This window comes from Leifsonia sp. GW821-FHT13C05 (assembly GCF_058806515.1).
The window spans coordinates 737,219-791,644 of the sequence record NZ_JBXAPT010000001.1 but is presented as its reverse complement, the minus strand read 5'-3'; the positions used below and the strand labels follow the sequence as shown (position 1 = coordinate 791,644).

At 69.6% G+C, this 54,426-nt stretch carries 59 protein-coding genes, 2 tRNA genes and 1 riboswitch (2 of these 62 only partly in view); of the genes, 34 read left to right on the top strand and 27 right to left on the bottom strand.

Annotated features, from left to right (window positions below):
- The 6 genes from gatA to AC1ROC_RS03850 all read left to right on the top strand — a co-directional run.
- On the top strand, window positions 1-1,424 hold the 3' portion of the coding sequence (gene gatA / locus AC1ROC_RS03875) for an Asp-tRNA(Asn)/Glu-tRNA(Gln) amidotransferase subunit GatA (RefSeq protein ID WP_434948428.1). Its footprint begins 124 nt before the window's first position; the window shows 1,424 of its 1,548 coding nt (coding positions 125-1,548); its start codon lies off the left edge, out of view; the stop codon is at window positions 1,422-1,424.
- Window positions 1,424-2,929: an Asp-tRNA(Asn)/Glu-tRNA(Gln) amidotransferase subunit GatB gene (gene gatB / locus AC1ROC_RS03870; RefSeq protein WP_085368536.1), complete on the top strand. Its 1,506-nt coding sequence runs from the start codon at window positions 1,424-1,426 to the stop codon at window positions 2,927-2,929. The genes gatA and gatB overlap by 1 nt, the downstream gene beginning before the upstream one ends.
- Before the next feature lie 151 nt (window positions 2,930-3,080).
- On the top strand, window positions 3,081-3,644 hold the full coding sequence (locus AC1ROC_RS03865) for a YbaK/EbsC family protein (RefSeq protein WP_492998218.1): 564 nt from the start codon (window positions 3,081-3,083) through the stop codon (window positions 3,642-3,644).
- Window positions 3,641-4,546 (top strand): oxygenase MpaB family protein, encoded by a 906-nt coding sequence (locus AC1ROC_RS03860; RefSeq protein WP_492998216.1) that lies wholly within the window; start codon window positions 3,641-3,643, stop codon window positions 4,544-4,546. The genes AC1ROC_RS03865 and AC1ROC_RS03860 overlap by 4 nt, the downstream gene beginning before the upstream one ends.
- A gap of 86 nt (window positions 4,547-4,632) precedes the next feature.
- Window positions 4,633-6,381, top strand: coding sequence for an APC family permease (locus tag AC1ROC_RS03855; protein WP_492998214.1), 1,749 nt, complete (start codon window positions 4,633-4,635; stop codon window positions 6,379-6,381).
- 57 nt (window positions 6,382-6,438) lie between these two features.
- The gene (locus AC1ROC_RS03850) at window positions 6,439-6,870 is read left to right on the top strand and encodes a PaaI family thioesterase (protein WP_085368614.1); all 432 of its coding nucleotides are present in this window, start codon (window positions 6,439-6,441) and stop codon (window positions 6,868-6,870) included.
- Window positions 6,871-6,883: 13 nt separating this feature from the next.
- On the opposite strand, the gene AC1ROC_RS03845 is transcribed toward AC1ROC_RS03850, so the two are convergent.
- Both AC1ROC_RS03845 and AC1ROC_RS03840 read right to left on the bottom strand, forming a co-directional pair.
- Complete coding sequence (locus AC1ROC_RS03845; protein ID WP_492998212.1) at window positions 6,884-8,662, bottom strand: long-chain-fatty-acid--CoA ligase; 1,779 nt, start codon at window positions 8,660-8,662, stop codon at window positions 6,884-6,886.
- A gap of 10 nt (window positions 8,663-8,672) precedes the next feature.
- A complete protein-coding gene (locus tag AC1ROC_RS03840; protein WP_492998210.1) occupies window positions 8,673-9,338 on the bottom strand; it encodes an SDR family oxidoreductase in 666 nt (221 codons plus the stop codon).
- An 85-nt stretch (window positions 9,339-9,423) separates the two neighbouring features.
- Between AC1ROC_RS03840 and AC1ROC_RS03835 the strand changes: the two genes are divergently transcribed.
- The 7 genes from AC1ROC_RS03835 to AC1ROC_RS03805 all read left to right on the top strand — a co-directional run bounded on the left by AC1ROC_RS03835 (window position 9,424) and on the right by AC1ROC_RS03805 (window position 14,645).
- The gene (locus tag AC1ROC_RS03835) at window positions 9,424-9,729 is read left to right on the top strand and encodes a DUF6412 domain-containing protein (protein WP_085368530.1); all 306 of its coding nucleotides are present in this window, start codon (window positions 9,424-9,426) and stop codon (window positions 9,727-9,729) included.
- 112 nt (window positions 9,730-9,841) lie between these two features.
- Complete coding sequence (locus AC1ROC_RS03830; RefSeq protein ID WP_168689301.1) at window positions 9,842-10,624, top strand: YidC/Oxa1 family membrane protein insertase; 783 nt, start codon at window positions 9,842-9,844, stop codon at window positions 10,622-10,624.
- 36 nt (window positions 10,625-10,660) lie between these two features.
- Window positions 10,661-10,954, top strand: a complete 294-nt coding sequence (locus AC1ROC_RS03825; protein ID WP_492998207.1) for a hypothetical protein — start codon at window positions 10,661-10,663, stop codon at window positions 10,952-10,954.
- Window positions 10,955-10,964: 10 nt separating this feature from the next.
- Window positions 10,965-11,501 carry a DUF1697 domain-containing protein gene (locus AC1ROC_RS03820; RefSeq protein ID WP_492998205.1) on the top strand — a complete coding sequence of 179 codons (537 nt, stop codon included), beginning with the start codon at window positions 10,965-10,967 and terminating at the stop codon, window positions 11,499-11,501.
- 73 nt (window positions 11,502-11,574) lie between these two features.
- Window positions 11,575-12,207 (top strand): TetR/AcrR family transcriptional regulator, encoded by a 633-nt coding sequence (locus AC1ROC_RS03815; protein ID WP_492998203.1) that lies wholly within the window; start codon window positions 11,575-11,577, stop codon window positions 12,205-12,207.
- Window positions 12,204-13,889: an MDR family MFS transporter gene (locus AC1ROC_RS03810; protein WP_492998201.1), complete on the top strand. Its 1,686-nt coding sequence runs from the start codon at window positions 12,204-12,206 to the stop codon at window positions 13,887-13,889. Before AC1ROC_RS03815 ends, AC1ROC_RS03810 begins: the two co-directional genes overlap by 4 nt.
- 108 nt (window positions 13,890-13,997) lie before the next feature.
- Window positions 13,998-14,645 carry a hypothetical protein gene (locus AC1ROC_RS03805; protein ID WP_168689305.1) on the top strand — a complete coding sequence of 216 codons (648 nt, stop codon included), beginning with the start codon at window positions 13,998-14,000 and terminating at the stop codon, window positions 14,643-14,645.
- An 11-nt stretch (window positions 14,646-14,656) separates the two neighbouring features.
- Here the strand turns inward: AC1ROC_RS03805 and AC1ROC_RS03800 are convergent, their stop codons facing one another.
- On the bottom strand, window positions 14,657-15,661 hold the full coding sequence (locus AC1ROC_RS03800; protein WP_492998199.1) for an aldo/keto reductase family protein: 1,005 nt from the start codon (window positions 15,659-15,661) through the stop codon (window positions 14,657-14,659).
- A gap of 52 nt (window positions 15,662-15,713) precedes the next feature.
- On the opposite strand from AC1ROC_RS03800, the gene dinB reads away from it, so the two are divergent.
- Entirely contained in the window at window positions 15,714-16,982 is a 1,269-nt protein-coding gene (gene dinB, locus AC1ROC_RS03795; protein ID WP_492998197.1) for a DNA polymerase IV, read from the top strand.
- Window positions 16,983-17,014: 32 nt separating this feature from the next.
- Here the strand turns inward: dinB and AC1ROC_RS03790 are convergent, their stop codons facing one another.
- Entirely contained in the window at window positions 17,015-17,926 is a 912-nt protein-coding gene (locus AC1ROC_RS03790) for an endonuclease/exonuclease/phosphatase family protein (protein WP_168689308.1), read from the bottom strand.
- Window positions 17,927-18,036: 110 nt separating this feature from the next.
- On the opposite strand from AC1ROC_RS03790, the gene AC1ROC_RS03785 reads away from it, so the two are divergent.
- The 6 genes from AC1ROC_RS03785 (at window position 18,037) to AC1ROC_RS03760 (ending at window position 22,341) form a co-directional block, all read left to right on the top strand.
- Window positions 18,037-18,372 (top strand): GerW family sporulation protein, encoded by a 336-nt coding sequence (locus AC1ROC_RS03785; RefSeq protein WP_085368522.1) that lies wholly within the window; start codon window positions 18,037-18,039, stop codon window positions 18,370-18,372.
- A 12-nt stretch (window positions 18,373-18,384) separates the two neighbouring features.
- Window positions 18,385-18,485, top strand: a riboswitch (TPP riboswitch).
- Window positions 18,486-18,518: 33 nt separating this feature from the next.
- A complete protein-coding gene (locus AC1ROC_RS03780; protein ID WP_085368521.1) occupies window positions 18,519-19,145 on the top strand; it encodes an ECF transporter S component in 627 nt (208 codons plus the stop codon).
- 2 nt (window positions 19,146-19,147) lie between these two features.
- Window positions 19,148-20,692, top strand: coding sequence for an ABC transporter ATP-binding protein (locus tag AC1ROC_RS03775; RefSeq protein ID WP_492998914.1), 1,545 nt, complete (start codon window positions 19,148-19,150; stop codon window positions 20,690-20,692).
- Window positions 20,689-21,468 carry an energy-coupling factor transporter transmembrane component T family protein gene (locus AC1ROC_RS03770; protein ID WP_492998194.1) on the top strand — a complete coding sequence of 260 codons (780 nt, stop codon included), beginning with the start codon at window positions 20,689-20,691 and terminating at the stop codon, window positions 21,466-21,468. The genes AC1ROC_RS03775 and AC1ROC_RS03770 overlap by 4 nt, the downstream gene beginning before the upstream one ends.
- Entirely contained in the window at window positions 21,452-22,078 is a 627-nt protein-coding gene (locus AC1ROC_RS03765) for a nucleoside/nucleotide kinase family protein (protein WP_492998192.1), read from the top strand. Before AC1ROC_RS03770 ends, AC1ROC_RS03765 begins: the two co-directional genes overlap by 17 nt.
- Window positions 22,075-22,341, top strand: a complete 267-nt coding sequence (locus AC1ROC_RS03760; protein WP_085368518.1) for a hypothetical protein — start codon at window positions 22,075-22,077, stop codon at window positions 22,339-22,341. The genes AC1ROC_RS03765 and AC1ROC_RS03760 overlap by 4 nt, the downstream gene beginning before the upstream one ends.
- Window positions 22,342-22,375: 34 nt before the next feature.
- Here the strand turns inward: AC1ROC_RS03760 and AC1ROC_RS03755 are convergent, their stop codons facing one another.
- The 4 genes from AC1ROC_RS03755 to AC1ROC_RS03740 all read right to left on the bottom strand — a co-directional run bounded on the left by AC1ROC_RS03755 (window position 22,376) and on the right by AC1ROC_RS03740 (window position 26,204).
- Complete coding sequence (locus AC1ROC_RS03755; protein WP_492998190.1) at window positions 22,376-22,729, bottom strand: metallopeptidase family protein; 354 nt, start codon at window positions 22,727-22,729, stop codon at window positions 22,376-22,378.
- A 2-nt stretch (window positions 22,730-22,731) separates the two neighbouring features.
- The gene (locus AC1ROC_RS03750; protein WP_492998189.1) at window positions 22,732-23,790 is read right to left on the bottom strand and encodes a hypothetical protein; all 1,059 of its coding nucleotides are present in this window, start codon (window positions 23,788-23,790) and stop codon (window positions 22,732-22,734) included.
- 33 nt (window positions 23,791-23,823) lie between these two features.
- Window positions 23,824-24,576, bottom strand: a complete 753-nt coding sequence (locus AC1ROC_RS03745; protein WP_085368516.1) for an aggregation-promoting factor C-terminal-like domain-containing protein — start codon at window positions 24,574-24,576, stop codon at window positions 23,824-23,826.
- 332 nt (window positions 24,577-24,908) lie between these two features.
- Window positions 24,909-26,204, bottom strand: coding sequence for an MFS transporter (locus AC1ROC_RS03740; protein WP_492998187.1), 1,296 nt, complete (start codon window positions 26,202-26,204; stop codon window positions 24,909-24,911).
- Window positions 26,205-26,278: 74 nt separating this feature from the next.
- Between AC1ROC_RS03740 and AC1ROC_RS03735 the strand changes: the two genes are divergently transcribed.
- On the top strand, window positions 26,279-26,830 hold the full coding sequence (locus tag AC1ROC_RS03735) for an ArsR/SmtB family transcription factor (protein ID WP_492998185.1): 552 nt from the start codon (window positions 26,279-26,281) through the stop codon (window positions 26,828-26,830).
- Between the two features lie 56 nt (window positions 26,831-26,886).
- Here AC1ROC_RS03735 and AC1ROC_RS03730 read toward each other — a convergent pair.
- From AC1ROC_RS03730 to AC1ROC_RS03720, 3 genes are all read right to left on the bottom strand, one after another.
- Window positions 26,887-26,959 (bottom strand) — tRNA-His (locus AC1ROC_RS03730).
- Window positions 26,960-27,009: 50 nt separating this feature from the next.
- Window positions 27,010-27,630 carry an oligoribonuclease gene (gene orn, locus AC1ROC_RS03725; protein WP_085368513.1) on the bottom strand — a complete coding sequence of 207 codons (621 nt, stop codon included), beginning with the start codon at window positions 27,628-27,630 and terminating at the stop codon, window positions 27,010-27,012.
- A 9-nt stretch (window positions 27,631-27,639) separates the two neighbouring features.
- Window positions 27,640-28,461: an SGNH/GDSL hydrolase family protein gene (locus tag AC1ROC_RS03720; RefSeq protein ID WP_492998182.1), complete on the bottom strand. Its 822-nt coding sequence runs from the start codon at window positions 28,459-28,461 to the stop codon at window positions 27,640-27,642.
- A gap of 95 nt (window positions 28,462-28,556) precedes the next feature.
- On the opposite strand from AC1ROC_RS03720, the gene AC1ROC_RS03715 reads away from it, so the two are divergent.
- Window positions 28,557-28,865, top strand: a complete 309-nt coding sequence (locus tag AC1ROC_RS03715) for a thioredoxin domain-containing protein (protein ID WP_085368511.1) — start codon at window positions 28,557-28,559, stop codon at window positions 28,863-28,865.
- A 51-nt stretch (window positions 28,866-28,916) separates the two neighbouring features.
- Here the strand turns inward: AC1ROC_RS03715 and AC1ROC_RS03710 are convergent.
- Both AC1ROC_RS03710 and AC1ROC_RS03705 read right to left on the bottom strand, forming a co-directional pair.
- Window positions 28,917-28,989: transfer RNA gene (locus AC1ROC_RS03710), tRNA-Arg, on the bottom strand.
- Window positions 28,990-29,020: 31 nt separating this feature from the next.
- Complete coding sequence (locus AC1ROC_RS03705) at window positions 29,021-30,325, bottom strand: MFS transporter (protein WP_168690844.1); 1,305 nt, start codon at window positions 30,323-30,325, stop codon at window positions 29,021-29,023.
- 159 nt (window positions 30,326-30,484) lie between these two features.
- Here AC1ROC_RS03705 and AC1ROC_RS03700 point away from each other — a divergent pair, with 159 nt between their 5' ends.
- Window positions 30,485-31,339 (top strand): LysR substrate-binding domain-containing protein, encoded by an 855-nt coding sequence (locus tag AC1ROC_RS03700; RefSeq protein ID WP_085368509.1) that lies wholly within the window; start codon window positions 30,485-30,487, stop codon window positions 31,337-31,339.
- Window positions 31,340-31,369: 30 nt separating this feature from the next.
- Here the strand turns inward: AC1ROC_RS03700 and AC1ROC_RS03695 are convergent, their stop codons facing one another.
- A complete protein-coding gene (locus AC1ROC_RS03695) occupies window positions 31,370-32,587 on the bottom strand; it encodes a cation:proton antiporter (protein WP_492998179.1) in 1,218 nt (405 codons plus the stop codon).
- Between the two features lie 75 nt (window positions 32,588-32,662).
- Between AC1ROC_RS03695 and nadE the strand changes: the two genes are divergently transcribed.
- A complete protein-coding gene (nadE, locus tag AC1ROC_RS03690; RefSeq protein WP_085368609.1) occupies window positions 32,663-33,505 on the top strand; it encodes an NAD(+) synthase in 843 nt (280 codons plus the stop codon).
- An 87-nt stretch (window positions 33,506-33,592) separates the two neighbouring features.
- Here nadE and AC1ROC_RS03685 read toward each other — a convergent pair whose 3' ends face one another.
- Both AC1ROC_RS03685 and AC1ROC_RS03680 read right to left on the bottom strand, forming a co-directional pair.
- Window positions 33,593-34,321 carry a hypothetical protein gene (locus AC1ROC_RS03685; RefSeq protein WP_247597380.1) on the bottom strand — a complete coding sequence of 243 codons (729 nt, stop codon included), beginning with the start codon at window positions 34,319-34,321 and terminating at the stop codon, window positions 33,593-33,595.
- Window positions 34,322-34,436: 115 nt separating this feature from the next.
- Window positions 34,437-35,453, bottom strand: coding sequence for an aldo/keto reductase (locus AC1ROC_RS03680; RefSeq protein ID WP_492998176.1), 1,017 nt, complete (start codon window positions 35,451-35,453; stop codon window positions 34,437-34,439).
- Window positions 35,454-35,500: 47 nt separating this feature from the next.
- Between AC1ROC_RS03680 and msrA the strand changes: the two genes are divergently transcribed.
- From msrA to AC1ROC_RS03665, 3 genes are all read left to right on the top strand, one after another.
- On the top strand, window positions 35,501-36,028 hold the full coding sequence (gene msrA / locus AC1ROC_RS03675) for a peptide-methionine (S)-S-oxide reductase MsrA (RefSeq protein ID WP_168689318.1): 528 nt from the start codon (window positions 35,501-35,503) through the stop codon (window positions 36,026-36,028).
- A 168-nt stretch (window positions 36,029-36,196) separates the two neighbouring features.
- On the top strand, window positions 36,197-36,616 hold the full coding sequence (locus AC1ROC_RS03670) for a single-stranded DNA-binding protein (protein WP_492998174.1): 420 nt from the start codon (window positions 36,197-36,199) through the stop codon (window positions 36,614-36,616).
- Window positions 36,617-36,690: 74 nt separating this feature from the next.
- Complete coding sequence (locus AC1ROC_RS03665; RefSeq protein WP_492998172.1) at window positions 36,691-37,254, top strand: DUF6993 domain-containing protein; 564 nt, start codon at window positions 36,691-36,693, stop codon at window positions 37,252-37,254.
- A gap of 133 nt (window positions 37,255-37,387) precedes the next feature.
- On the opposite strand, the gene AC1ROC_RS03660 is transcribed toward AC1ROC_RS03665, so the two are convergent.
- Complete coding sequence (locus tag AC1ROC_RS03660) at window positions 37,388-38,050, bottom strand: hypothetical protein (RefSeq protein ID WP_492998170.1); 663 nt, start codon at window positions 38,048-38,050, stop codon at window positions 37,388-37,390.
- A gap of 119 nt (window positions 38,051-38,169) precedes the next feature.
- Between AC1ROC_RS03660 and ettA the strand changes: the two genes are divergently transcribed.
- Entirely contained in the window at window positions 38,170-39,852 is a 1,683-nt protein-coding gene (ettA, locus tag AC1ROC_RS03655; RefSeq protein ID WP_168689320.1) for an energy-dependent translational throttle protein EttA, read from the top strand.
- Window positions 39,853-39,893: 41 nt separating this feature from the next.
- Window positions 39,894-40,370, top strand: a complete 477-nt coding sequence (locus tag AC1ROC_RS03650) for an acyl-CoA thioesterase (protein ID WP_085368503.1) — start codon at window positions 39,894-39,896, stop codon at window positions 40,368-40,370.
- Window positions 40,371-40,376: 6 nt separating this feature from the next.
- Here the strand turns inward: AC1ROC_RS03650 and AC1ROC_RS03645 are convergent, their stop codons facing one another.
- Window positions 40,377-40,805, bottom strand: coding sequence for a QcrA and Rieske domain-containing protein (locus tag AC1ROC_RS03645; protein ID WP_492998167.1), 429 nt, complete (start codon window positions 40,803-40,805; stop codon window positions 40,377-40,379).
- A 127-nt stretch (window positions 40,806-40,932) separates the two neighbouring features.
- Between AC1ROC_RS03645 and AC1ROC_RS03640 the strand changes: the two genes are divergently transcribed.
- Window positions 40,933-41,442: a sigma-70 family RNA polymerase sigma factor gene (locus AC1ROC_RS03640; protein WP_492998166.1), complete on the top strand. Its 510-nt coding sequence runs from the start codon at window positions 40,933-40,935 to the stop codon at window positions 41,440-41,442.
- Window positions 41,439-42,170 carry an anti-sigma factor family protein gene (locus AC1ROC_RS03635; RefSeq protein WP_492998165.1) on the top strand — a complete coding sequence of 244 codons (732 nt, stop codon included), beginning with the start codon at window positions 41,439-41,441 and terminating at the stop codon, window positions 42,168-42,170. Before AC1ROC_RS03640 ends, AC1ROC_RS03635 begins: the two co-directional genes overlap by 4 nt.
- A gap of 9 nt (window positions 42,171-42,179) precedes the next feature.
- Here the strand turns inward: AC1ROC_RS03635 and AC1ROC_RS03630 are convergent, their stop codons facing one another.
- The gene (locus AC1ROC_RS03630) at window positions 42,180-43,049 is read right to left on the bottom strand and encodes an acyl-CoA thioesterase (protein ID WP_179150728.1); all 870 of its coding nucleotides are present in this window, start codon (window positions 43,047-43,049) and stop codon (window positions 42,180-42,182) included.
- A gap of 41 nt (window positions 43,050-43,090) precedes the next feature.
- Between AC1ROC_RS03630 and AC1ROC_RS03625 the strand changes: the two genes are divergently transcribed.
- Complete coding sequence (locus AC1ROC_RS03625; protein WP_492998163.1) at window positions 43,091-43,774, top strand: DUF8185 domain-containing protein; 684 nt, start codon at window positions 43,091-43,093, stop codon at window positions 43,772-43,774.
- Here AC1ROC_RS03625 and AC1ROC_RS03620 read toward each other — a convergent pair.
- The 8 genes from AC1ROC_RS03620 to pepN all read right to left on the bottom strand — a co-directional run bounded on the left by AC1ROC_RS03620 (window position 43,771) and on the right by pepN (window position 53,697).
- Window positions 43,771-45,429 carry an FAD-binding dehydrogenase gene (locus AC1ROC_RS03620; RefSeq protein ID WP_085368498.1) on the bottom strand — a complete coding sequence of 553 codons (1,659 nt, stop codon included), beginning with the start codon at window positions 45,427-45,429 and terminating at the stop codon, window positions 43,771-43,773. The genes AC1ROC_RS03625 and AC1ROC_RS03620 overlap by 4 nt on opposite strands.
- A gap of 44 nt (window positions 45,430-45,473) precedes the next feature.
- Window positions 45,474-45,911, bottom strand: coding sequence for a globin (locus AC1ROC_RS03615; RefSeq protein WP_492998160.1), 438 nt, complete (start codon window positions 45,909-45,911; stop codon window positions 45,474-45,476).
- A 1-nt stretch (window position 45,912) separates the two neighbouring features.
- Window positions 45,913-47,112 (bottom strand): mechanosensitive ion channel family protein, encoded by a 1,200-nt coding sequence (locus AC1ROC_RS03610; RefSeq protein ID WP_492998158.1) that lies wholly within the window; start codon window positions 47,110-47,112, stop codon window positions 45,913-45,915.
- A 55-nt stretch (window positions 47,113-47,167) separates the two neighbouring features.
- Entirely contained in the window at window positions 47,168-47,845 is a 678-nt protein-coding gene (locus tag AC1ROC_RS03605) for a response regulator (protein WP_085368495.1), read from the bottom strand.
- Window positions 47,842-49,203: a sensor histidine kinase gene (locus tag AC1ROC_RS03600; RefSeq protein ID WP_085368494.1), complete on the bottom strand. Its 1,362-nt coding sequence runs from the start codon at window positions 49,201-49,203 to the stop codon at window positions 47,842-47,844. Before AC1ROC_RS03600 ends, AC1ROC_RS03605 begins: the two co-directional genes overlap by 4 nt.
- A gap of 21 nt (window positions 49,204-49,224) precedes the next feature.
- A complete protein-coding gene (locus tag AC1ROC_RS03595; protein ID WP_492998155.1) occupies window positions 49,225-50,055 on the bottom strand; it encodes an ABC transporter permease subunit in 831 nt (276 codons plus the stop codon).
- Window positions 50,052-50,963 carry an ATP-binding cassette domain-containing protein gene (locus tag AC1ROC_RS03590; RefSeq protein ID WP_085368492.1) on the bottom strand — a complete coding sequence of 304 codons (912 nt, stop codon included), beginning with the start codon at window positions 50,961-50,963 and terminating at the stop codon, window positions 50,052-50,054. Before AC1ROC_RS03590 ends, AC1ROC_RS03595 begins: the two co-directional genes overlap by 4 nt.
- 190 nt (window positions 50,964-51,153) lie before the next feature.
- The gene (pepN, locus tag AC1ROC_RS03585; protein ID WP_492998152.1) at window positions 51,154-53,697 is read right to left on the bottom strand and encodes an aminopeptidase N; all 2,544 of its coding nucleotides are present in this window, start codon (window positions 53,695-53,697) and stop codon (window positions 51,154-51,156) included.
- A 104-nt stretch (window positions 53,698-53,801) separates the two neighbouring features.
- Here pepN and AC1ROC_RS03580 point away from each other — a divergent pair, with 104 nt between their 5' ends.
- Both AC1ROC_RS03580 and AC1ROC_RS03575 read left to right on the top strand, forming a co-directional pair.
- On the top strand, window positions 53,802-54,290 hold the full coding sequence (locus AC1ROC_RS03580; RefSeq protein ID WP_085368490.1) for a ribose-5-phosphate isomerase: 489 nt from the start codon (window positions 53,802-53,804) through the stop codon (window positions 54,288-54,290).
- Window positions 54,290-54,426, top strand: the start of a protein-coding gene (locus tag AC1ROC_RS03575) for an Fpg/Nei family DNA glycosylase (RefSeq protein WP_492998150.1). Its footprint extends 856 nt past the window's final position; 137 of the gene's 993 nt are visible here — the first part of the coding sequence; it begins with the start codon at window positions 54,290-54,292; its stop codon lies off the right edge, out of view. The genes AC1ROC_RS03580 and AC1ROC_RS03575 overlap by 1 nt, the downstream gene beginning before the upstream one ends.

Genomic DNA, 54,426 nt, shown 5'->3' with positions numbered 1-54,426 from the left:
ACGCGTTCCTGCACGTCGCGGGGGAGAAGGCGCTCGCCACCGCCGCCGCGATCGACGCGCGCCGCGCATCCGGTGAGAAGCTGTCGGCACTCGCCGGCGTTCCCATCGCCATCAAAGACGTGCTCGCCACCAACGACATGCCGTCGACCTCCGGATCGAAGATTCTCGAGGGCTGGCTGCCTCCGTACGACGCGACCGTCGTGCGCAAGCTGCGCGAGGCCGACCTCGTGCCGCTCGGCAAGACCAACATGGACGAGTTCGCGATGGGCTCGTCGACGGAGCACTCCGCATACGGGCCCACCCGCAACCCGTGGGACCTGGAGCGCATCCCCGGTGGCTCGGGCGGTGGCTCGGCCGCTGCGGTCGCCGCGTTCGAGGCTCCGCTCGCGCTCGGGTCGGACACCGGAGGGTCGATCCGCCAGCCCGCAGCCGTCACCGGCTCGGTGGGCGTCAAGCCGACGTACGGCGGCGTCAGCCGGTACGGCGCCATCGCGCTCGCCAGCTCGCTCGACCAGGTCGGCCCCGTCTCCCGCACCGTGCTCGACGCCGGTCTGCTGCACGACGTGATCGGCGGGCACGACCCGCTCGACTCCACGTCGCTCAGCGACACCTGGCCGTCGATGGCGGACGCCGCGCGCGCCGGACTCGTCGACGGAGCCCTGCGGGGCATCCGCGTCGGCGTCATCAAGGAGATCTCCGGCGAGGGCTACCAGGCGGGCGTCAAGCAGCGCTTCGACGAGGCGCTCGCGCTGCTCGAATCGGCCGGTGCGGAGATCGTCGAGGTCAGCGCCCCCAGCTTCGAGTACGCGGTCGCCGCGTACTACCTCATCCTCCCCGCGGAGGCGTCCAGCAACCTGGCCCGCTTCGACTCCGTGCGGTTCGGTCTGCGCACCAACCCGGCGGAGGGACCCGTCACGGTCGAGCGCGTCATGTCCGCCACCCGCGACGCCGGGTTCGGCCCGGAGGTCAAGCGCCGCATCATCCTCGGCACGTACGCCCTGAGCGCCGGATACTACGACGCGTACTACGGCAGCGCCCAGAAGGTGCGCACGCTCATCCAGCGCGACTTCTCCTCCGCCTTCGAGAAGGTGGATGTGCTGGTCAGCCCGAGCGCGCCGACCACGGCGTTCAAGTTCGGCGAGAAACTCGCAGACCCGATGGCGATGTACCTCAACGACATCACCACCATCCCGGCCAACCTGGCCGGCGTGCCGGGCATGGGCCTGCCGATCGGCCTCGCGCCGGAGGACGGCCTGCCCGTCGGGCTGCAGCTGATGACGCCGGCGCGTGCCGACGCCAGGCTGTACACGATCGGCGCAGCGCTCGAGCAGCTCCTGGAGCAGAAGTGGGGTCGCACCCTGCTGAGCCAGGCGCCCGACCTGAGCGCCACCGAGATGTTCGCGAGCGAAGAGGGAGCCGTCTGATGGCCAAAGCAGAACTGATGGACTACGACAAGGCTCTCGAACTGTTCGAGCCGGTGCTCGGCTTCGAGGTGCACGTCGAGCTGAACACCAAGACGAAGATGTTCTGCGGCTGCGCGAACGAGTTCGGCTCCGGTGCCAACACGAACACCTGCCCCACCTGCCTGGGCCTCCCCGGCGGTCTGCCGCAGGTGAACAAGAAGGCCATCGAGTCGAGCATCCGGCTGGGCCTCGCCCTCGGCTGCGAGATCGCGGAGTCGAGCAGGTTCGCCAGGAAGAACTACTTCTACCCGGACACGGCCAAGAACTTCCAGACCTCGCAGTACGACGAGCCGATCGCCTTCGAGGGCGCGGTCACCATCGAGCTGGAGTCCGGCCGGACGATCACGGTCGACATCGAGCGCGCGCACATGGAGGAGGACGCCGGGAAGCTGACGCACGTCGGCGGGGCGACCGGACGCATCCAGGGCGCGGACTACTCGCTGGTCGACTACAACCGCGGCGGTGTCCCGCTGGTGGAGATCGTCACCAAGATGATCGAGGGAGCGGAGCACGACGCCCCGGAGATCGGGCGCGTCTACGTGCACACGATCCGCGACATCGTGAAGGCGCTCGGCGTCTCCAACGCCAGGATGGAAGAGGGCAACGTGCGCTGCGACGCGAACGTGTCCTTGCGTCCTCGCGGCTCCGGAAAGCTCGGAACCCGCACGGAGACCAAGAACGTCAACTCGCTGCGCTCGGTCGAGCGTGCGGTGCGCTACGAGATCCAGCGCCAGGCCGCGATCCTCGCGGCCGGCGGCACGATCGTCCAGGAGACCAGGCACTGGCACGAGGACACCGGCACCACGAGTGCGGGTCGCCCGAAGTCCGACGCGGACGACTACCGCTACTTCCCCGAGCCCGACCTGGTGCCCGTCGCCCCGGCGCGCGAGTGGGTCGACGAGCTGCGCGGCACCCTGCCGGAGCAGCCGTCGCTGCGCCGCAAGCGCCTGATCGAGGCGTGGGGCTTCACGCAGCTGGAGTTCCAGGACATCGCGAACGCCGACCTCCTCGACGAGGTCGAGGCGACCATCGCCGCCGGGGCCACCCCGGCCGCCGCGCGTAAGTGGTGGTCCGGCGAGATCGCCCGACTGGCGAACGCGCAGGGCGTTCCGGCCGGCACGCTCGTGAGCCCGGGGCACGTCGCAGAGCTGGCCGGCCTCGTCGAGGCGGGAACGCTCACCGACCGTCTCGCCCGCCAGGTGCTCGAAGGCGTCATCGCCGGCGAGGGCTCGCCGCAGCAGGTCGTGGATGCGCGCGGCCTCGCGGTCGTGTCGGACGACGGAGCGCTCATCGCCGCCATCGACGAGGCGCTGGCCGCGCAGCCGGACGTGCTGGCCAAGATCCGCGACGGCAAGGTCCAGGCCGCCGGCGCCGTGATCGGCGCCGTGATGAAGGCCATGAAGGGCCAGGCGGACGCCGCCCGCGTGCGCGAGCTCGTGCTCGAGCGCGCTGGCTCCGCCGAGTAGCACCTTCTCGACTCCGCCCGAGCGGAGAACCCAGCCGATCCGGCCCGGTTCTCCGCTCGGGCGGAGTGCTGCGCGGCGAGTCGGCCGCGATCTCCGCATGGGCGGAGGCGCGGGGTTGGCGTTCGGGCGGTGCGTGATGCAGATTAGGGAGATGGGCGTCTTCACACTCGGCGGGCTGACCACGGCCCCCGCCTCCACTGCCACGGAACTGCTCGCGCCGACGACCGCGGGGGCGCTGACCGCATCCGGGTGGCTGGACGATGTCGGGGTGGTGGAGATCGACCCCGCCGTCTCGGACACGGCGGCCACGCGCGAGCGGTTCGGCCTGGATGCTGCGACGCTCGCCAACTGCGTGGTGGTCGCCGGCAAGCGCGAGGGCGTCGAGCGGATCGCGGCCTGCGTGGTGCTCGCGACCACGCGCGCCGACGTCAACAACACGGTCAAGCGGCTGCTGGATGTGCGCAAGGCGTCGTTCCTGTCGATGGACCGCGCCGTCGAGCTGACCGGGATGGAGTACGGCGGCATCACGCCGATCGGCCTGCCCGCCGAGTGGCCGGTGTTCGTCGACGCCCGCGTCGCGGAGACCGACGTCGTCATCATCGGCTCCGGCGTCCGCCGGTCGAAGATCCTGCTGCCGGGACGCCTGCTCGGGGAGCTGCCGAATGCCCGCGTCGTCGACGGTCTCGGCCTGGATGCGCTCAGCGCCGGCGCATGACCGGCATCCTCGAACCCGTCCGCTCGCGCCTCATCGAGACGCTGGCCGGACGCTCCGACGAGGTGCCCCGCTGGGTGCTCGCCCTGGAGGACGGGGAGGACGCCGGCTTCTTCAAAGCGGGAAGCGCGCCCTGGGTCGTGCACGGCGGGATGCCGACGCTCGTCGCCGGGGTGCGTGCGCTCCTGCTGCAGGCGCTGCATCCCGGGGCTCTCGCGGGCGTCAGAGACTTCTCGCGCTATCGGGAGGACCCACTCGGGCGTCTGGCCGGAACGATCCAGTGGATCCACACGGTCACGTTCGGCAGCACAGGCCAGGCCGTCGCGAGCACGCAGATGGTGAAAGCGATGCACAAGAGGGTCACCGGCACGTTCGTCGACGGCCACGGCGTCACGCGGCCGTACTCCGCGAACGATCCGGAGCTGGCGGCCTGGGTGCACATCGCCTTCACCGACGCGTTCCTGACGGCGCACGAGCGCTGGGGGAGTCCCATCCCGGGCGGAGCGGACGGTTACGTGGCGCAGTGGGCGACGGCCGGTGAGCTGATGGGCGTCGCGGAGCCGCCGCGCAGTGCGGCGGAGCTGCGCGCGCAGATCGGTGCGTACACCGACGACGGGGAGCTGCGCGGAGGACCGGAGGTGGAGGAGATCGTGCGGTTCATCCGGCGTCCTCCGCTGCGCAGGATGCTCCGGCCGTCGTACCGCGTGGTCTTCCGGGCGGCCGTCGCGAGCCTGGAGCCACGACACCGCGCGATGCTCGGCCTCCGCACGACGCCGCTCGACCGGGTGTTCCCCGTGGACAGGGCAGCGGCGACCGTGCTCGCCGGCGCGGGGGTGCTGCTCGGCCCGCGGACGCAGGCCGAACTCGCCGCCCGCCGACGCCTGGCGCGCCTCGCGGCGGACTGAGGACCTGCTCGGCGTCGTTTGGGGTTAGCCTGTCTCCAGCCGGCCCGCTCAGTGGAGAGCGGACCCGAGTCGGTGGAGGCGCAGAAATGACAGCGACCGTCCCCTCCAAGCCGGAGGATGTGGAATCCAAGGGGCTGAAAGGCGGGGCCCTCGGCCTGGTCTCCAGCGTCGTGGTCGGGGTGGCATCGACCGCGCCCGCGTACAGCCTGGCGGCGAGCCTCGGCTTCATCGTCGTCGGCGGCACAGTCGTCGCCGGGGTGAAGGCGCCCGGCATCGTGCTGCTCGCGTTCATCCCGATGTATCTGATCGCGGTCGCGTATCAGGAGCTCAACAAGGCGGAGCCGGACTGCGGAACGACGTTCACCTGGGCGACCAGAGCGTTCGGGCCGGTCACCGGGTGGATGGGCGGCTGGGGCATCATCGTCGCCGACGTGATCGTGATGTCCAATCTGGCGCAGATCGCCGGGTCGTACTCATTCACCTTCGTCGGCAGCTTCGGCCTGCCCGCCGTCGCCGACCTCGCAACCAACACCGTGGCGACGACGATCGCCGGCCTGCTCTGGATCGCGATCATGACCTGGATCTGTTACCGCGGCATCGAGATCTCGGCCAGGCTGCAGTACGTGCTGCTCTCGTTCGAGGTCGTCATCCTGATCTTCTTCGCCGCGTTCGCGCTCGTGAAGGTCTACACCGGCAACGCGGAGCCGTACTCGCTCATCCCGCAGTGGGACTGGTTCAACCCGTTCACCCTCGACTTCAGCAAGACCATCGCACCGGCCATGCTGACCGCGATCTTCATCTACTGGGGCTGGGACACGGCCGTCTCGGTGAACGAGGAGACGAAGGATCCGGGGAAGACCCCCGGCCGCGCCGCCGTGATCAGCACGCTGCTGCTGCTCGCCACGTACGCGGTGGTCACAGTCGCGACGGTCGCGTTCGCGGGCGTGGGGGAGAAGGGAATCGGGCTGGCGAACCCGGCCAACTCGGGCGACGTGTTCTCGGCCATCGGGCCGACGCTGTTCGGTCCTGGCCCGGTCGGCGCGATCCTGATGGCGCTGCTCGGCTTCTCCATCCTGACCTCGGCGTCCGCCTCCACCCAGACCACGATCCTGCCGACGGCGCGCACCGCCCTGTCGATGGCGGCGTACAAGGCCATCCCCGAGCAGTTCGCGCGCATCCACCCCCGGTTCCTCACGCCGACCTGGGCCACGATCGGGATGGGGCTGGTGTCCGCGGTCTTCTTCCTCATCTTCACCTTCATCAGCCCGGCGCTGCTGCTGGCGCTGATCGGGTCGATCGGCCTGATGATCGCGTTCTACTACGGACTCACCGGGTATGCCTGCGTCTGGTACTACCGCAAGACGCTGTTCCACAGCTTCCGCAGCGTCATCCTGCGCGGGCTGTTCCCGCTGGTCGGCGGGCTGATGCTCACCTACGTCTTCATCTACGGGCTGATCAACTTCGCCGCCGTCGACTGGCTGGTGGACGACAATGGCAAAAACGTGACCATCTTCGGCATCGGCGCCGAGGCCGTGGTCGGTGTCGGCGGTCTGCTGATCGGCCTCGTGCTGATGGCGATCTGGTGGTGGCGCAGGCCGGACTACTTCCGCGGCAGGACCCTCCCACGGCGCTCCGACGACCTCGTGCTGTCGCCGGAGGGCGTCGTCCCCGCGTTCGGGCTGCCGGACTCCGGCATCCCGCCCACGATCATCGCACCGGACTTCTCCAATCTTCCCCCTGGACAGACCCCCATCAATGCCGAGACGCTGGAGCCGGTGAAGGAACCGTCCGAGCTACCGCCGGACGATCCCGCCCTGCCCCGAAAGGACGAGTGAGTGAGCGAACGACAGCGCGTCGTCGAATGGGAGGACCCGGCACCGGGAGTGGCCGTCATGCCCACCATGAGCGGCCTCGACTACCTCCGGTCGATGCTCGACGGGGAGCTTCCGCCCCCGCCGATCACCAACCTGATGAGCATGCGGCTCACCGACGTCGGGCCGGGCACGGCGACGTTCGTCTGCGAACCGGACGAGTCGCACTACAACCCGATCGGCACCGTGCACGGCGGGCTGGTCTGCACGCTGCTCGACTCGGCCCTCGGATGCGCGGTGCAGACGACGCTGCCGCAGGGTCAGGGATACACGTCCATCGAGATCAAGGTGAACTACCTGCGCCCTGTCTACGCGGGCGCCGGTCCGCTGACCTGCGTGGCGCACGTCACGAAGCCGGGCAGCAGGGTCGCGTTCGCCGACGGGGTGGTGACGGACGCCTCCGGCAAGGCGGTCGCGACGGCGACGGGCTCGCTGCTCGTGTTCCCGCTCTAGCGGTCCGGGCCGGTCAGTCCTTCGCTGCGAGCAGCTGATCGCGCACCTTGCGCCTGATCACCTTGCCCACGATGGAGCGCGGCAGATCGTCCACCTGGGTGACGTGCCTCGGCACCTTGTACGGGGTCAGCGTGTCCCTGGCGAACGCCCGGATCGCGGCCTCGTCGAACGAGGCGCCCGGCTTCATCACGACGGCGGCGACCACGTCTTCGCCCCCGCGCTCCTGCGGGACGCCGACCACGGCCACGTCCGCGACGCCCTCGAAGTCGCGCAGCGCGTCCTCGACCTCCGTCGGCGAGACGTTGAATCCGCCGGTGACGATGAGCTCCTTGATGCGGTCGACGATGCGCACGAAGCCGTCCGCATCCATCGTCACGATGTCACCGGTGCGGAACCAGCCGTCGTCGGTGAACACCTTCGCCGTCTCGTCGGCCTTGTGCCAGTATCCGGAGAACACCTGCGGGCCCTTGGCGAGCAGCTCGCCCTCCTCGCCGAACGGGCGGTCCTGCGACGGATCGTCCGGGTCGACGACGCGCAGCCGCGTGCTCGGAAGCGCGAGGCCGACGGTGCCGTCCCTGCGCGTGGTGCCGACCGGGTTGGCCATCAGCACGGGGGAGCACTCGGACAGGCCGTAGCCCTCGACCAGATAGCCGCCGGTCTTGCTCTCCCAGAGCCGCACGATGCTCTCCGGCAGGCTCATCGCCCCGGAGATGGCGATCTCGATGCCGGACAGCGACACCTTCCGCTTCTCCGCGGCCGCGACGAGGCGGTCGTAGATCGGAGGGACCGCCGGCAGGAAGGTCGCCGGGCGCTTCTTGACCACATCCAGCACCAGGTCGGGATCGAACTTCGGGAACAGCACCAGGCGCGACCCCATGCTCATCGCGAAGGTGAGGCAGAGCGTCAGCCCGTACGCGTGGAAGAGGGGGAGCACGGCATACACCACGGAGGTGCCCCGCTCGATGGTGGGCACCCACGCCCGGGCCTGCGCGGCGTTCACCGTGAGGTTCAGGTGGCTGAGCATCACGCCCTTGGGCAGGCCGGTGGTGCCGCTGGTGTACTGGATGAGCGCCAGGTCGTCGCGCTCGGGCCGCGGATACGAGGCCTTCAGCCTGCGGCCGCCGATCAGGGTCTCCCAAGTGACCGTGCCGCTGACCTTCGCGGTGAGCTGCTCCCTGGCCTGACGTGCTGCACGGACCGGCAGCCGCAGGGCGGCGCGCTTGGTCGCCGGCATCGCCCTGGTGATGTCGATCGAGACGACCGTGGTCACTCCGAGGTCGGCCGGGAGCTCCTGAACGGTCTTCGCGACCTTGTCCCAGACGATGGCGACGGTCGCACCGTGGTCCTCGAACTGGTGCCGCAGCTCGCGCGGCGTGTAGAGCGGGTTGTGCTCGATCACCACGGCGCCGAGACGCAGAGCGGCGTAGAACGCGACCACGTGCTGCGGGCAGTTGGGCAGCACGAGCGCGACCCTGTCTCCCTTGCGAACGCCGCGCTTGCGCAGGCCCTCCGCTGCACGGGCGATCTGGTCGCCCAGCTCCGCGTACGTGGTGGTCGCCCCGAAGAACTCGAGGGCGACGTTGCGCGGGTAGCGGGCGACGGACTCGTCGATCAGGTGCGCGAGAGAGCCGTCGGGCAGGTCGACGTCGTCCGGCACGTTCGGCGCATAGCTCGCGAGCCACGGGCGCGCGGCGTAGTCGCCGGGAGCGGTGCCTGTGTCGTCGGTGCCTGGAGCGGAGGTGGGGGCGTCGGAGGTGGCTGCGGCGTCTGCGTCGTCCGGTGTCTGGCTCACGCTGGCAAGCCTACGACGAGGCGACCAGCGCGCGCACCGCCTCGTCGATCGGCGTGCTGCCCGAGACGGCCTCCCAGACGTGCCCGATGGTCCCCGGCTCGTCGATGCAGGCGCTGATCAGGCGGGCGACGTCCTCGCGCGGGATGCTGCCCCGCTCGACGCTGTCCCCGATGGTCACGAGCCCCGTGCCCTCCTCGGTGGTGAGACCGCCCGGACGCAGGATGGTCCAGTCGAGCCCGGATTCGCGGAGCACGGCGTCCGCATCCCGCTTCGCCTCGACGTATGCGCGCCAGACCGGCTCGGTGTCGTCCGGCAGCGGCGCGTCGACGCCCCAGGCGGAGACCTGCACGAAGCGGCGGATGCCCGCGAGCACGGCGCCCTGCATCGACTTCACGGAGCCTTCGTAGTCGACCGTCCGCTTGCGCTCGATGCCGGAGCCAGCGCCGGCACCGGCGGCGAACACCACGGCGTCCGACCCTGCGAACGCCGTGGAGAGCTGCTCGGGCGTCGCCGTCTCGATGTCGAGCAGCACGCCCTCTCCGCCCAGGCGATAGACGTCGTCCGCGTGCTCCTCATTCCGGACGATGCCGACGAAGTCGTCACCGTTGTCATAGAGCACCCGCATCAGCTGCTGGGCGACTTTTCCGTGGGCACCGACGATCACAACACGAGTCATGCTTCCATCATGGACCCGTCGGGGGTGGATGCGCCCACGGCGAACACCTCCAGCGAATCGGCCGTGAATTTGTTAGCGTCATCCCATGCTGACGTTCTTCGAGCTGCTGGGGCGGGTCTTCGCCGCGTCGCTCGACGGCGTGCTCGCCGCATCCACGCCGGCCAGCATCATCGCTCTCGCCGGTATGGCCGGTGCGATCGGACTCGTCGCGGTCGTCGCGGCCGCCGGGCTCACGTCGGTGGCAGCACTGGCGGCGTCGCTGCGCATCCGGGCCCGGCTCGAACGGCCCATCGAACCGGCGGACAAGAGCGCCATGCTCCGCCAGTCCGATCCGGATGCCGACGGCCGCCCGCGCCCGCGAGCGCCCGGTCTCGCCCTGCGGACCGCGTAGCAGGAGCATCTCTCGCCACCCCGATGGGCGGCGCACCCCTGCCGGCAGCATCGGCTGCCGAGCGCGGTCAGACGGAATCCCCCCCATCCGTTCGACAGCAGGGACACTTCTCGTGGACATCTTCTCCTTCGGCCCCATCGCGGCCGTCCTCGACGCGACATACGCTCTCGTCACCGGCCTGTCCGGCGCTCTCGCGCCGGTCGCAGGCACTCTCAGCGGCCTGCTGGCCGTCGTCGCCCTCACCGTGATCGTCCGCGCGCTCCTCATCCCGGTCGGGATGAGTCAGGTGCGCGCCGAGTACAACCGCCGCCGTCTGGCGCCGCACATCGCCGAGCTGCAACGCAAGCATGGAAAGGACCGCGAGCTGCTCGCCAGGAAGACGATGGAGCTCTACCAGTCGGAGAAGGTCTCTCCGTTCGCGGGGATGCTCCCGCTGCTCGCGCAGCTTCCGGTGATCTCGCTGGTCTACGCGGTCTTCACCCATCCGGCGATCTCCGGTCACGCCAACGAGCTGCTCGGCGAGCATGTCTTCGGCGCGCCGCTCGGCACGAGTTTCGTCGGCCTGACCAGTGCGGGAGCGGAGGTGTGGCCCGCGATGCTGGTCTACCTCGTCGTGCTCGGGCTGATCGCGATCGTCACCACCGTGTCCAGGAGGGTGCTCACGCTCCCGCAGCCGGAGGGCGCCGCCACGCCCGGTTCCGGCGGCCTGCTGCGCGCCCTGTCGTTCCTGCCGTACGTGACCGTGGTGTTCGCGGCGTTCGTGCCGCTCGCCGCCGCCGTCTACATCCTGACCTCGACGGCATGGACCGTCGCGGAGCGGTTCACGCTGCGTCGTCTCCTCGACCCGGAGCGGCACCGCCCGGATGGGCGGATCGAGCCGTCCGCCGCCCGCTGACCGGGCAGCCGGCCCGCCGGGTGTCATGCTTGGAGCATGAAGAACCGCAAGACAGCCGCCTCGACCGACCCGGCGTTCGGCGTCGGCGTGCAGGTGTACGTGCGCGAGTCGCAGGAGGAGAGCGGTGACGACTGGGTGGGGGAGCCCACCGGGGTCATCATCGCGCCGGGTGCAGCGAGCCTGCGCAGCGTCAACCTGCCAGCCGGAGACGTGACGTCGTGGCTGGTCGCGTTCAGCGAGCCGCAGCGGCGGCGCGACGGCCGCGGCCCGTACGAGCAGGCGACCATCGCACAGGCGCTGCTGGTGGCCGCAGACCCGATCGACGGTTAGCGGCACCCGGATGCACGGGGTCGGGCTGGTCCGCGGGATCAACGTCGGCGCATCCACGCGGGTGGCGAAGGGCGACCTGGCCGCGGCGTTCACGGAGGCCGGGTTCGAGCGCGTCTCGACCTTCCTGCAGTCGGGGAACGTCGTGTTCGACGCCGCAGCCGCCCCGTCGGCCGCACAGGCCGCGGCCGTCGAGAGGGCCATCGAGAAGCGCTCCGGCGTCTCCGCCCGGGTGATCCTGCTGACCGAGAAGGCGTTCCGCACCGTCGCGGCGGCGAACCCGCTGCTCGACGCCGGCGACGACCACTCGAAGCTGATGGTCACCTTCCTCGACCATCCCGTGCCGCCCGCGCTCGGCGTTCCGGACGCGGACGCGATCGCTCCGGAGGTGGTCAGCATCGGTGAGCGCACCGTGTACCAGTGGTGCCCCCTCGGCGTCTCGAAATCCAAGCTCACTCCCGCGTTCTGGCGCGAGGTCGGACCGGTGGCGACCGGGCGCAACTGGCGCACCGTGCTCCGCCTGATCGAGGAGCTGGATGCGCGAAGCTGAGCATTCTCCGCGAATAGTGCAGAACTGCATTCTTTCAGTTTAGAAAGCTTGCAGCGAGTGCAATAATAGTCGAGTGATATCGGAAACCCTCGGACTGCGCGAGCGCAAACGCCTGGAGACACGGGCGCAGCTCGAACGCGCCACCGTACTGCTGGTGGCAGAGGTCGGACTCGAGAACGCCACGGTCGACGCGATCTGCGCCCGTGTGCCCGTCTCGCCCCGCACCTTCTTCAACTACTTCGACAGCAAAGAAGACGCCATCCTCGGGATGCGCGACCTCCCCATCGACGTCGCCTTCCTCGACCAGCACAGGGCGGCCACCGCCGGGCTGCCGGTCGTCGAACAGGTCATCGGCCTGCTGCTGCACGTGATGGGCCCGGCGATCGGAGACACCGAGCTGCACGAGGCGAGGATGGCGATCGTCAAGGAGCATCCGGAACTCCTCCGGCGGCAGTTCGCCCAGATGACACGGATGGGGGAGCAGCTCGTCGCGGGCGTCTCCCTCTTCCTCACGAACGATCCTGCGTTCTCCGCCCTCCCCGACGCCGAACGCGACTCGCTCGCCGAGCTGATCCTCCCGCTCTGCGGCGGCGCCATCCGCGCTGCCGTCAAGGAGTGGGTCGCCGACGGCTCCGTGCGCGACACAGCAGAACTTCAGAGGCGGGCCGTCGAGCTCGCCGGAAAGGTGATCACGGCACTCGCATGAGTCAGACAGCAACACACCAGGAGACCGCGGGCGCACTGCCAGACGGGGCTCCGAAGAAGAAGGCGATCCTCCTCGTCTTCGCCGGCCTCATGGTCACGATGCTCCTCGCATCCCTTGACCAGACGATCTTCTCCACGGCCCTCCCGACCATCGTCGGCGAGCTGAACGGCGTCGAGCACATGCTGTGGGTGACCACGGCGTACATCCTGGCGTCCACGATCATGATGCCGGTCTACGGCAAGCTCGGCGACCTGATGGGCCGCAAGGGCCTGTTCATCATCGCCATCGGGCTGTTCATGGCCGGCTCGGTCGTCGGCGGCCTGGCGGGCGACATGGGCTGGCTGATCGTCGGCCGTGCCGTGCAGGGTCTCGGTGGCGGCGGACTGATGATCCTCTCCAACGCGATCATCGCCGACGTCGTCCCCGCCCGCGAGCGCGGCAAGTACATGGGCATCATGGGCGGCGTCTTCGCCCTCTCGTCCGTCGCGGGCCCGCTGCTCGGCGGCTGGTTCACCGAGAGCATCGGCTGGCGCTGGGCGTTCTGGATGAACATCCCGCTCGGCATCCTGGCCATCGCGTCCGCCGTCGCCTTCCTCCGCCTGCCGAAGAACACCGCAGGCAAGCCGCGCATCGACGTGGCCGGGATGGGGCTGCTCGCCATCGCATCCACCTGCCTGGTGCTGCTGACCACCTGGGGCGGCACGACGTACGCCTGGGATTCGCCCGTGATCGTCTCGCTGATCGTGGGAACGGTCGCGGCGGGCATCGCCTTCGTCTTCGTCGAGAAGGCGGCGGCGGAGCCGATCATGCCGCTGGCGCTCTTCAAGGACCGCAACTTCAACCTGACCACGATCGCCGGTCTGATCATCGGCATCGCGATGTTCGGCGCCCTCGCCTACCTGCCCACCTACCTGCAGATGGTCACCGGGGCGAACGCCACCGAGGCCGGCTTCCTGATGATCCCGATGATGGCCGCGCTCCTCATCACCTCGATCGTCTCCGGGCAGCTGGTCAGCAGGACAGGACGGTATAAGTGGCTGCCGATCGCGGGAACGGTGATCGTCGGCGTCGCCCTGGTGCTGCTGTCGACCATGACCCCGACCCTCCCGGTGTGGGTGCTCTGCAGCTACCTGGCCGTCATGGGCATCGGGCTCGGGATGAGCATGCAGATCCTGATCCTCATCGTGCAGAACGCGTTCCCGGTGTCCCAGGTCGGCACGGCGACGGCAGCGAACAACTACTTCCGTCAGATCGGAGCCTCGCTCGGCTCCGCGATCGTCGGCAGCCTGTTCGCGTCGCGCCTCACCGAACTGCTCACCGAGCGGATGCCGGCAGGAGGCCAGGCGGCGGGCGGCGGGACCAACTCGCTCACCCCCGCGATCGTCAAGAGCCTGCCTGCGCCGATCCGCGATGTGATCGTCGGGTCGTACAACGACGCGCTCACCCCGGTGTTCCTCTACATGGTCCCGCTGCTGCTCGTCGCGGTCGTGCTGCTCTGCTTCGTGAAGGAGAAGCCGCTGGCCACCACCATCGAGCGCGATGTGGTCGCGACGACCGCCGAGATCGACGGTTCGACGCATCCGACACTGGATGCGGAAGCGGCCTCCCAGCAGGCGGTTGCGTCCGACACGGCGCAGCCCGCCGAGGACGACGAGCTGGACGGAACGCTCATCAGGAGCTGACCGGCCTCGTCGTCCGAACGGCCCGCCCTCCCCGGCTTCGGGAGGGCGGGCCGTGCCCTTTACCCGCAATCACTGGCCCCGCGCGGCGGACGCTCCTACAATGACGGCATGTTCGTCGAGGGCACCCTTCGATGGCAGGTCACCGAGGACTGTCCCTGGGACCTGCTGATGGCGCTCGCCCTCCGCGACCTCGGACACCTCGACGGGGTCGGCGACCCCGTGATCCCGCGGCTGACGCCGGCGGTCGCTCCCGTGCTGCATCCGGCGACCGGTGCGCTCCCCGTGCTTCCCGCCCGGCGGCGCCCAGCGCATCCCGGAGCGGAGGGCAGCCCGCTGGCCGAGCAGTGGCTGGCGTGGTTCGAGTTCACCGTCGACAGGGAGCGGAGGGCGGCGGGGTCGCTGCTTCAGCCTCCGCACTTCTCGGCGTTCGACAGGGCGATCGAGCTGCAGGACCTCATCCTGGAGCACTTCGACGAGGCGCTGCTGTGGGCGACCGAGCGGCACGACGAGTACGCCAGGGCGAGCGCGCAGACGCACGCCAGGCGCGCGGCCGACATCGTGGATGTGGTGCGCGACCGCGAGCACGAGCTGCGGAGGCAGGCCGGCTACTTCCGGCTGGACCTCTCCGTGCTCCCGCTCGAGGAGCGCGGAGCCTGGATCGTCGGCCCGCACTCCGTCATCCTCAGCACGACCCTCCGAGACGACTCCGACGCCTTCCGCGCCTGGTTCGCCCCCGTCGTCGCCGCCCTCGTCTAGCTCCTCGCCGATCAGGCGGGGCGCTGAGCGGGGGAGACGGTCTCTGCCGGGTCGGTGACGGCCACGTCGCCGACGGCCTCGTCGATGCGGGCGAGCACGTCGCCGGAGAGGCGGATGCCCGCTGCAGCGGCGTTCGAGGCGACCTGCTCCGGCTTGGATGCTCCGACGATGGCTCCGGCCACGTTCGGGTTCTGCAGCACCCAGGCGACGGCGAGCTGCGCCATCGTGATGCCGAGCTCGTCGGCGATCGGGCGGAGGCGCTGCACGGCGGTGAGCACGTCGTCGTTCATGAACGACTTGATCGCGTTCGCGCCGCCCTTGCTGTCCGCGGCGCGGCTGCCCTCCGGCACCTCTTCACCCGGCTGGTACTTGCCGGTCAGCACGCCCTGCGCCACCGGCGACCAGACGATCTGCGAGATGCCGAGCTCGGCGGAGGCCGGGACGACCTTGCCCTCGATGACCCGCCACAGCATCGAGTACTGCGGCTGGTTGGAGATCAGCTGGAAGTTCAGCTCCTTCGCCAGCGCCGCACCGGCGCGCAGCTGCTCCGCGTTCCATTCGGAGACGCCGATGTAGAGCGCCTTTCCGGCGCGCACGACATCGGCGAACGCCTGCATCGTCTCCTCGAGCGGCGTCTCGTAGTCGTACCGGTGCGCCTGGTAGAGGTCGACGTAGTCGGTGCCGAGACGCTCCAGGGAGCCGTCGATCGACTCGAAGATGTGCTTGCGGGAGAGCCCGACGTCGTTGTGGCCCTTGGGGCCGGTGGGCCAGTAGACCTTCGTGAAGATCTCGAGGGAGGCGCGGCGCTCGGCCTTGAGCGCGTCGCCGAGGACCTTCTCCGCCGCCGTGTTCGCATACGCGTCCGCGGTGTCGAAGGTGGTGATGCCCGCATCCAGTGCAGCACGGACGCTCTGCGTCGCGATGTCGTTCTCCACCTGGGAGCCGTGGGTGAGCCAGTTGCCGTAGATGATCTCGGAGATCTTGAGTCCGCTGTTGCCGAGGTACCTGAATTCCATGATGCTCACGCTACCCGACGACACTGTCGGCGGCACGTGGCAAGCTTGTCTGGTGGGACGAGCGGACGGCAACGACAGGCGGGTGACCACCGAGCCAATCGACGACTCGTCCGCCACCATCCTGCACGTCGACATGGACGCGTTCTTCGCCTCCGTCGAGCTGCTCGACCGACCGGATGCGCGCGGCAAGCCCGCCATCGTCGGTCACCCCGGCCCGCGCTCGGTCGTGACCAGCGCGACGTACGAGGCGCGCAAGTTCGGGGTGCGCTCCGCGATGCCCGTCTCCCAGGCGCTCCGGCTCTGCCCGCAGGCGATCATCCTGCCGCCGCACATGCACAAGTACAAGGAGTATTCGGAGAAGGTCATGGCGATCTTCTCCGAGGTCACCCCGCTGGTGGAGGCGCTGAGCATCGACGAGGCTTTCCTCGACGTCGCGGGCGCCAGGCGGCTGCTCGGGTCGCCGCGCCGCATCGCCGAGCTGATCAGGGCGCGCGTGTACTCGGAGACCGGCCTCAGCTGCTCGGTCGGCGCAGCGCCCACCAAGTTCATGGCCAAGCTGGCCTCGGGCCGGGCCAAGCCGGACGGCGTGCTGGTCATCCCGGAGTCCGCGATCATCTCCTACCTGCGCCCGCTGCCGGTCGGGGCGCTCTGGGGCGTGGGCGCCAGCACCCAGCAGGCGCTCGAACGACTCGGGATGCGCACGGTCGCCGACCTCGCCGACGCACCGCTGCACGTGCTGCAGAAGGCGGTGGGCGACGCCTCCGGACGCAAACTGCACGAGCTCGCGAACGGCAGGGATCCCCGCTCGGTGGTCACGGAGACCCGCGAGAAGAGCGTCGGGCACGAGATGACGTTCGAGACCGACGTGTCCGATCAGGATCTGCTGCGCCGCGAGCTGCTGCGGCTGTCCAACCAGGTGGGGGAGCGGCTGCGCAAGCACGGGTTCGTCGGGCGCACCGTCGCCCTCAAGCTGCGGTTCTCCGACTTCCGCACGGTGACGCGCTCGCGCACCCTCGGCGAGCCGACCAACGTCGGCAGGCGCATCTTCGAGGAGGCGTGGCAGGTCTACGAAGGGCTCGACCTCGGCCGCACCCCGATCCGTCTCATCGGCGTACGCGCCGAGCAGCTGCTCGACGGCGGAGGCGACAGCCTGGCGCTCTGGGATCCGGACGACGAGTGGCGCGAGACCGAGCGAACGCTCGACGCGGTCAGCGCACGGTTCGGGCGCGGGATGATCGGACCGGCCTCCCTGGTGAAGCGGCAGCCGGACGCCGACGTGGCGGCCGACGATGGCCGCAACCCGCGCTGGCTCAGCGACTGAGCGTCAGCGCAGCAGGCTGAGCGCGTGACCGGTCAGCGCAGCCCGACGATGATGCCGCGGTGGTCGCTGCCGTTGTCCGGCAGCACGTCGCTCGACACGTTCGTCATGCCGCGCACCAGCGCGTGATCGAGCCGGGCGACCGGGAACTCGGCCGGCCAGGTGAAGCCGAAGCCGAGCGTGCTGTCCGGCGCCTCGGTAAGCGTGGACAGCAGCGGCTGGAACTTCCTGTCGGTGCTCGCCGTGTTGAAGTCGCCGACCACGATCAGCTTCGCCGCGTCGTCCGCGGCGACCGTCTCCGCCAGCTGCGACAGCATCGTGTCGCGCGACTGGTATGCGCCGGGCCGGACGGACGCGATGTGCACCGCGTAGACGCGCGTCGGCGTTCCCGGCGTCGCCAGGTCGACCCGCACCGCCCTGTCCCAGCCGAGGCCGAGGTCGAGCCGCTGCTCGTCGCTGATCGGGTACTTGCTCCAGACGCCGACCGTGCCGACGACGGCACTGTGCGGGTAGCCGGGGGCGAGGACGCCCGCGACCGTCTCCCGCGAGGTGGCGTCGAGTTCCTGCAGGGCGATCACGTCCGGCGCGCGGTCGGCGAGGTCTTTCGCGATCGCGCCCGCCGCGGTGTTCTGGGCGTGGATGTTCTCGCTCGCGACGGTCAGCGACGGCGCTCCCGCGTGCATCCCGGGCAGGATGGTCGGCAGGAACATGCTGCCCCAGACCGCGGCGGCCGCCGCGACGCAGAGCCCGCCGAACAGGGACAGCCGCAGCAGAGAGGCGATGCCGAGCAGCAGGATGACCCCGCCGAGCCACGGCAGGAAGGTCTCGATCAGCGACGCGGACCCCACGATGTTCGGCAGCAGACCGTGCCAGAGCAGCAGTGCGCCCACCATGAGGGCGAGCAGGCCTGTGACGATGCCGCGCGGGCCACGGCTGGAACGGATCATCGACACTCGCACGATTATTCACGGTGCACCGCTGAGAACCTGCCGCAAACGCTGGACAGAGGCTGAGCACTGCCCTGGTGAGCCTGGGAGCGGGAGGGTACGGTTGCTGCATGACCAACATCTCCCTGAAGCTCGCGGAAACGATCAGCTCAAACGGCATCAAGTCGGTCTACGGCGAGCCCGTGGAGATCGACGGGACCACCATCGTCCCTGTCGCGGCCGTGCAGTACGGCTTCGGCGCAGGCTCGGCCGGGGAGGGCGAGGACGCCGACGCCCCCGGTGGAGCGGGCGGTGGAGGCGTGAGCATCCCGTTCGGTGCGTACATCAACGACGAGACCGGTGTGCACTTCCGTCCGAACATCATCACGCTGCTCGCCGTCGCCATCCCGTTCGTCTGGGTGGCCGGCCACGCCTGGGCACGCATCATCCGGGCGTTGAAGAAGTAGACTGAACGCGAACACGGGAGTCCGGTGAGCCGGGCTGAGAGGAAACTTCTCAAGTTTCGACCGTTGAACCTGATCTGGATCATGCCAGCGCAGGGAGACATTCTCGAATCCCGTGCCCTCTTTCCACGAACGAAAGGGCACGAACAGTGCACGCAACACTCTCTCCGAGCACCACAGCCGATCGCAGCACGCGCGTCCTGAAATGGCGGGTCGTCGACATCGTCGTCGCCAGCGTGGTCGCCGTCGCCTCCGGCGTCGTCTTCTGGGTCTGGGGACAGCTCGACAACCCCATCTCCGGTCCGGTGAGCGCCGTGCTCCCGGGCTTCCAGGGCATCCTGAACGGGCCGTGGCTGTTCGCGGGCGTGCTCGGTGCGCTGATCATCCGCAAGCCGGGTGCTGCGATCTACACCGAGCTGGTCGCCGCGACCGTGTCGGCGCTGATCGGCACGCAGTGGGGATTCGCGACGCTCATCTCCGGGCTGGTGCAGGGCCTCGGCGTCGAGATCGTCTTCGCCCTGTTCCTCTACGCCAACTGGCGGCTGCCCGTCGCGCTGCTCGCGGGAGCAGGAGCGGGCATCGCCGAGTCGATCCTCGACCTCCTCTACTGGTACCCGGGCTCCAAGCTCGGCTTCGTCGTGACGTACACGATCACCACGACCATCTCCGGCATCGTCGTGGCCGGGCTGCTCTCCTGGCTGCTCGTGCGCGCGCTGGCGAAGACCGGCGCGCTCAGCAGGTTCGCATCCGGTCGCGAGGCGACAGGCAGGGTCTGATCATCGCAGGCAGTGCGGATGGTCTGCGCGGACCGTCAGCCCCGGTCGCCGTTCGGGTCGACGACTGGGGCTGGCGCTATGCCGGGCGCAACGCGTGGGCGGTCAGCGGACTGAGCCTGAGCATCCAGCCGGGGGAGCGGGTGCTGCTGCTCGGCGCATCCGGGGCGGGCAAGTCGACCGTGCTCGCCGGCCTCACCGGGGTGCTCGGCGGGGACGACGACGGGGAGACCGTCGGGTCCGTCACCGTCGGGGGACGGCGCCCGGCCGATGCGCGTGGGGCGAGCGGGCTGCTGCTGCAGGACCCGGACTCGCAGGTCATCCTCGCGCGCGTCGGAGATGACGTGGCCTTCGCCTGCGAGAACCTCGGCGTGCCGCGCGAGCAGATCTGGCCGAGGGTGCGGGATGCGCTCGACGCGGTGCGGCTCCGGGTGCCGCTCGACCACCCCACCGCGGAGCTCTCCGGCGGTCAGAAGCAGCGGCTCGCCCTCGCCGGGCTGCTGGCGATGCGGCCGGGACTGCTGCTGCTCGACGAGCCGACGGCGAACCTCGACCCGGACGGCGTGATCGAGGTGCGTGAGGCTGTCGAGTCCGTGCTCGAGGCCACCGGGGCGACGCTGATCGTGGTCGAGCACCGCGTGGCCGTCTGGCGCGGCATCGTGGACAGGGTGATCGTGCTCGCCTCCGACGGCGGTGTGCTCGCCGACGGACATCCGGATGCCGTGCTCGCCGACACCTCGAACGAGCTGAGGACGGCGGGCGTCTGGCTGCCCGACGAACCCGTGCCGATCGCCAGGGAGGTCGTCACCGGCGCACCGCTGCTGACCGCCGACGCGCTGGCGTTCGGCCGCGGTCCTGCCGTCGTTCGTCGCGCCCGGCGGGGGAGGCGCGGCCGTGACAACCGGAATGACCTCGCCGCGGCAGCACTGCCCGACCGGGTGGATGCGCGCATCGCCGAGGGCTCGGCGCTCGCCCTCGTCGGCAGGAACGGCGCGGGCAAGTCGACCCTGGCGCTCACCCTCGGCGGCCTGCTCCCTCCGCTCGGTGGGGTGCTGCGCGCCGAGGCGGCCCTCGCCGGTCAGGCCGGGCAGGAGCCCTCCGCGTGGCGCTCGCGCGACCTGCTCACCCGCATCGGCAGCGTGTTCCAGAATCCGGAGCACCAGTTCGTCGCCTCCACGGTCCGGGACGAGCTCGCCATCGGGCCGCGCGTCCTGCGCGAGCCGGAGAGCGCGGTGACCGCGCGGGTCGACGAGCTGCTCGACCGGCTCTCGCTCGCACCGCTCGCCGACGCGAACCCGTTCACCCTCTCCGGCGGCCAGAAGCGCCGCCTCTCGGTGGCGACGGCCCTCGCCACCCGGCCCACCGTTCTCGTGCTCGACGAGCCGACCTTCGGCCAGGACGCCAACACCTGGGCCGGCCTGGTCGCGATGATCGCCGAGTTGCGCGCCGAGGGGCACGCCATCGTCGCCGCGACCCACGACAACGAGTTCGTGACCGCCATCGGCGCGACCAGGCTCGCGCTCGGCGCCGGAACGGAGGTGCGCGCGTGAGCATCATCGCCCCCGTACGCCAGGGACCGCTCGGCGCCGTCAACCCGGTCGCCAAGCTGGGCGCAGCCCTCATCGTCACGGTGGTGCTGCTGCTGTCCATCGACATCGTCTCCGCCGCGGTCGCGCTCGGCCTCGAGCTGGTGCTGCTGTGCTTCTCGCGCATCCCGTTCCGGGTGCTCGCGCTGCGCACGGCTCCGGTCTGGATCGCCGCGCCGCTCGCCGGGATCACCACGCTGCTCTACGGTCGCACCAGCGGCGTCGTCTACGTGCAGTGGATGTTCGTGGAGATCAGCGACGGCTCCATCCAGCTGGCGGTCGCGACCACCCTGCGCATCCTCGCGATCGGCCTCCCCGCCGTGCTGCTGTTCATCACCATCGACCCGACCGACCTGGCCGACGGCCTCGCGCAGGTGCTTCACCTTCCTGCGCGGTTCGTGCTCGGTGGCCTGGCCGGGCTGCGGCTGGTCGGGTTGTTCGTCGACGACTGGCGCGCGCTCAGCCTCGCCAGGCGCGCCCGCGGCATCTCCGAGTCCGGAGCGCTCCGCCGGATGCTCGGCCAGGCGTTCGCCCTGTTCGTGCTGTCGATCCGCCGGGGCACCAAGCTCGCGACGGCGATGGAGGCGCGCGGCTTCGGGGCGTCGACCGTGCGCACCTGGGCGCGGCAGAGCGTGTTCCGCGGGCGGGACTGGGGGGCGCTCTCCGTCGCCGCAGCCGTCGCGGTCACCGCGGCGGGCGCCGCCATCGCAGCGGGGACGTGGCATGTCTTCGGTGCGTGACGCCGAGCTGCGGCTGCGGGATGTGCTGCAGCGAGCGATCCGGGATGCGACCGCGCGCCGGGCGGCGCCGGTCGTGCTCATCGACGGGCCGAGCGGGGCGGGGAAGAGCTCCCTCGCCGACCTGCTGCTGGCGGACTGGCCGGGCGACGTCGCCCCACGGCTGGTGCGGATGGACGACCTGTACCCGGGCTGGGGCGGCCTGGATGCGGCGAGCGAGGCGGTCGGGACGGACCTGCTCGCGCCGCTCCGCGCATCCGGGGCCGGACGGTGGCGACGCTGGGACTGGGCGGCCGACGCCCCCGCCGAGTGGCACACCGTCGACGGCGACGCGCCCCTCATCGTCGAGGGATGCGGGACGCTCGCTCGTGCGAACGCGCGGCTCGCCGACCTCGCGCTCTGGCTCGACGCGGACGACGCCCTGCGAAAAGAGCGCGCGCTCGCCCGCGACGGACTCTCCTTCGCCACCCACTGGGACCAGTGGCAGCACGACTTCGAGCACTACCTCGCGCGCGAACGCCCGAGGGAGAACGCCTCGCTCGTGCTCGACGTGACCGACTGGCCGCTGGCCGCAGCCCGGCAGGCAGCGCAGAGGACTAACGTTGAGGCATGACCGCAGCAGAACAGACTGAGACCGAGTACATCGTCGAATACGTCGACGGCCCCCTGGCCGGAACGACCGAGCGACGCCTCCTGATCGACGGCAAAGTCGACGAGCGCATCGGCGCCGTGGCGGCCATCGAGGGTCTCGAGTCGCTGTTCTGGTACGTGGCGGGCGCCGAGCGCACCGTCAACGGCGAGAAGTACGTGTCGTACTCGTTCGACGCCCCGGACAGCGACCCGGTCGAGACCGAGAAAGAGGAAGAGTCCCTCTAGGCGGGCAGCTGGCGGGCCGGGCCGGCCGAGCCGGTCAGGCCCAGCCGAGCTCGTGCAGGCGGGCGTCGTCGATGCCGTAGAAGTGCGCGATCTCGTGCACCAGCGTGACGTGGATCTCCTCACGGAGCTGGTCGATGTCGTCGCAGATCGACAGCAGCGGCTCCCGGTACAGGATGATCCGGTCCGGCATCTCGCCGAAGCCGTAACTGTCGCGCTCGGTGAGCGCGACCCCGTCGTACAGCCCGAGCAGGTCGAGCGAGCCGTCCTCCGGACGGTCCTCGACCACGAACACGACGTTGTCGAGCCCGTCGACCATCTCGTCCGGCAACTCGTCGAGCTCGTCGGTGACTAGGCTCTCGAAGGCGTCGGCGTCCAGCTGGATCGGCACGGTCACCACGCCTGGGCGGTGGCGGCGTGCAGGTCGAGCAGTTCTGTCGTGCGCTCGCTCGGACCGCGGCCGAACCCGCACTCCGTCGCGACGCCGAACCTCGGCTGAACGGCCGCCGCCGCCGCGATCCTGCGCTCGGCGCCGTCGACGCCGTCCTCGTGGTGCAGCAGCCCGAGGTACAGCTCGGTGTGCTCGGGCACGGTCACGCCGGCGAGCGGTGCGAAGAACTCGGCGTCGTCGCGTTCGATCGGCACCGGCAGGTGGAACCAGGTGATCGGGCGGGTCGCAGCGCCGAGCACGCCGGAGAGCACGTCGGCCAGGTGACCGGCGTCCGTCGGCTGCACGAAGTGCGCCTCCTCGACGTCGCCGTAACAGAGGTGGTATCCCACCTCGACGTCGGCCGGGACAGCGGCAGCCTGACGGACGGCGCGTTCGACGACGCCGCCGAGCACGTCGTCGAACCACGGCACGATGGCGTGGTGCGACCGGATGTTCGCCGACTCGAGCAGGGCGAACTCGACGGCCGTGTCCCACTGGATCGCCAGGCTGTCGTGCGGGATGCCGTCGACGATGCGCTGGAGCTCGGCGAACAGGGCCCGCTCGTATGCAGGCTCGAACGCCGCGCGGTGCTCGGCGACCACGAACGCCCCTGTAATGGCCGCCGGGGTAGGCAGCGACACCTGGAACCGGATGCCCTCCGCGATCTCGCCGGACGCGCGCATCCTGTCGAAGGTCGCGAACGACTCCAGGGCCGCGTCGGCGTAACCGAGGCTCGGGAACACAAGGTCGTCCGCGGACACCCCGTCGTCGATCACGAAGGGGCGCCCGTCGAAGACACCGCGGATGTAGAACGGCTCGACCGGGATGCGGGACAGCCCGCCCATCGTGTCGAAGCGCTTGGTCTGGAACTGGATCCAGTAGAACCGCTCACCGACCTCGCCATCCGGGATGCGGTGCATCCGGTCGCCGAGGTGGGTGCTGACGGTGCGGAAGACGGTCTCCGCGTCTGGCAGGTTGACGCTGCCGACGAGGTGGGCTCCCTGGACGGTGGGGGTGTTCACCCGCGCGAGTCTACCGGGAGCCCGTGCCGTGGATCAGTACCAGTTGACCGACTGCGAGTGCGACCAGGCGCTGCACGGGGTGCCGTACGAGCGGGAGATGTAGTCGAGGCCCCACTTGATCTGGGTGCCGGCGTTGGTCTGCCAGTCGCTGCCCATCGTGGCCATCTTGCTTCCGGGGAGGGCCTGCGGGATGCCGGTGGCTCCGCTGCCCGCGTTGTACGCCTGGTAGTTCCAGCCGGACTCCTTCTGCCACAGGTTGCTGAGGCAGGAGAACTGGTCGTCGCCCCAGCCGTGCGCGGCGAGGAGCGAGCGGGCGACCGACTTGGCGCCGTCCGGGGTGTTGGCGTTGGCGAGTGCGGCCGCCGCGGCCTCCGCCGCCTTGCGGTCTGCCTCCGCCGCCGCTGCCGCGAGGGCGTCCGACGCGGCCTTCGCGCTGTCGATGGTGGTGCGGAGCGTCGAGTCGTCGAGCTTGTGATAGCTGTCGAGACCGGCGATGGCGGTCTTGGCCGCCGTCGGGTCTGCCTTCGCCGCGTATGCGTCGACGGTGCGGGTGGCGCCGACGATGGTGGTCTTCGCCTCGGACTCGAGCCGGTGGCGCACGATGCTCTCGTACACGCCCAGCTGTTCGTGGTGCATCCCGGTGGACTCGGAGAGTTCGCGGGTCTGCTTCTCGCTCTGCTGCTGGGCGACCGCGGGAGCGAAGAGCGATGCCGTCATCAGCGCGGCGGTGACGCCGGCGACGATGTGGCGGAAGGGGATGGTGGTGTTCTTGAAAGTGAGGGGCATGTGGTTCCTGGTTACGGGCTTCCCCGCCTGCCGTTCTGCGCACTCGGGCGCAGGGGAGGCACGGCTCTGCAGTGGTGAGGCTGCGGCCAGGCGGGCTGACACCGCGCCGGCACAGGCGTGATCCACCGGCGACCTGATGGTCCGATGGCGTGCTGTGCGCAACGCGGGTGTGCCGCGCGAAACGTTCGGCGGGCATCCGGGGGTTGGGGGGTGGATGCGCGGCAGGTGCACGGCACGACGGCGTACAGTGCCGTCGACCCGACAACGTTAGACGTCCAGTCTGGACGCGAGAGGCACGGAGCCTGGCAAAGTCGTGTGTGCGTTGCTGCTGATCAGCGGCCGTTTTCCTCGGCGGGGGACGGCCCGCTGGTGGCGGAGGTGGCTGTGGCGGTCGCGGCGGCGTGCTCGCGTTCCGCGGCCTCGTCTGCCGCATCCATGCGCGTGTCGGTGACCCAGAACATCCCGAGCAGCAGGCAGACCACCACGACGCCCATGCTGAGGAAGACCGCAGGCAGGCCGAAGAATTCGGCGATCACACCGCCGAGAGCCGCGCCGAGCGGCATGGTGCCCCAGGCGACCAGCCGGTATGCGCTGTTGACCCTGCCGAGGAGGCGGGGCGGTGCGATGCGCTGGCGGAGCGAGACCGTGATGACGTTCCAGATCGACACGGTGATGCCGCCGAGGAAGAACGCGGCGCCGATGACCCACGCGTCGGTCGTGAACGCGGGCGTCGCGACCGTGAGCACGCTGCCCAGGATGGTGAGGGCGAGCGCCCTGGCCCGGCCGAGCCTCCGCTCCGCCCACTCCGCGGCGAAGGAGCCGAGCACGCTGCCGAGCGCGGACGCGGTGAGCAGCAGGCCGTAGCCGGGGTCGGTCAGTTTCATGGCAGAGTTCGGGCCGACCGCGTAGAGCACGAGCACGGTGAAGGTGGCGCTCGACGCCAGGTTGAAGACGCCGACCATGATCGCCAGGACGCGCAGGATCGTGTTGTGCCAGAGGAAGCGCAGCCCCTCGGCGATGTCGGTGCGGATGGTGGTGGTGCCGGGGTGGTCGGTGCTGAAGCGCCCGCGGACGAGCAGCAGCATCCCGATCGCCAGCACCCAGAGCAGGACGGGCGCCCCGAAGGCGACGGCGATCCCGGATGCGACGAGGAAGCCGCCGAGCGGAGGCCCGACGAACTGGTTGGTGGTGAGCTCTGCGGCGTAGAGGCGGCCGTTGGCGCGCGAGAGCGCGTCCCTGCTCACGAGCTGGGGGAGGATCGACTGGGCGGAGGTGTCGTAGACCGTCTCCGCCGTGCCGACGAACAGGGCGACGGCGTAGAGCATCCAGATGGATCCTCCGCCGAGCAGAGCGATGACGACGAGCGCGGCCAGCAGCGTGGCGCGGGCCGTGTTGCCGATGAGCATCAGGCGCCGGCGGTCGAAGCGGTCGGCGAGGGCGCCGGCAGTGAGGGCGAACAGCAGCCAGGGCAGGGTGAACGCGAAGCCGAGTCCCGCGATCAGCGCCGGTGACTCGGTGTAGCGGATGGCCACGAGCGGGAGCGCGACCTTCATCACGCCGTCGGCCAGGTTGGAGAGCGCGGACGAGGTCCACAGCTTCCAGTACGGCGCTCCGAGGGACGAGGTCATGGAAGAACGATGACACAGTGATTGAGAAAACTCAATCGATGGGAGAAAGACGGATCAAAGCGTAGAGTCTGCGTATGAGCGAGAGCGACAGCGCCCCCATCCATCCGGTCGACGCCAAGCGGCGCCCGGCGACGGTGAAGGAGACGAAAGCGCTCGCGCATCCACTGCGGGTGCGCATGGTGCGCCTGTGCGGGCAGTACGAGCTGACCAACAAGCAGCTGGCCGACCGCCTCGGCGTCGATCCCGGCACGGCGCACTATCACGTGCGCCAGCTGGTGGATGCGGGCTTCCTGGAACCCGCGCCGGTGCGCACGGGGGAGAGCGGCGCGCTGGAGAAGCCGTACCGCTCGACGGGGCGCAGCTGGTGGCTGTCGGATGCGCTGGCCGGGTCGGACCTGAGCGAGGGGTTCGCGCCGGTGGAGGCGTTCCAGCAGGAGCTGGCGGAGGCGGGGCCGTCCTCCATCGCCACGTACGCGCGATTCTCCCTGCATCTGTCGCCGGAGGACATCGAGGAACTGGACCGCAGGATCGTCGCGGTGATCGACGAGTACGTGGAGACGGACGATTCGCGGCGGGACCTCCCGGTGCATGGCGGGATGTTCCTGCTGCATCGCTCGGCGGACTGAGAGCCCGGCCCAACGACGAAGCCCCCGGCACTCGCGCGGGGGCTTCATTCAACTTGGGTGAGTAACGGGGCTTGAACCCGCGACCTCCTGGACCACAACCAGGCGCTCTACCAACTGAGCTATACCCACCATGTCTTCGTCCGGAACGCGGTCCCGAACAAAGCAACTCGACGATTCTATTACATTCGCGGGGCCCATTTTTCCACTACGGCCGCCGACACGCTCTGAACGTCGTCCGTGGTGGGTCCCGGTTCGCCCACGAACGCTGCGCGGCGGTAGTAATCGAGCTCCCGGATCGACTCGAGAATGTCGGCGAGAGCGCGGTGCCCACCGTGTTTGTCGGGCGCGTTGAAGTAGATGCGCGGGTACCAGCGGCGGGAGAGCTCCTTGATGGAGGACACGTCGACGCTGCGGTAGTGCAGGTGGTTGTCGAGGCGCGGCATGAACTTGGCGATGAACATCCGGTCGGTGCCGATGGTGTTCCCGGCGATCGGGGCCGTGCGCGCGGTCGGCGCGAACTTGAGCACGTACTCCAGCACTTCGTACTCGGCCTCCGCCAGGCTCTTGCCGTTCGGGATCTCGTCGATCAGCCCGGAGGTGGTGTGCATGTCGCGCACGAAGTCGTTCATGTTCTCGAGCGCGGACGCGTCCGGCTTGATGACGATGCTGAGGCCGGGGTCGAGCACGTTCAGTTCGAAATCGGTGATGACCACCGCGATCTCGACGAGTTCGTCGACCTCGAGGTCGAGTCCGGTCATTTCGCAGTCGATCCAGACCAGACGATCCGAGGAATTTGCCATGCTGAAAGTCTAGTGCGGCCCTCCGACGGGCAGCGGCACCGGCTGTTTCGCATCCATGCCGTCCCCGGCGGAGATGCGCCGCATGCGCCTGGCCGCCCACGGGATCGCGTACACGCGCAGCCAGGTGCGCAGCGGGATATCCTCCGGCGGGGCAACCGGCTGATCGGCTGCCGCCTCTCCGGCGGTCGTCGCCGCGATCTCCGCATACGGCACGCCGAGCGTGTGCGCCGCGTGCGCGGCGAGCAGCCGGTGACCCCGGGCGCTCAGGTGCACGCGATCGCTCGCCCACATGCTGCTCTCGCGGAACTCGCGCACGCCCCACACGTCGAGCACGATGGCCCTGTGGTCCCGCGCGATGCTCCAGATGTTGGCGTTGAAGACGGCGGCGCGCCCGCGGAACGGCTTGAGGAAGAACGCGAACTGCGGGTCGAACAGGTTCGCCAGCAGGACGGTCGCGCCGGCCTCCCGCAGCGACCGGATGCCGGAGTCGAGACGCGAGGCAAGCGCATCCGGATCGGCGGTCGGGCTCATCAGGTCGTTCCCGCCGACCATCACCGAGACCAGGTCGGGGGAGAGCCGCAGCGCGTGCGGCACCTGCCCGTCGACCACGTCGGCGATGCGACGCCCCCGGACGGCGAGATTGGCGAACTCGAACGGATGCCCCGCCAGTCTGGCGTCCCCGTCGAGGATGGCGGCGAGGCGGTCGGCCCAGCCGATCCACGCCCCGGCCGGTTCAGGGTGCTGCGCTCCGCGCGCGGGCGGCGCGTCGCAGAGGCCCTCGGTGATCGAGTCCCCGAGGGCGACATACCGGGTGAAAGCTGTACGGCTCACATCCCGAGTCTGCCCACCGGTGCCGGGATGCGCGTGCCGACAGCCGCCGCTTGGCTCGATGGTCTCCGGATGTTCCCCGGACGTACACTGGAACCGTGGATTCGACATCGGCCGTTGGCCGTCCCGTCACCGACGGAGACGCTGTGCGGCTCACCCTGTACACGTCGGCGTTCTGCGAGCCGTGCATGCAGACGCGCGCCGTGCTGGCCGAGGCGGCGCGGCTCGTGCCGCTGGTGACCGTGACCGAGCTGGACGTCGCCCGCAACCTGCAGAGCGCGGAGGCCGACCGCATCCGGGTCACCCCCACGGTGATCGTGGCGACGGCTGCCGGCGACGAGGTGTTCCGCGCGGAGGGCGTTCCGACGCTGCAGCAGGTGCTGGTCGCCGCGGCGAAAGCGGTCTGAGCCCAGGTTCGCCGCGGCGCGGCGGTGCGGCCCAGTCGTACTGCACAGCGGTGCCCCCGGCAGGAATCGAACCTGCGACCAAGAGATTAGAAGGCTCCTGCTCTATCCGCTGAGCTACGGGGGCGTGATTTCCACGATACCGCAGCCCGTCGGCCTCAGAGCGTCGCGCCGCTCTTGCCCGCCCTGTTGACGATGGCGATGGTGGGGCGGCGGCCGCGCAGGCCGAACCGGAGCCGCAGGCTCGCGCTCCTGGCGATCAGCAGGGCGATCACCACGGCGGCGACCGCGGGGACGACGCCGGAGATCATCATCGCGATGTGCGGCCCGACCTCCTCGACGACCCAGCCCATGAACGGTCCGCCGATGGCCTGGCCGCCGAGCAGCACCAGGATGTAGAGCGAGATGACCCTGCCGCGGATCTGCACGTTCGACGACATCTGCACCAGCGAGTTCGCCGCCGTGATGAACAGCAGGTTGCCCACGCCGATCCCGATCAGGAGCACGCCGAACGCGATCTCCGACGGCGCGAATCCGGCAATGGCCTGGATGAAGCCGAGCGCGGCAGCCGTGCCGACCACCATGCTCAGCCGCACGCTCGTGCGGCGAGTGGATGCGAGGGCGCCGACCAGCGCGCCCGCAGCGACCAGCGCGTTGAACAGTCCGTAGCCCTGCGCGCCGACGTCGTAGACGTTGTTGGCGTACGCCGCGAGGAACACGGGCATGTTGAACGCGAAGACGGCGATGATTGCGACCATCACGACGGTCCAGAAGATCACGGGCTTGCGGCGCACATACCGGATGCCCTCGGCCAGCTGGCCTTTCGCACGCGGGGCAGCAGGGGAGTGGTGCAGCTGCGAGCGGTTGAGCGAGAGCAGCGAGCCGACCACGGCGAGGCAGGCGACGGCGTTGATCACGAACGACCAGCCGCCGCCGACCGCGGTGATCAGAATGCCGCCGACCGCGGGGCCGATGAGGCCGCCGAGCTGGAAGATGGACGAGTTCAGGCTGATCGCGTTGCGCAGGTACTTCGGCCCGACCAGCTCGTTGACGAACACCTGACGGGTGGGGTTGTCGACCACGGTCACCAGTCCGAGCAGGAACGAGATGAGGTAGACGTGCCACACCTGGGTGAGCCCGGTGAGGGTGAGCGCGGCCAGGACGCCGGCCAGCAGCGCAGCGCAGGTCTGCGTGACGATGAGGATCTTCTGCTTGTTGTACCGGTCGGCGATCACGCCGCCGTGCAGGCCGAGCACGAGCATCGGCATGAACTGCATGAAGACGGTGATGCCGACGGCCGCGACGCTGCCGGAGAGCTGGAGCACCAGCCAGTCCATCGCGATGCGCTGCATCCAGACGGCCGTGTTGGCGACGAGGTTGCTTGCGGCGAACTTGCGGTAGTTGGGGACCTTCAGTGAGACGAACGTCTCCCGCCACGGTGGGCGCGTGCTGAGAACGGGCATGGGCCCGGTCGGTGGGGCTGCTGCGGTGGAGTTTGCCACGTGTATTCCTGCGTATCGAGTTTCGTATGAGGTTTCTGCACCTTCGACGTTACGCAACCTGAGCTATTCTTGCAGCGAATTGAACCTATAACTCCTATTGGATTACCGAATGGATGCGCGATGTTCGACCCTGTGCTGCTCCGCACCTTCCTCGCCGTGGCCGACACGCACAGCTTCACGAAGGCCGCCGCGCGGCTCGGGATCAGCCAGCCGACGGTCAGCCAGCACGTCCGACGGCTCGAAGCTGCCGCGAAACGGCAGCTGGTCGCCCGCGACACCCGGGATGTGCGGCTGACGGACAACGGGGACGCGATGGCCGGGTTCGCCCGCACGATCCTCGCGGCCCACGCGGAGGCCGACCGCTACTTCAGCGGCTCGGCGATGCGCGGGCGACTGCGCTTCGGCGCGGCGGACGACCTCGCGATCACGACGCTCCCGCGCATCCTGCGCCACTTCCGGCAGCAGCACCCGCAGATCAACCTGGAGCTCACCGTCGACCAGTCCGCGCCGCTGTACCGTCGCCTGCAGGCGGGGCACCTCGACCTCATCTTCATCAAGCAGAACCCGGGTACGACGGAGGGCACGGTCGTCGCCACCGACGAGCTGGTCTGGATGGGGCAGGAGAAGACGGTGCTGGAGCCCGAGCATCCTGTGCCGCTGATCGCATACCAGGGGCCGAGCATCAGCCGTCAGATCACGATCGACGCGCTGGAGGCCGCCGGCCGCACCTGGCGGATCACCTGCAACACGCGCGAGGTGAACGGGGTGCTGGCCGCGGTGCGCGCCGGTATCGGGATCGCGGTGTTCCCCCGGTCGCTCATCCCCACCGACCTCATCAAGGTCACCAACCGGTTCGGCTTGCCCGACCTCGGCCACGTCGACTTCACCCTGCTCTCCAACCCCGCCGCCGCGCGCGAGCCGGTCGACGCGCTCACCACGGCCATCCTCGCCAGGGCCGTCACCCGCATCCCCTAGCCGCCCGCCCCGTCGCGAGGGTGCAGCGGGTCAGCCGACGATCGGGATGCGGTCGGGGTCCGGTGGGCGGAGGCCGCCGTCGGCGGAGCGCTTGCGCAGCGTGAGCGCGATGATCGGGAACGCGAGCACCGACAGCATCCCGGCTCCGACGAGCGCGGTGGCCGTCCCGGTCTTCAGGTCGCCCTCCGCCACCCCGATGTTGGTCACCGCGACGATGATCGGCAGACCGGTGGCGCTGAACAGCGTGAGCGCGCTGCGGTCGGCGAACGTCGACCCGCCCGGCGCGGCGAGCGAGCCCGGCAGCCCGCGCACGATCAGCATCAGCACCAGGAAGATCGGAAGCAGGAGCAGCGCGTGCGGGTCGGTGACGAGCGCGCGGAGGTCGAAGCCGATCCCGGTGTTGATGAAGAACACCGGCACCAGCACGCCGAACGCGACCGCCTCGAGCTTCCCCTCGACGAGTTTCGCGTCCGGCTCCGCGGCTCCGGAGAGCAGCACCCGGCAGATCACCCCGGCGGCGAACGCCCCGAGCAGCATGTCGAGCCCGAGCGCGAGGCTCAGCCCGACCAGTGCCGCGATCACCATCACGATGAACCGCACGGCGAACTGCCCGCTGGTGTGCAGCGTCGCCCGCACCAGCCCGTGGAAGCGTTCGTGCCCTCCGCGCGCGGCGAACCAGACGGCGAGGCCGGCGATCACCGCGAACGCGATCAGCACCAGGGAGGCCGCGAGCGGCTTCCGTCCGCTGAGGAACAGCGAGATGGCGAGCAGCGGACCGAACTCGCCGACGGCGCCGACCGCGGTGACGGCGCGCCCGAACGACGTCTTCAGTTCGCCCGCATCCCGCAGCACCGGCATCAGCGTGCCGAGCGCGGTCGAGGTCAGTGCGATCCCCACGAACACGCCGGTCACCGCATCCGGGGACAGCAGGATGCCGATGACCACCCCGGCCACCAGCGAGATCAGCCAGCCGAGGGACGCGCGTTTCAGCGGCCGTCCCTTGATCGCCGCGAAGTCGATCTCGTTGCCCGCCATGAAGAACAGGAACGCCAGACCGAAGTTGGCGACAGCGTCGAGCATGTCCGACTTCGGCACCCAGCCGAGCACGGCCGGGCCGATCAGCAGGCCGAGCAGGATCTCGAACACGACGAGCGGGATCTTCGCCACCCGGCCGACCGCCGTGGCCAGCAACGACGCCACCACCGCGAGCAGCGGGACGAGCACGATGGTTCCGACGGCGGGGTCCATGCGCCGATGCTACTGGCTGCGAGCGATCAGCGGCCGTTCACACGGCGGAAACGCACCGGGGATATGGTGATGATCATGCGTGAACTCCAGGCCAGAATCATCGACGAACTGAACGTGAGCCCTGTCATCGACCCCGCCGCCGAGGTCGAGAAACGGGTGGGGTTCCTCGTCGAATACCTGACGACGACCGGCGCATCCGGTCTCGTCCTCGGCATCTCGGGCGGACAGGACTCCTCGCTCGCCGGCCGCCTCAGCCAGCTCGCCGTCGAACGCCTCGCCGAACGCGGGATCGACGCCGAGTTCATCGCCGTGCGGCTGCCGTATGCGGTGCAGCACGACGAGGACGACGCCCAGCTCGCCCTGTCGTTCATCCGGCCGCAGCGCACGGTGACGTTCAACATCCAGCGCGGCGTCGACGGCATCGAGGACGAATACCTGGATGCGATCGGCGACGACATGTCCGACTTCAACAAGGGCAACGTGAAGGCGCGCGCCAGGATGGTCGCGCAGTACGCCATCGCCGGGCAGCGCCGCCTGCTCGTCGTCGGCACGGACCACGCGGCGGAGGCTGTTACGGGCTTCTTCACGAAGTACGGCGACGGCGGCACCGACATCCTGCCGCTCGCCGGACTCAGCAAGCGGCAGGGCCGCGCCCTCCTGGAGTACCTGGATGCGCCGGCGCGTCTCTACACGAAGGCTCCGACGGCCGACCTCCTCGACCACAACCCGGGCCAGACCGACGAGGACAACCTCGGCCTCAGCTACGCCGACATCGACGCGTTCCTCGAAGGCGAGGACGTGCCGGACAGGGTCGCGGAGACCATCGAGGCGCGCTACCTGGCCACGGAGCACAAACGGCAGCTGCCCGCCAGCATGTTCGACGAGTGGTGGCATCGCCGAGGCGACTACTCGCGCTGAGGCGCTAGACCTCGCCGCTCACGAAAATGGTCCAGGACCGCCACACCGTGGCAGTCCTGGACCATTTCTTCGTGGACCGGGGCCGGATCAGACCGGCTGGTTGAGTTTCGACGTCGGGGCGGTGTCGGAGGCGACGGGGCCGGTGCCCGTGTCGCTGCCGGTGCGCTCTGCCGCATAGGAGGGAAGCGGCGTCGTAGCGAGCTGCGTCTGGCCGGCCGGTGCCGGTGCCTGTGCCTGTGCCGTCTGGTCGCCAGTGTCGGCCGTGGTCGGCGCATACTGCTCGTGGTGCTGCTGGGCGACCCACGCATCCTGTTGTGCGATCAGCGTGCGGTCGGTGTCGGTGTTCTCGAAGCGCCAGCGTTCGAGGTCGCCCTGGAAGATGCGGCGCGCGCGGCTCGGCTTGTTCTGCCATTCGATGAGGCGGTCGCGGAACTCCGCGATGGCCGGGTCGAGCTGGTAGCCGAACGTGGCAGACGCACGCTTCATCTCTGCGAGCTGGTGTCCTGCCCAGTTCGCCGCGATGCCGGAGCCCTTGATCGGGAGCAGTCGCACCATGATGTCGGCCTGGCCGACGGCGCGGTCGGAGAGCACCTGCTCACCCGGGGTGAGCGAGTTCCAGACGGAGGCCTCCGTCGCAGCGTCGACGAGCGCCGCGATGGCGGACGCCTTCTGCTGACGGTCGGTGCGGGAGAGCAGCCCTTTGACCGCGCCGCGCGCGATCCAGGCGCCCAGCAGTCCGGCAATGATCACGGCGACGGCGAGAACCACCGCGTTGAACACCACCGGCTGCGCGTCGGACGAAGTGAGCCAATCCACGAAATCATTCCACCACTGCATGCGGTGATGTTAACCTCGGCGGTCTCTCATCTCCGGCACGCCGCCCGGCGCGTCCGCGTCCCCGTGATCAAGGTGTGACAGAACCTGCCCGCCGCTACTCGTCTTCGAGGTGCTCCGTGCCGTCCACGGCGTACGGCTCGATGCTGGCGATCTCGTCCGCGGTGAGTGCTGGTGCGTCGAGCGCGGCGATGTTCTGCTCCAGCTGGGCGACACTGGATGCGCCGATCAGCGCGCTCGTGACGCCCGGCTGCCGCAGCACCCAGCTGAGCGCCAGCTGCGCGAGCGACTGGCCGCGGGCGGCGGCGATGTCGTTGAGCGCGCGGGCGCGTTCCAGGTACACAGGGCTGAGCTGCTTCTCCGACAGGAAGTGGCTGGTGGCCGCGCGGGAGCCGGCGGGCACGGTGCCGTCGAGGTAGCGGTCGGTGAGCATCCCCTGGGCGAGCGGCGAGAAGACGATGCTCCCGGCTCCCACCTTCTCGAGCACGGGGAACAGGCCGTCTTCGATGTGCCTGTCGAACATCGAGTACCGCGGCTGGTGGATGAGCAGCGGGACGCCGTGGTCGGCCAGGGCCGCCGCTGCCGCCGTGGTCTGCTGCGGCGAATAGTTGGAGATGCCGGCGTAGAGCGCCTTGCCCTGCTTCACGGCGGTGGCGAGCGCGCCCATCGTCTCCTCGATCGGAGTCTCCGGGTCCGGCCGGTGCGAATAGAAGATGTCGACGTAGTCCAGCCCGAGACGGCCGAGGCTCTGGTCGAGCGACGACAGCATCGTCTTGCGGGAGCCCCACTCGCCGTACGGGCCGTTCCACATGAAGTACCCGGCCTTCGTGGAGACCACGATCTCGTCGCGGTACGGCAGGAGGTCTTCGCGCAGGATGCGCCCGAAGTTGGTTTCGGCGGTTCCGGCGGGAGGGCCGTAGTTGTTGGCGAGGTCGAAGTGCGTGACGCCGAGGTCGAACGCGCGGCGCACGATGGCGCGCTGGGTCTCGATCGGGCGCTCGTCGCCGAAGTTGTGCCATAGCCCGAGCGACAGGGCAGGAAGCTTCAGCCCGCTGCGTCCGCTGCGGTTGTACGTCATCGTCTCGTAGCGGTTCTCCGCGGGTTCGTAAGCCATGTCTTCATCGTAGGAGAATGGGGAGGATCGAAACGAAAGGGATGTTGATGGACACATATGTCATCGCCGGTGGGTGCTTCTGGTGCCTGGATGCGGTCTACCGTGTCCTCCGCGGCGTGCAGGACGTCGTCTCCGGATACACGGGCGGCACCGCCGTCGACCCCACGTACGAAGAGGTCTGCACCGGCTCGACTGGCCACGCGGAGGCCGTCGCGGTCACCTTCGACCCCGAGGTGATCCCGCCGAGCGTCATCCTCGACGTGTTCTTCACCCTCCACGACCCCACCCAGCTGAACCGCCAGGGCGCCGACATCGGCACCCAGTACCGTTCGGCGATGTTCTACGACGGCGACGAGCAGAAGGCACAGTTCGAAGCAGCCATCGAGCGCGCGAAGACCTACTGGGACGGCACCGTCGTCACCACGCTCGAACCGCTCGGCACCTTCTACCGCGCCGAGGAGTACCACCAGGACTTCTTCGCCAAGAATCCCGGCCAGGGATACTGCCTGGCGGTGGCCCAACCGAAGGTGAACAAGATCAGGGCCTCGTACGCGCCGTATGTGATCGCGGCGTAGCGGGCGCGCGGGCTTCTGCGCCGCGCTTCTCCGTCGCGCCCCTTCCGCCGAGCTCCTCCACAGCATCTGGCCGAGCCGACTTCTCCACAGTTCTCCCGCGCCCTGTCCGGCGCCGACGCCCTCCCCGCAGACTCGGAACACCACAGCGAGCCATCCGAGGAGAGCACCATGAACGACACCATCACCGTCACCGGCGTCGTCGCGACAGACCCGCGGCACATCGTCACCACCGAGGGCCTTTCGGTCACGAGCTTCCGCCTCATCACCACGAACACCGTCTACGACGTGGATGCGGACGCCTGGCAGAACACCCGGTGCAACTGGTTCACGGTCTCCGCATACCGGCAGCTCGCCTCCAACGTGGCCGGCTGCGTCAGCCGCGGCGATCCGGTCCTGGTCACCGGCCGTCTCACCGTGCGCGAATGGTCCGACGGAGACGACCCTTCATCGCGCGGGATCACGGCGGAGATCGAGGCGGACGCCATCGGCCACGACCTCGCGTGGGGGAGCGCGACGTTCGCGCGCACCGTCCAGGGCGTTCGCGCTGTTGACGTTGCAGTCGACGTTCCCTCAGCGACGGCTGTCTAGAATGAGGCATAACGATTCGAGCGCTGCCGTCCAGGCAGCGGCCCGCCCGGGCCGGAGTCCAGCGACGGAGAGCGATGCCCCACCTGCCCAGCCCCCACGCCGCGCCGGCCGCTGCCCGGCCCACCCACGCTCCCGCGGGTGCGACCGCCACCGCGCGCCCACTGCGCCACCTGCTCGCGTCCACCGCCGGGGTGCTCCTCATCGCAGGCTCGCTCGCCGGCTGCGTCGGTGGAACCCCCGCCCCGGCCACGACAGCGCCGACACCATCCTCCACGCCGTCCGCTACGAGCACCCCAGCCGCAGTTCCGGAACTCGTCCCCGGCGGCACCGCCCAGCAGAACCTCCCCTTCTTCGACAAGGTCAACCGGGCCACCCTCGCGGCCAACCCCGCTGCGAAGGGGCGCGACTTCATCGACGCCCTCGTCGCGGCCGGCTTCGACAAGTCGGCCATGCAACTCACGGTCGACACCACCACGATCGGCCTGGCCGCCAACTCGATCCAGTTCTCGGTCAAGCTCGGCGACACCTGCCTCATCGGCCAGAACGGCGCAGACGCGGGCGGCTACAACAGCCTGACCACCCCGGTCCTCGGCACCGGCGGCTGCCTCGTCGGCCAAACCAGGGCGATCGACTGGTAGCGGAGCCCTCCCGCCCGCTGGACCGGCCGACCCCATCCTCCGAACGACGCAGGGCGTAGCACTGATCGGCTTCGGCCGAGCCAGTGATGGACTTCGACCGAGCCAGTGATGAATACGTCTCGTCGGTTCGGCGTCAGTCCGAGCCGGTCCGTTCGGTCACGTCGCTGCCAAGCGAGGCTTCGGCGTTGGTCGGCTCTGGGTGGCGAACGAGACCCAACCAGGCGAAGCCGGTGAAGACGGTTGACTTCTGGTGTGCTCGCATCTCGGCCACGATCGCTCTCCTCGCCTGACCTCGGGCGTAGTCCCGCGCGAGGTCAGGAGTCGGACCGTCCGCTGCCGCCGAGATGAAGGCGTTGATCACTGCGGCCTGTTGCCGGGCGTGATTCCGCCCGGCAACGGTGACCCGATGCCCGCGCGTTCGGCGACGCCCCGCCTCTGTCCACGAGATGCGCAGCATCCGCCAGGTGCGCGAGTCGTTCCAGCCGGTTAGGAAACTGCTCCAGGGTTTCGTGTCACAGCGCGCGGACGAGTCGAGTGGCACCGTGTACGTGCGAAACCAGCTCCGCACGACGAGGCGGTCCGGAAGGAAGTAGACACCCACGAAAAGCGTGCGAATCGCCAGCACCACGAGGCAAGCCGCGATCGTCGCGAGGAGCGGTTCCAGGGAGCGATCGAGCGCCGTCTGGGTCGCGTCCGGATTCAGGAGACCAAGTACGATGGCGCCGGCGAACACGAGTTGCGTGACGAGGCCGTACCACCGCGCCCCGGCGCCGGAGCCCCGCAAACGTGCACCCACCGCTGCCTCCCCGTGACCACGTCGACTGAGGACGCGACCATCATGATGACACGCCACCGCGTCCCGGACCGCCAGCCGGGGCGGACAAGGGCGCTGCGGCAGCCAATAGACTGGACCTCATGGCCGAATACATTTACTCGATGGTGCGCGCCCGCAAAGCGGTCGGCGACAAACTGATTCTGGACGACGTCACGATGGCGTTCCTGCCCGGAGCGAAGATCGGTGTCGTCGGTCCGAACGGCGCCGGTAAGTCGACCATTCTAAAGATCATGGCCGGGCTCGACACCCCGAGCAACGGCGAGGCGAAACTCACGCCCGGGTACACCGTCGGCATCCTCATGCAGGAGCCCGTGCTCGACGAGAACAAGACCGTTCTCGAGAACGTCCAGGAGGGCGTCGGCGAGATCAAGAGCAAGGTCGACCGGTTCAACGAGATCTCCGCGCTGCTCGCAGACCCGGATGCAGACTTCGACACGCTGCTCGCCGAGATGGGCACCCTGCAGGAGCAGATCGACGCCCAGGACGCCTGGGACCTCGACTCCCAGCTGGAGCAGGCGATGGATGCGCTCCGCTGCCCGCCGGGGGACTGGCCGGTCAACACGCTCTCCGGTGGTGAGAAGCGCCGCGTCGCGCTCTGCAAGCTGCTGCTGCAGAAGCCCGACCTGCTCCTCCTCGACGAGCCCACCAACCACCTCGACGCCGAGAGCGTGCTGTGGCTGGAGCAGCACCTGGCCAAGTACCACGGTGCCGTGCTCGCCGTCACCCACGACCGGTACTTCCTCGACCACGTCGCGGAGTGGATCGCCGAGGTCGACCGCGGTCACCTGTATCCGTACGAGGGCAACTACTCCACTTACCTCGAGAAGAAGCGCGAGCGTCTCGAAGTCGCTGGCAAGAAGGACGCGAAGCTCGCCAAGCGCCTCTCCGAGGAGCTCGACTGGGTGCGCAGCAACGCCAAGGGCCGCCAGGCCAAGTCGAAGGCCCGTCTGGCCAGGTACGAGGAGATGGCGGCGGAGGCGGAGCGCACCAGGAAGCTCGACTTCGAGGAGATCCAGATTCCGCCGGGACCGCGTCTCGGCCAGGTCGTCATCGACGCGAAGAACCTGGAGAAGGGGTTCGGCGACCGCAAGCTGATCGACGGCCTCACCTTCACGCTTCCGCGCAACGGCATCGTCGGCGTCATCGGCCCGAACGGTGTCGGTAAGACCACCCTGTTCAAGACGATCGTCGGTCTCGAACCGCTCGACGGCGGCGAGCTGAAGATCGGCGAGACGGTCCAGATCTCCTACGTCGACCAGTCGCGTGGCGGCATCGACCCGAACAAGACGCTGTGGGAGGTCGTGTCCGACGGGCTCGACTACATCCAGGTCGGCAAGACCGAGGTGCCGTCGCGTGCGTACGTGTCGACGTTCGGCTTCAAAGGCCCGGACCAGCAGAAGAAGGCCGGCGTGCTCTCCGGTGGTGAGCGCAACAGGCTGAACCTGGCGCTGACGCTCAAGCAGGGCGGCAACCTGCTGCTCCTCGACGAGCCGACGAACGACCTGGACGTCGAGACCCTGTCCAGCCTCGAGAACGCACTGCTCGAGTTCCCCGGCTGTGCCGTGGTCATCACCCACGACCGGTGGTTCCTCGACAGGATCGCCACGCACATCCTCGCCTACGAGGGCACGGAGGAAGACCCGGCGAACTGGTACTGGTTCGAGGGCAACTTCGAGGCGTACGAGGAGAACAAGGTGCAGCGACTCGGCCCGGACGCCGCCAAGCCGCACCGTTCCGCGTACCGCAAGCTCACGCGCGACTGACACTCGCGTCGGCCGACGAGCACAGACCGAAGGGCTGCCTGATGCGACTGCATGTTCCGATCAAGCTCCGGTGGAGCGACCTGGATGCGTACGGGCACGTCAACAACGCCGAGATGCTGCGTCTCCTGGAGGAGGCGCGCATCGAGGCGTTCTGGGTCACCGACGACGCCGAGGAGGCGGTCGGAGGGTCGACCGCCGTGCTCGACGGGCGGCCGGGCGCAGACACCCTGACGCTGATCGCGCGGCAGGAGATCGAGTACCTCGCCCCCATCCCGTATCTGCGGCAGCCGCTCGACGTGCAGCTGTGGCTGGGCAGGCTGGGCGGGGCGAGCCTGGAGGTCTGCTACGAGGTGCGGTCGCCCGCCGGAACCGAGCCGGAGATCCTGTACTCGCGGGCGGCGACGACCATCGTGCTGGTGGATGCGGCCAGCCAGCGTCCGCGACGCATCAACGAGCGCGAGCGGGCAGCCTGGACGCCGTACCTCGACGACCCCGTGCAGTTCACCAAGCGCGCCTGACGCCGCCTACTTCGTCACGGTGACCGTCTCGCCGGACACGGTGGCGGTCAGCTTCGGGAGCGGCTGGCTGGCCGGTCCGCCGAGCACGTCGCCGGTGGTGGCGTCGAAGCGCGAGCCGTGGCACGGGCAGTCGAACTCCTTGCCTTGCGGTGCGACCGTGCATCCCTGATGGGTGCAGACGGCGCTGAACGCGACCACCTTTCCCGCGGTCGGCTGCGAGACCACGATCGGCGCAGAGCCCATCTTCGCCGAGACGGCGCCTCCGACCGGGATGGACGACAGCGGCACCTTCACGGCGCTGTCCGAGCCCGTCGGCTCTGAGCCGTCGGCGCCGTCCGCGGTGCACGCGGTGAGCAGCAACGCCCCGGCGCCGACGGCGGTGGCACCGCCGAGCTGGACGAGGGTGCGGCGGGTGAGCGGTGTCGAGTCGTTCATGCGGGGTCCTCCCGGTCGGCGTAGCGTTCTCTTACGGTATGCACGAAGCTGCTGTGCGTACGGTTCACCGCGCAGTGTCGCAGCTGAACCTTTTCGCATCCTGTCCCGTGTCTGTGGTGGAGGTGTCATGGCGAACGAGGATGCGCGGCTGCTGCGCGAACTGCACGATCAGCACGCGCAAGCGGTCTGGCGCTACGTGGTGCACCTCACCGGCGACCGGGCGATGGCCGACGACATCGTGCAGGAGACCCTCCTGCGCGCGTGGAAGCGGCCCGCCGTGCTCGACCAGTCGCAGTCGTCGGCGCGGGCGTGGCTGTTCACCGTCGCCCGCAACCTCGTGATCGACGACAAGCGCAGCGCGCGCAACCAGCACGAATACGGCACGGACACCCTGCCGGAGCGGCCGGGCACCAGCGAGTCGGACGCCGTGCTCGACGCCTGGCTGGTGTCGGATGCGCTGGCCGAGCTGTCCGTCGAACACCGCGCCGTGATCGTCCACGCCTACTACGGCGGACGGTCGATCGCGGAGATCTCGCGCGAACTGGACGTTCCGGAGGGGACGGTCAAGTCGCGCATCCACTACGGTTTGCGAGCGCTTCGACTCGCCCTGCAGGAGAGGGGAGTGACGGAGCGATGACCGGACACGAGGAGTTCGCCACCTGGGACGGAGCATACGTGCTCGGGGCGTTGTCGCCCGCCGACCGGCGTGCGTACGAGGAGCATCTGCGCACCTGCGCGGCGTGCTCGGCAGACGTGTCCGAACTGGCCGGGCTGCCCGGCCTGCTGCGGCAGGTGTCAGCGGAAGACGCGTTCGCGCTGCTCGACACGGCACCGGCGGAAGGCACGGCAACAACCGGAGAGACACGCGCCACCGACACCACCGAGTCGGCCCCGGATGTGCTGCCCGCCCTCCTGAGCGCCGCGCGCCGCCGCCGGATGCGCACCCGCTGGTGGACGGCCGGGTCGCTGCTGGCCGCCGCCGCGATCGTCGCCGTGTCGGTGTTCGCTCTCCCCGCCGTGTTCGCGCCGCACACCGACGTGGCGGGCACGAGGGTGACGCTCAGCCAGGTGGAGCCGAGCGCGCTCTCCGCCGACGTCCGGCTCGTCACCGAGTCGTGGGGGACCAGGATCGAATCGAGCTGCAGCTACTCGGAGGTGAGCGGCACAGAGGGCAAGAGCTGGGCGTACGCGATGGTCGTCACCGACCGGTCTGGCACGCAGACGCAGGTCGCCACCTGGACGGCCGGGCCGGGCACCACCGTGAAGCCGACGGCCACCACCAGCGTCGCCAAGGCGGACATCGCATCCATCGACATCCGGTCGGCGGTCGACGGGACGGTGCTGCTCAAGACCACCTTCGGGTAGCGCCGGCACCTAGGCCAGCGGCACCCGCACCATCGCCTCCTGCGCGACGCTCGCCACCAGGCGCCCGTCGCGGCTGAAGATGCGGCCGAGGGCGAGTCCGCGGCCGCCGCTGGCGCTCGGCGACTCCTGCACGTAGAGCAGCCACTCGTCGACGCGCGCAGGACGGTGCCACCACATCGCGTGGTCGAGGCTCGCCGCGCGCAGTCCGGGGGTGGCCCAGGCGACGCCGTGCCTGCGCATCACGGATTCCATGATCGTGTAGTCGCTCGCGTACGCGAGAGCGGCGCGGTGCAGGTCGGGGTCGTCCGGTAGCGCGCCGATCGACCGGAACCAGACGGCCTGGTGGGCGACGTGCTCTCCGTCGACCGTCAGGTAGATGGGGGAGGTGATGTGGCGGATGTCGAACGGCCGCTCGCTCGCCCAGTACTGCGCGACGGGATGTTCCACGTTCTCCAGGCTGTCCGCCGAGTTCGGCAGCGTCTCCGGATCCGGGATGTCCGTCGGCATCTCGACCTGGTGCGTCAGGCCCTCGTCCTCGTCCTGGAACGAGGCGATCATCGACAGGATCGGCTGACCGCTCTGGTACGCCTGAGTGCGCCTGGTCGAGAAGGACCGGCCGTCGTGGATGCGGTCGACGGAGAAGGTGATCGGCAGGTTCACGTCGCCGGGACGCAGGAAGTAGCCGTGCATGGAGTGGATCGCTCGGCCGTCCGGGACGGTGCGGGAGGCGGCGACGATCGACTGCGCGAGCACCTGGCCGCCGAAGACGCGACCGAGCGGCATCCACTGGGAGGGGCCGGTGAAGATGTCTTCGCTGGTCCTCGCGCCGGTGTCCGTCAGATCGAGCGCGGTCAGAAGTGATGCCAGGGGCTCGGTCACTGTGCCTCCATTGAGTTCTCTCTTGGTAGTTTAGACAGCAGATGAGCCAGTCATTTTCTCTCGTGGATTCCCTCGCCGTCGCCGACCTGCAGACATACCTGTCCAGGGCGGCCCGTGTCGAGGAAGGGTCGGTACGCCTGATCGGTGGGTCGGGGGTGCTCGCCGTCTATACGGCGATCCTCTATCCGCGTGGCCTGCTCGACCAGACCCCGACCGTTCTCGGCCTGCGCACGTTCGCGATCGTGCATGGTGCGGACTTCGACGCCGTGGTGCCGATCCGGTCGCTGCTCGACCGGCTGGCGCGCATCGGCGAGGCGATCACGCCTGCCGCCGGTGTCGGGCCCGTCGAGATCCGGATGCCGTTGGAGGTGTCGACCGTCACCTGGGCGGGCATCTCCCCGCCGCGTGGCGGCTGGCGTCCGGTCGGAGAGACCACATACGGCCTGCTGGCGGAGACGGCGAAGGCCGGCATCGCCGAGGTGGCGGAGTCCATCCCGAGCGGCACGGGAGAGCAGCTGGTGCAGCGGGTGCGCGCCGAGGTGTGGGGTCGCCCGATCGACACGCTCGAGTACGTGCCGGCCGGTGCGGCGTTCGCGGCGGAGAGCCTCGGCTTCCTCGCCGAGGGCGAGCCGGTGACGATCCTGGAGACGGGACCGTGGACGCGGCTGACCACCAAGCGCGGCCACATCCTGGTCCGTCGCCAGGCGTGGAGCCTGCGCGCTTAGACGGTCGCCGCGGCGGCTCGCCCTGCCTGGCGGCCGCTGAACAGGCAGCCGCCGAGGAAGGTGCCCTCCAGCGCGCGGTAGCCGTGCACGCCTCCGCCGCCGAACCCGCTCGCCTCCCCGGCCGCGTACAGGCCGGGGATGGGGGAGCCGTCCGCGCCGAGCACGCGCGCATCCAGGTCGGTCTCGATGCCGCCGAGGCTCTTCCTGGTGAGGATGTGCAGCTTCACCGCGATGAGCGGCCCGGCCTTCGGGTCGAGCAGCTTGTGCGGGCTGGCCACCCGGATGAGCTTGTCGCCGCGGTACTCCCTCGCCGCCCGGATCGCGGCGAGCTGCAGGTCTTTGCCGAAGTCGTTGTCGAGCTCGCGGTCGCGTTCCCGGATGTGCCGGGCGACGAGGTCGCTGTCGAGCGGGACGTCGGAGAGCGCCTGCATCCCGGCGAGGAGCTCGTCGATGGTGTCCGCCACCACGAAGTCGGCGCCCTTCTCCTTGAAGGCCTCCACCGGTCCGGGCGCGCCGGGTGAGACACGCTTGGCGAGCAGCCGGAGGTCCTTGCCGGTGAGGTCGGGATTCTGTTCGCTGCCGGACAGCGCGAACTCCTTCTCGATGATCTTCTGGGTGAGCACGAACCAGCTGTAGTCCGAGCCGATCCTGCGCAGGTGCTCCAGGGTCCCGAGCGTGTCGAAGCCGGGGAACAGCGGCGAAGGCAGCCGGTCTCCGCTCGCGTCCAGCCAGAGCGACGACGGGCCGGGCAGGATCCGGATGCCGTGCTGCGGCCACACCGGATCCCAGTTCTGGATGCCCTCGGTGTAGTGCCACATCCTGTCGCCGTTGATCAGGTGCGCGCCCGCCGTCTCTGCGATCCCGAGCATCCGGCCGTCGACGTGGGCAGGCACGCCGGACAGCATGTGCGCGGGCGGCGTGCCGAGCCTGGCGGGCCAGGCGGCGCGGACGAGGTCGTGGTTGCCCCCGATGCCTCCGCTCGTGACGATGACGGCGCCTGCACGCAGCTCGAAGTCGCCGACCTGGTCGCGGTTGCTCGGAGCTCCGCGCTCTGCCGCGTCTTCGGCGAGCACCGCCCCGCGCACCCCGGTGACCCTGCCGTCCTCGACGATCAGCTCGTCGACCCTGTGCCGGTGCAGGACGGTCGCCAGCCCGGTCGCGACGCCGTCCGCGAGGCGCGCGGCGAACGGGGCGACGACGCCCGGACCCGTGCCCCAGGTGATGTGGAAGCGGGGGACAGAGTTGCCGTGGCCACCCGCCGCTCCCGCTCCGCGTTCCGCCCACCCGACGATGGGGAAGAACCGGACGCCCTTCTCGTGCAGCCACGCCCGCTTCTCCCCGGCGGCGAACTGCAGGTAGGCCTCCGCCCAGCGGCGCGGCCAGTGGTCCTCGTCCCGGTCGAAGCCCGCGCTGCCGAACCAGTCCTGCCTGGCGAGCGCGAGCGAGTCGTGCACGCCCATCCTGCGTTGTTCGGGCGAGTCGACGAGGAACAGGCCGCCGAACGACCACCACGCCTGTCCGCCGAGGGATGCGGCCGGCTCCTGCTCGACGATGGTGACCGACTTGCCTGCGTCGAGGAGCTCACCGGCCGCGACGAGCCCGGCGAGGCCGGCTCCGACGACGATCGCATCCGGCTGCTGCGGGGTTCGGCTCATCCTGTGTCTCCTTCGGCACGGTTCTTCCGAGAGAGTATCGCGGTTCAGTCCTCGAACGTGTTGACCATCGCGTGTGCGGCGCGCTCCAGGTACGACCAGAGCGTCTCCTCGGCGAGCGGCGGGAGGTCGAGCTCGTCGACGGCGGCGCGCATGTGCTGGAGCCAGCGGTCGCGGGCGTCCGGGTTGACCTTGAAGGGCATGTGGCGCATCCGGAGCCGGGGGTGCCCGCGCTGCTCGCTGTACGTGCCGGGGCCGCCCCAGTACTGCTCGAGGAACATGGTGAGCCGTTCGGCGGCGGGGCCGAGGTCGTCCTCCGGGTACATCGGCTTGAGCACGGGGTCGTCGGCGACGCCGCGGTAGAACGCGTCGACCAGGCGGCGGAACGTCTCGCGCCCGCCGATCTGGTCGTAGAACGTGGCTGCCGTCTCGCCGCCGGGGTCGCCGGAGTGGCGCGGGGGAGTCGGTTGGATGGGGATGGTCATGTCACTCTGCCGGTGGCTTGGTCTTGGGTGCGTCGTCGCCTGCGCCTGTGGGCGGATTGGCGGCTCCGGGGGTCTTGGGAGTCTGTCCAGTGGCGGGCTTCGCAGCCTTCGCCTCGGCGGCGGGCTTCGCGGCGCCGGTGGTCTTCACCCCGGCGATCCGCAGTGCGCGCGGGTCCGCCGGCGCAGCGCCGGACCGCTTCGCCGCCGCCCGGGCCTTGCGGCCCTTGAGCGGGGTCTCCGGCACCACCGGCGTCGGACGGGTGCGCGGAGGGTGCGCCCCCGTGACGCTCGCCGCGCCGTCGAAGCCGCTCAGCACGATCGCGTTGAGCGACGGCAGCTTCACATCCATCTCGTCGAGGGCGGCCTTCAGGCGCACGCGCAGCTCACGCGACACGTCGTCCCTGGCGGTGGTGCGCGTCTTGATGACGATGCGGATCACCATCGCGTCGGCCGAGATCGACTCGAGGCCCCACAGCTCCGGCTTCTCCAGGATGCGCGAGCGCCACTTCGGGCTGGTCGCGAGCGCGGTCGCCGTCTCCAGCATCTTCGCCTCGACCGCCTCGATGTCCACCTCGTACGGCACGGCCAGGTCGATGATGACGCGCGACCAGCCCTGCGACATGTTGCCGACGCGCAGGATCTCGCCGTTGCGGACGAACCAGAGCGTCCCGTTCACGTCGCGCACCTGGGTGATCCGGATGCCGACCGCCTCCACCACGCCGGTGGCCGGCCCGAGGTCGACGACGTCGCCGACGCCGAGCTGGTCCTCCATCACGATGAACAGGCCGTTGAGGACGTCGCGCACGATGTTCTGGGCGCCGAAACCGAGTCCGGCGCCGATGGCGGCGGAGAGCAGCGCGAACGAGGTCAGCGCGGTCGGAGCGAGGACGCCGATGACCATGACGATCGCGATGATGCCGATGGTCACGTTGACGATGTTGCTGAGCACGGAGCCGAGCGTCCTGGTCCTCTGCACCACGCGAACGGCCGCAAGCGGGGACGCCGAGATGGCCTGGGTGTCCGTCACGTTCTGGTTCTTCTTGACCCCGGTGACGATCTGCCGCACCACGCGGCGGATGACCACTCGCAGGATCCAGCTGAGCAGGAAGGCACCGACGATGATCGAGGCGACGTTGAGCAGCGTCCAGCCGCTCTGAATGGCCCACGCGCCGAAATCAGTCCAGAAGTTCATCTTCACCATAGGAATGCAAGCCTACCGAGGGCCGCCTTGGCGGCCGCTGGACCCGGCGCCACCGTCAGCGCTCGACCAGCCCGTTGTCGTAGGCGAAGATCACCGCGTGCACCCGGTCGCGCAGGTGCAGCTTCGACAGCACCCGCCCGACGTGCGTCTTCACGGTCGACTCGGTGAGGAAGAACTTCGTGCCGATCTCGCCGTTGGAGAGCCCTTCGGCGATGGCCAGCAGGATCTCGCGCTCGCGCGGGGTCAGCGCGGCCGTGGGGTCGGCGCCCGCCGGCTGGCCGGTGGATGCGGCGGGCAGCCGGTCGGCGAACAGTTCCAGCATCGACCTGGTCACCCTCCCGGACACCGCAGCGTCTCCCGCAGCGACCGCCCGGATCGCGTCGGTCAGCTCGCTCGGCCGTGCGTCTTTGAGGAGGAACCCGCTCGCGCCGGCCCGGAGTCCGCCGAACGCGTACTCGTCGAGGTCGAACGTGGTGAGGATGATGATGCGCGCATCCGGGTTGGCCGCCACGATGCGCCGGGTGGCCTCGATCCCGTCGAGCGACGGCATGCGCACGTCCATCAGGATCACGTCGGGCCGGGTCTCGACGGCGAGCCGCACGGCTTCGAGGCCGTCCGCCGCTTCGCCGACCACGTGCAGTCCGGTGTCCGCTTCGAGCACCATCCGGAAGCCGAGCCGGACGAGCGCCTGGTCGTCGACCAGCAGGACGCGGATCGGGTTGTCGTCGGTCACGGGGTGTTCTCCTCGGGGGTGGTGGTCGGGCTGGTCGTCGGCGTCTGGGCCGGTGTCTGTGTGGGCGGCGGTGTCTGCGTTGGCGGCGGGGTCTGCGTCGGCGATGGCGGGATCGCCTCGAGGATCGCGCGCAGCCGCCATCCGCCTCCGGGCTTGGGTCCTGCCTCCAGTCTGCCTCCGTAGAGGGCGACGCGCTCGCTCAGCCCGAGCAGTCCGCGACCGGAACCCTGCCCGAGGGCGCCGTGCACGGCCGCGTCGTCGTCCACGGTGATCTCGATGGTCTCCGTCCCGAACCGGATGCGCACCTCCACCGTCGTCGCGAGCGCCGCGTAGCGCAGTGCGTTCGTCAGCGCCTCCTGCACGACGCGGAACACGGTGAGCTGCTGGCCGGTGTCGGTCGGGGCGACGCCGTCGACCGTGACGCGCACGGGGAGCCCTGCTGCGCGGAAGCGTTCGACCAGTTCACTCAGTTCGCTGACGCCGGGCTGCGGGGCGCGCTCGTCGCCGTCGCCGTCCGTCGCGCGCAGCACGCCGAGGAGGCGCCGCATGTCGCCGAGCGCGCCGCGCCCGGTCTCCGCGACCATCCGCATCGCATCGGCGGAGCGTTCCGGCGAGATCGCGGCCAGCCCGGCGGACCCGTCGGCGAGCGTGATCATCACCGTGAGGCTGTGCGAGACGATGTCGTGCATCTCCCTGGCGATCCTGTTGCGTTCGGCCGTCGCGGCGATCACCGCCTGCTGGTCGCGCTCGCGGGCCAGCTGCTGCGCCCGGTCGATGAGGGCGACGAGGTAGCGGCGCCTGTTGCCGATGTTGATGCCGACCAGCACGAAGAACAGTGCGAGGGAGACGATCACGATCGCCGACGGCACGACGGCGCTGTCGAACGGGTGGAAGATCGCTGCGTGCGCCACGAAGGCCGAGAAGGTCAGCGTGGCGATGGCGAGACCGGAGAGCACCGCGAACCCGATCCAGGCCGCGCGGGCGGAGCGGTAGACCGCAAGGGCGTACAGCGCGTAGAAGGCGGGCACGGGGTCGATCTCGTGGCCGAGGAAGACGGTGATCGCCATGACGGCGGCGCCCACCGCGAACACCGCCACCGGGTTGTGCCTGCGGAGGAACAGGGCTGCGCCGGCGACGGCCGCCAGCCCGACGTACACGCCGAGCTGCCAGCTCGGCTCCACGACCATCCCGATCACGCCGGCGAGCAGCGACGGGAGGAGGTAGCTGGCTGCGACGATGCTGTCGACGACCACCGGATGCGCGGCCATCGTGCGCCGGATGACCCCCGGGGGCCTCGGAAGCTGCAGATCACCCCCGGCCGGAGAGGTCCGGCCGGGGGTGAGCTGTTCGTCTGTCATGCGGAGTGAGCGCGCAGCGCGTTACGCGTCGCGGCGCTTGAGGATGATCGCGCCGATGACGAACGACACGGCGGTCCAGGCGAGCACGATGAGCACGTTCGCCCACGGCTCGAACCCGCCGTTGTCCGACCCGGCCATGCCGGCGCCTGCCGCGCTGATCAGGTAGTTATTCGCCTTGGTGATCCACTCGATGTTCGTCAGCGAGCCGACGAGGTTCACGATGATCGGCAGCAGGAACACCACACCGAGCGCTGCGGCGATGCCGCCTGCACCTGCGCGGAGGATCGTGCCGAGACCGAGCGCGAACACCGACACGAGGCCGAGGTACGCTCCGGCGCCGACGATCGCCCAGAGGGTGTCCGCCGAGGCGAAGTCCGCGGAGAAGCCCTTGCCGGAGAGCACGGGGGCCGCGATGGCCCACGAGCCTGCGACGGTGACGACGCCGACCACGAACGAGGCGATGAAGAGCACGATCGCCTTGGCGGCGAGCACGGGCAGACGCTTGGGAACGGCTGCGAAGGACGACCGGATCATCCCGGTCGAGTACTCGCCGCTAATGGCGAGCACGCCGAGCACGGCGACGGCCAGCTGGCCGAACGTCACGCCGAACGACGCGGTGTTGACCACGAACGCCGAGTGCTGAGCGGCCGGGATCTGCTTCGCGATCGTGTCGGGGATGGTGAACGCGACCAGGCAGGTCATCCCGAACCCGACCACGACGACGATCGCGTATGTCCAGAACGTGGAGCGCAGCGAGCGCAGCTTGATCCACTCCGACCGCACGACGCGGGCGAAGTTCAGGTGTCCGAGCGAGGTGTGCCGGATGGGGGCGGTTGCTGTTGCGGTGCTCATCGGGAGACCTCCGTGCGGTATTCGACCTCGTCCTGCGTCAGTTCGAGGTAGGCCTCTTCGAGGGAGGCGTTGAGGGGGGTCAGCTCGTGGAGGACGATGCCGAACTGGGCGGCGGCCTCTCCGACCTGGGCGCTGGTGAGGCCGGAGACCTCGAGGAGGCTGGCCTCGATCCCGGTGATCGTGACGTCCGCTCCCGCGATGGCGCGGGCCAGCTCCTCGGCCTGCGGCGTGCGGACGCGGACGGCGTTGCGGGTGGCTCCCGCGAGGATGTCGCCGACGGGGGCGTCCGCGAGGATGCGGCCACGGCCGAGGACGATGATGTGGTCGGCGGTCTGCGCCATCTCGCTCATCAGGTGCGAGGAGAGGAACACGGTCCTGCCCTCCGAGGCGAGGTGCCTGGCGAACTGCCGCACCCAGAGCACGCCCTCCGGGTCGAGACCGTTGACCGGCTCGTCCAGGATGAGCGTGGCGGGGTCGCCCAGCATGGCCGCCGCGATCCCGAGGCGCTGGCCCATGCCGAGCGAGAAGCCGCCGACGCGCTTGCCTGCGACGGCTTCGAGGCCGGCGAGACCGATCACCTCGTGCACGCGCCGCTTCGGGATGCCGTGGGTCGCGGCCATGGCGAGGAGGTGATTGTACGCGCTCCTGCCGGTGTGGACGGCCTTGGCATCGAGCAGCGCGCCCACCTCGGTGAGCGGCGACGAGTGGTCGGCGTAGCGCTTCCCGTTGACGAGGGCCGTGCCGTGCGTCGGCCGGTCGAGTCCCATGATCATGCGCATGGTCGTCGACTTGCCCGCGCCGTTCGGGCCGAGGAAGCCGGTGACTTTGCCCGGTTGGATGGTCGCCGTGATGTCGTTGACGGCGGTCTTCGCACCGTACGTCTTGGTGAGGCGGTCAAGTTGGATCATGGTTAGACCCTATTGAACCGGCGGGGTTTGCGGCATCCCCGCGCGGTCTGGTCCCGCATCCGGTGGCTGTCGTACCCCGGTACGAGACGCGCGTGCCCGGAGATGCGAGTGGCCCCGCGACCGCCCAGGCACGGGATGTGCTGGGCGATGCGGGGCCACTCGATGGTGCTGCTGCGTCGGTCGATCCCGACTAGCGGGCGTCGCGCTCCTGTGCGGCGAGCGCGCGCTCGACGCCGGCCAGGTTCTCGACCACGAGGCGGCGCAGTGCGGCGGGCTCGGCGTTCGCGTCGAGCCAGGCACGGGTCGCGTCGCGAAGGGCGGCGTTCGCCAGCGGTGCCGGGTACATGCCCGCCACCAGGTATTCGGCGATCTTGTAGCTGCGCGACTCCCACACGCTCTGCAGCGCCTCGAAGTACGGCTTCACGAACGTGGCGAGCACATCCTTGTCCGCCGCGCGCTGGAAGCCGAGGCCGGTGAAGCGCACGATCGTGTTCGGCGCCGTGTCCGTGGCGAACACCGAGTCCCAGGCGGCCTGCTTGCCCTCCTGGGTCGGGATGCTCGCTGCGGCCTGGGCGGCGAACTGCGCGCCGTTCGCCGTGTTGTCCTTCGCGAGGGCTGCGTCGATCTCCGCGCGACCGGCCTTGCCGCCCGCCGCGAGGGCGATCAGCAGCTCCCAGGCGAGGTCGGTGTCGACCTCGAGGCCGGGCAGGGTCACGGTGCCGTCGCGCAGGGCGGCGACGTTCGCGAGCTGCTCGTCGGTCGACGCCGCAGCGGCGAAGAACTTGACGAACTGGAACTGCGCGTCGCTTCCGGCCTCCGCCTGCTGTGCCAGCGTCCACAGGGTGGAGGCGACCTCCTCGGTGGCCGCCTTCTGCCGCTCGGGGGCGACATACGAGCCAGCGGCGAGGAGCAACTGGCTCAGCGTGGTGCGGATGGTGGTCGACTCGGTCTCCGGCGCGATGTTGCCGAGGACGAGGCGCACGTAGTCGCTCGCCGGCGTCTCGGCATCCCTGGTCGCATCCCAGGCGGCGCCCCAGACGAGGGAGCGGGCGAGCGGGTTCTCGATCGACGAGAGGTGCTCGATGGCCACCTGCAGGGACTGCTCGTCGAGACGGATCTTCGCGTACGCGAGGTCGTCGTCGTTCAGCAGCACGAGGGCCGGACGGGCGTGGCCGACCAGCTCGGCGACGTCGGTGCGCTCACCGTCGACGTCGAGCTCGATGCGGTGGTCGCGCACGAGGCGGCCGTCGACCAGGTTGTAGAACCCGATCGCCAGACGGTGCGGACGGATGGTGGGGTAGTCGGCTGCGGCGGTCTGCAGCACGGAGAACGACGTGATCGTGCCGTCGGCATCCACCTCGATCTCCGGGCGGAGCGTGTTGACGCCCGCGGTCTCCAGCCACTTCTCCGACCAGTCGGTGAGGTCGCGGCCGCTGGTCGCCTCCAGCTCGACGAGCAGGTCGCGCAGCTCGGTGTTGGAGTGCTCGTGCTTCTTGAAGTACTGGGCGACACCGGCGAGGAAGTCGTCCTGGCCGACCCACGCCACCAGCTGCTTGAGCACGGAGGCGCCCTTGGCGTACGTGATGCCGTCGAAGTTGACCTGCACGTCCTCCAGGTCGTTGATGGTCGCGACGATGGGGTGCGTGGACGGCAGCTGGTCCTGCTTGTACGCCCAGCTCTTCTCCATCGCAGCGAAGGTGGTCCACGCCTCGTGCCACTCCGTGGCCTCTGCGGTGGCGAGCGTGGAGGCGTACTCGGCGAACGACTCGTTCAGCCAGAGGTCGTTCCACCACTTCATCGTCACCAGGTCGCCGAACCACATGTGTGCCAGCTCGTGCAGGATCGTGACGACCCGGCGCTCCTTGATGGCGTCCGTGACCTTGGAGCGGAAGACGTAGGTCTCCGTGAAGGTGATCGCCCCGGCGTTCTCCATCGCGCCGGCGTTGAACTCGGGCACGAAGAGCTGGTCGTACTTCTCGAACGGGTACGCGTAGTCGAACTTCTCCTCGTAGAACGCGAAGCCCTCACGGGTCTTCTCGAAGATGTAGTCGGCATCCAGGTACTCGGCCAGCGACTTGCGCGCGTAGACGCCGAGCGGGATGGTGCGGCCGTCGCGGCTGGTGAGCTCGCTGTGCACGGACTCGTACGGGCCGGCGATGAGCGCGGTGATGTACGAGGAGATGCGGCTGGTCGCCGGGAAGGCCCAGGTCTTCGCGCCGTCGCCGGCGTCCGTCGGCTCGGCGGTGGGGGAGTTGCTGACGACGGCCCAGTGCGCGGGCGCCGTCACCGTGAAGGTGAACTCGGCCTTGAGGTCCGGCTGCTCGAACACCGCGAACATGCGGCGCGAGTCCGGCACCTCGAACTGGCTGTAGAGGTAGACCTCGCCGTCGACGGGGTCGACGAAGCGGTGGAGGCCCTCACCGGTGTTGGTGTAGATGGCGTCTGCGACCACGGTCAGCTCGTTCTGTGCCTGCAGGCCGTCCAGCTGGATGCGCACGCCGTCGCTGACCTGCGCGGGGTCGAGCTCGACGCCGTTGAGGGTGACGCTGTGGACCGTGCGGGTGATCGCGTCGATGAACGTCGACGCTCCCTCTTCTGCGTCGAAGCGCACGGTGGTGGTGCTGAGGAACGTCTCCGGCCCGGTCGTCAGGTCGAGGACGACGTCATAGGAATGGGTGCTGACGAGCGAAGCACGCTCCTGGGCTTCGACGCGGGTGAGGTTTTCTCCTGGCAACGCTGACTCCTTGAAGATTCGACGGATTGTGTCCAATGGACAACCCTAGACGCATCGGCTGTCAGCGGTCCCTCGGCGTCGGTGGCCGTCCCTAAACTGGGTGCATGCGCATCCACATCGCCACCGACCACGCCGGTCTGGACTTCAGCACCCACCTTCAGGCCCACCTCACCGAGGCCGGTCACGAGGTCGTCGATCACGGTCCCACGACCTACGACCCCATCGACGACTACCCGGCGTTCTGCATCAACGCCGCGAAGGCGGTCGTCGCCGACCAGCAGGCGGGGGTGGAGGCGCTCGGCGTCGTCTTCGGCGGTTCGGGCAACGGAGAGCAGATCGCGGCCAACAAGGTGATCGGCGCCCGCGCCGCCCTGGTCTGGAACGAGAGCACGGCGCAGCTGGCCCGCCAGCACAACGACGCCAACGTCATCTCCATCGGAGCCAGGCAGCATACGGTCGAAGAGGCCACGCGCTTCATCGACGTCTTCATCGCCGAGCCGTTCTCGTTCGAGGAACGCCACGTGCGCCGCATCGCCCAGCTCGCCGAGTTCGAGGCGACGGGAGACATCGCGGGCAAGAACGTGGACCGCTGATGCCCGAGGGCCACTCCGTCCACCGCATCGCGCGCCAGTTCGCGAGCAACTTCGTCGGGCACCGCATCCAGGTGTCGTCGCCGCAGGGGCGCTTCGCGGAGGGCGCATCCCGCATCGACGGGCACGTGATGACCGA

Bases quoted from the DNA above. Each gene is read 5' to 3' on its own strand.
- AC1ROC_RS03640 (WP_492998166.1), top strand. From the start codon at position 40,933: ATGGCGAACGAGGATGCGCGGCTGCTGCGCGAACTGCACGATCAGCAC.
- AC1ROC_RS03810 (WP_492998201.1), top strand. From the start codon at position 12,204: ATGAGTCAGACAGCAACACACCAGGAGACCGCGGGCGCACTGCCAGAC.
- AC1ROC_RS03625 (WP_492998163.1), top strand. From the start codon at position 43,091: ATGAGCCAGTCATTTTCTCTCGTGGATTCCCTCGCCGTCGCCGACCTG.
- AC1ROC_RS03735 (WP_492998185.1), top strand. From the start codon at position 26,279: ATGAGCGAGAGCGACAGCGCCCCCATCCATCCGGTCGACGCCAAGCGG.
- ettA (WP_168689320.1), top strand. From the start codon at position 38,170: ATGGCCGAATACATTTACTCGATGGTGCGCGCCCGCAAAGCGGTCGGC.
- AC1ROC_RS03600 (WP_085368494.1), bottom strand. From the start codon at position 49,203: ATGACAGACGAACAGCTCACCCCCGGCCGGACCTCTCCGGCCGGGGGT.
- AC1ROC_RS03840 (WP_492998210.1), bottom strand. From the start codon at position 9,338: ATGACTCGTGTTGTGATCGTCGGTGCCCACGGAAAAGTCGCCCAGCAG.
- AC1ROC_RS03705 (WP_168690844.1), bottom strand. From the start codon at position 30,325: ATGCCCGTTCTCAGCACGCGCCCACCGTGGCGGGAGACGTTCGTCTCA.
- AC1ROC_RS03740 (WP_492998187.1), bottom strand. From the start codon at position 26,204: ATGACCTCGTCCCTCGGAGCGCCGTACTGGAAGCTGTGGACCTCGTCC.
- AC1ROC_RS03745 (WP_085368516.1), bottom strand. From the start codon at position 24,576: ATGCCCCTCACTTTCAAGAACACCACCATCCCCTTCCGCCACATCGTC.
- AC1ROC_RS03820 (WP_492998205.1), top strand. From the start codon at position 10,965: ATGCACGGGGTCGGGCTGGTCCGCGGGATCAACGTCGGCGCATCCACG.
- AC1ROC_RS03805 (WP_168689305.1), top strand. From the start codon at position 13,998: ATGTTCGTCGAGGGCACCCTTCGATGGCAGGTCACCGAGGACTGTCCC.
- AC1ROC_RS03665 (WP_492998172.1), top strand. From the start codon at position 36,691: ATGCCCCACCTGCCCAGCCCCCACGCCGCGCCGGCCGCTGCCCGGCCC.
- AC1ROC_RS03670 (WP_492998174.1), top strand. From the start codon at position 36,197: ATGAACGACACCATCACCGTCACCGGCGTCGTCGCGACAGACCCGCGG.
- AC1ROC_RS03790 (WP_168689308.1), bottom strand. From the start codon at position 17,926: ATGATCCGTTCCAGCCGTGGCCCGCGCGGCATCGTCACAGGCCTGCTC.
- AC1ROC_RS03855 (WP_492998214.1), top strand. From the start codon at position 4,633: ATGACAGCGACCGTCCCCTCCAAGCCGGAGGATGTGGAATCCAAGGGG.
- AC1ROC_RS03580 (WP_085368490.1), top strand. From the start codon at position 53,802: ATGCGCATCCACATCGCCACCGACCACGCCGGTCTGGACTTCAGCACC.
- AC1ROC_RS03825 (WP_492998207.1), top strand. From the start codon at position 10,661: ATGAAGAACCGCAAGACAGCCGCCTCGACCGACCCGGCGTTCGGCGTC.
- AC1ROC_RS03650 (WP_085368503.1), top strand. From the start codon at position 39,894: ATGCGACTGCATGTTCCGATCAAGCTCCGGTGGAGCGACCTGGATGCG.
- AC1ROC_RS03850 (WP_085368614.1), top strand. From the start codon at position 6,439: ATGCCCACCATGAGCGGCCTCGACTACCTCCGGTCGATGCTCGACGGG.
- AC1ROC_RS03760 (WP_085368518.1), top strand. From the start codon at position 22,075: ATGACCGCAGCAGAACAGACTGAGACCGAGTACATCGTCGAATACGTC.
- AC1ROC_RS03620 (WP_085368498.1), bottom strand. From the start codon at position 45,429: ATGAGCCGAACCCCGCAGCAGCCGGATGCGATCGTCGTCGGAGCCGGC.
- AC1ROC_RS03765 (WP_492998192.1), top strand. From the start codon at position 21,452: ATGTCTTCGGTGCGTGACGCCGAGCTGCGGCTGCGGGATGTGCTGCAG.
- AC1ROC_RS03835 (WP_085368530.1), top strand. From the start codon at position 9,424: ATGCTGACGTTCTTCGAGCTGCTGGGGCGGGTCTTCGCCGCGTCGCTC.
- orn (WP_085368513.1), bottom strand. From the start codon at position 27,630: ATGGCAAATTCCTCGGATCGTCTGGTCTGGATCGACTGCGAAATGACC.
- AC1ROC_RS03695 (WP_492998179.1), bottom strand. From the start codon at position 32,587: ATGGACCCCGCCGTCGGAACCATCGTGCTCGTCCCGCTGCTCGCGGTG.
- AC1ROC_RS03785 (WP_085368522.1), top strand. From the start codon at position 18,037: ATGACCAACATCTCCCTGAAGCTCGCGGAAACGATCAGCTCAAACGGC.
- nadE (WP_085368609.1), top strand. From the start codon at position 32,663: ATGCGTGAACTCCAGGCCAGAATCATCGACGAACTGAACGTGAGCCCT.
- AC1ROC_RS03700 (WP_085368509.1), top strand. From the start codon at position 30,485: ATGTTCGACCCTGTGCTGCTCCGCACCTTCCTCGCCGTGGCCGACACG.
- AC1ROC_RS03635 (WP_492998165.1), top strand. From the start codon at position 41,439: ATGACCGGACACGAGGAGTTCGCCACCTGGGACGGAGCATACGTGCTC.
- gatB (WP_085368536.1), top strand. From the start codon at position 1,424: ATGGCCAAAGCAGAACTGATGGACTACGACAAGGCTCTCGAACTGTTC.
- AC1ROC_RS03680 (WP_492998176.1), bottom strand. From the start codon at position 35,453: ATGGCTTACGAACCCGCGGAGAACCGCTACGAGACGATGACGTACAAC.
- AC1ROC_RS03860 (WP_492998216.1), top strand. From the start codon at position 3,641: ATGACCGGCATCCTCGAACCCGTCCGCTCGCGCCTCATCGAGACGCTG.
- AC1ROC_RS03590 (WP_085368492.1), bottom strand. From the start codon at position 50,963: ATGATCCAACTTGACCGCCTCACCAAGACGTACGGTGCGAAGACCGCC.
- AC1ROC_RS03610 (WP_492998158.1), bottom strand. From the start codon at position 47,112: ATGGTGAAGATGAACTTCTGGACTGATTTCGGCGCGTGGGCCATTCAG.
- AC1ROC_RS03865 (WP_492998218.1), top strand. From the start codon at position 3,081: ATGGGCGTCTTCACACTCGGCGGGCTGACCACGGCCCCCGCCTCCACT.
- msrA (WP_168689318.1), top strand. From the start codon at position 35,501: ATGGACACATATGTCATCGCCGGTGGGTGCTTCTGGTGCCTGGATGCG.
- AC1ROC_RS03645 (WP_492998167.1), bottom strand. From the start codon at position 40,805: ATGAACGACTCGACACCGCTCACCCGCCGCACCCTCGTCCAGCTCGGC.
- AC1ROC_RS03615 (WP_492998160.1), bottom strand. From the start codon at position 45,911: ATGACCATCCCCATCCAACCGACTCCCCCGCGCCACTCCGGCGACCCC.
- AC1ROC_RS03800 (WP_492998199.1), bottom strand. From the start codon at position 15,661: ATGGAATTCAGGTACCTCGGCAACAGCGGACTCAAGATCTCCGAGATC.
- AC1ROC_RS03595 (WP_492998155.1), bottom strand. From the start codon at position 50,055: ATGAGCACCGCAACAGCAACCGCCCCCATCCGGCACACCTCGCTCGGA.